This is a genomic window from Enterococcus sp. 3C7_DIV0644, assembly GCF_002141235.1.
Lineage (GTDB): Bacteria > Bacillota > Bacilli > Lactobacillales > Enterococcaceae > Enterococcus_D > Enterococcus_D entomosocium.
In genome coordinates this window covers 1,347,670-1,405,340 of record NZ_NGLK01000001.1, presented here as the reverse complement: position 1 = coordinate 1,405,340, position 57,671 = coordinate 1,347,670, and the positions used below count along the sequence as shown (strand labels likewise).

At 43.3% G+C, this 57,671-nt stretch carries 50 protein-coding genes and 2 other annotated features; of the genes, 33 read left to right on the top strand and 17 right to left on the bottom strand.

Features of this window, described 5'->3' with window-relative positions:
• Nucleotides 1-34: 34 nt before the first annotated feature.
• Complete coding sequence (locus A5877_RS06520; RefSeq protein WP_016621908.1) at nt 35-1,582, top strand: bifunctional UDP-sugar hydrolase/5'-nucleotidase; 1,548 nt, start codon at nt 35-37, stop codon at nt 1,580-1,582.
• 43 nt (nt 1,583-1,625) lie between these two features.
• Here A5877_RS06520 and A5877_RS17180 read toward each other — a convergent pair whose 3' ends face one another.
• Genes A5877_RS17180 through A5877_RS06505 form a run of 3 tightly spaced genes read right to left on the bottom strand, consistent with a single transcriptional unit; the run spans nt 1,626 to nt 3,213 of the window.
• Complete coding sequence (locus A5877_RS17180) at nt 1,626-1,787, bottom strand: hypothetical protein (protein WP_005233739.1); 162 nt, start codon at nt 1,785-1,787, stop codon at nt 1,626-1,628.
• A gap of 33 nt (nt 1,788-1,820) precedes the next feature.
• Nucleotides 1,821-2,171 carry a hypothetical protein gene (locus A5877_RS06510; protein ID WP_086316598.1) on the bottom strand — a complete coding sequence of 117 codons (351 nt, stop codon included), beginning with the start codon at nt 2,169-2,171 and terminating at the stop codon, nt 1,821-1,823.
• A 19-nt stretch (nt 2,172-2,190) separates the two neighbouring features.
• On the bottom strand, nt 2,191-3,213 hold the full coding sequence (locus tag A5877_RS06505; RefSeq protein WP_034878296.1) for a lactonase family protein: 1,023 nt from the start codon (nt 3,211-3,213) through the stop codon (nt 2,191-2,193).
• Between the two features lie 118 nt (nt 3,214-3,331).
• Here A5877_RS06505 and A5877_RS06500 point away from each other — a divergent pair, with 118 nt between their 5' ends.
• From A5877_RS06500 to A5877_RS06460, 8 genes are all read left to right on the top strand, one after another.
• Nucleotides 3,332-3,685 (top strand): PTS glucitol/sorbitol transporter subunit IIA, encoded by a 354-nt coding sequence (locus A5877_RS06500; RefSeq protein ID WP_086316597.1) that lies wholly within the window; start codon nt 3,332-3,334, stop codon nt 3,683-3,685.
• A gap of 15 nt (nt 3,686-3,700) precedes the next feature.
• Nucleotides 3,701-4,882, top strand: a complete 1,182-nt coding sequence (locus tag A5877_RS06495) for an AI-2E family transporter (RefSeq protein ID WP_086316596.1) — start codon at nt 3,701-3,703, stop codon at nt 4,880-4,882.
• Nucleotides 4,883-5,164: 282 nt separating this feature from the next.
• Nucleotides 5,165-5,746: a TetR/AcrR family transcriptional regulator gene (locus A5877_RS06490; RefSeq protein WP_086316595.1), complete on the top strand. Its 582-nt coding sequence runs from the start codon at nt 5,165-5,167 to the stop codon at nt 5,744-5,746.
• 19 nt (nt 5,747-5,765) lie between these two features.
• The gene (locus A5877_RS06485; RefSeq protein WP_008379457.1) at nt 5,766-6,302 is read left to right on the top strand and encodes a flavodoxin domain-containing protein; all 537 of its coding nucleotides are present in this window, start codon (nt 5,766-5,768) and stop codon (nt 6,300-6,302) included.
• Between the two features lie 530 nt (nt 6,303-6,832).
• Nucleotides 6,833-7,759, top strand: coding sequence for an ROK family protein (locus A5877_RS06475; protein ID WP_016612910.1), 927 nt, complete (start codon nt 6,833-6,835; stop codon nt 7,757-7,759).
• 129 nt (nt 7,760-7,888) lie between these two features.
• Entirely contained in the window at nt 7,889-10,156 is a 2,268-nt protein-coding gene (locus A5877_RS06470; protein WP_008379459.1) for a helix-turn-helix domain-containing protein, read from the top strand.
• Nucleotides 10,157-10,175: 19 nt separating this feature from the next.
• Entirely contained in the window at nt 10,176-11,477 is a 1,302-nt protein-coding gene (locus A5877_RS06465; protein WP_086316594.1) for a family 20 glycosylhydrolase, read from the top strand.
• A 150-nt stretch (nt 11,478-11,627) separates the two neighbouring features.
• Nucleotides 11,628-12,128, top strand: a complete 501-nt coding sequence (locus A5877_RS06460; RefSeq protein WP_005233764.1) for a GNAT family N-acetyltransferase — start codon at nt 11,628-11,630, stop codon at nt 12,126-12,128.
• Between the two features lie 238 nt (nt 12,129-12,366).
• Here A5877_RS06460 and A5877_RS06455 read toward each other — a convergent pair whose 3' ends face one another.
• Genes A5877_RS06455 through A5877_RS06440 form a run of 4 tightly spaced genes read right to left on the bottom strand, consistent with a single transcriptional unit; the run spans nt 12,367 to nt 16,729 of the window.
• Entirely contained in the window at nt 12,367-13,671 is a 1,305-nt protein-coding gene (locus A5877_RS06455; protein WP_086316593.1) for an alpha-L-fucosidase, read from the bottom strand.
• Nucleotides 13,672-13,696: 25 nt separating this feature from the next.
• Nucleotides 13,697-14,194, bottom strand: a complete 498-nt coding sequence (locus A5877_RS06450) for a hypothetical protein (RefSeq protein ID WP_016612906.1) — start codon at nt 14,192-14,194, stop codon at nt 13,697-13,699.
• An 18-nt stretch (nt 14,195-14,212) separates the two neighbouring features.
• The gene (locus tag A5877_RS06445) at nt 14,213-16,084 is read right to left on the bottom strand and encodes a beta-N-acetylhexosaminidase (protein WP_086316592.1); all 1,872 of its coding nucleotides are present in this window, start codon (nt 16,082-16,084) and stop codon (nt 14,213-14,215) included.
• A gap of 15 nt (nt 16,085-16,099) precedes the next feature.
• On the bottom strand, nt 16,100-16,729 hold the full coding sequence (locus tag A5877_RS06440; protein WP_086316591.1) for a YesL family protein: 630 nt from the start codon (nt 16,727-16,729) through the stop codon (nt 16,100-16,102).
• 296 nt (nt 16,730-17,025) lie between these two features.
• Here A5877_RS06440 and A5877_RS06435 point away from each other — a divergent pair, with 296 nt between their 5' ends.
• From A5877_RS06435 to A5877_RS06405, 7 genes are all read left to right on the top strand, one after another.
• Nucleotides 17,026-18,384: an alpha-L-fucosidase gene (locus tag A5877_RS06435; protein WP_086316590.1), complete on the top strand. Its 1,359-nt coding sequence runs from the start codon at nt 17,026-17,028 to the stop codon at nt 18,382-18,384.
• A gap of 55 nt (nt 18,385-18,439) precedes the next feature.
• A complete protein-coding gene (locus A5877_RS06430) occupies nt 18,440-19,393 on the top strand; it encodes a sugar ABC transporter permease (RefSeq protein ID WP_008379472.1) in 954 nt (317 codons plus the stop codon).
• 15 nt (nt 19,394-19,408) lie between these two features.
• Nucleotides 19,409-20,323, top strand: coding sequence for a carbohydrate ABC transporter permease (locus A5877_RS06425; protein ID WP_008379474.1), 915 nt, complete (start codon nt 19,409-19,411; stop codon nt 20,321-20,323).
• 21 nt (nt 20,324-20,344) lie between these two features.
• On the top strand, nt 20,345-21,997 hold the full coding sequence (locus A5877_RS06420; protein WP_008379477.1) for an extracellular solute-binding protein: 1,653 nt from the start codon (nt 20,345-20,347) through the stop codon (nt 21,995-21,997).
• 84 nt (nt 21,998-22,081) lie between these two features.
• A complete protein-coding gene (locus A5877_RS06415; protein ID WP_086316589.1) occupies nt 22,082-25,129 on the top strand; it encodes a glycoside hydrolase family 38 C-terminal domain-containing protein in 3,048 nt (1,015 codons plus the stop codon).
• Between the two features lie 6 nt (nt 25,130-25,135).
• Entirely contained in the window at nt 25,136-27,391 is a 2,256-nt protein-coding gene (locus A5877_RS06410) for a glycoside hydrolase family 3 N-terminal domain-containing protein (RefSeq protein ID WP_086316588.1), read from the top strand.
• Entirely contained in the window at nt 27,388-28,773 is a 1,386-nt protein-coding gene (locus A5877_RS06405) for a glycoside hydrolase family 1 protein (protein WP_086316587.1), read from the top strand. Before A5877_RS06410 ends, A5877_RS06405 begins: the two co-directional genes overlap by 4 nt.
• Before the next feature lie 69 nt (nt 28,774-28,842).
• On the opposite strand, the gene A5877_RS06400 is transcribed toward A5877_RS06405, so the two are convergent.
• Complete coding sequence (locus tag A5877_RS06400; RefSeq protein WP_008379484.1) at nt 28,843-29,703, bottom strand: MurR/RpiR family transcriptional regulator; 861 nt, start codon at nt 29,701-29,703, stop codon at nt 28,843-28,845.
• Between the two features lie 216 nt (nt 29,704-29,919).
• On the opposite strand from A5877_RS06400, the gene rpsO reads away from it, so the two are divergent.
• The 4 genes from rpsO to celB all read left to right on the top strand — a co-directional run bounded on the left by rpsO (nt 29,920) and on the right by celB (nt 35,652).
• Nucleotides 29,920-30,189 carry a 30S ribosomal protein S15 gene (gene rpsO / locus A5877_RS06395; protein ID WP_005228072.1) on the top strand — a complete coding sequence of 90 codons (270 nt, stop codon included), beginning with the start codon at nt 29,920-29,922 and terminating at the stop codon, nt 30,187-30,189.
• A 382-nt stretch (nt 30,190-30,571) separates the two neighbouring features.
• Nucleotides 30,572-32,689 carry a polyribonucleotide nucleotidyltransferase gene (pnp, locus tag A5877_RS06390; protein WP_034878301.1) on the top strand — a complete coding sequence of 706 codons (2,118 nt, stop codon included), beginning with the start codon at nt 30,572-30,574 and terminating at the stop codon, nt 32,687-32,689.
• A gap of 219 nt (nt 32,690-32,908) precedes the next feature.
• On the top strand, nt 32,909-34,309 hold the full coding sequence (locus tag A5877_RS06385) for a glycoside hydrolase family 1 protein (RefSeq protein ID WP_008379488.1): 1,401 nt from the start codon (nt 32,909-32,911) through the stop codon (nt 34,307-34,309).
• Between the two features lie 2 nt (nt 34,310-34,311).
• Nucleotides 34,312-35,652, top strand: a complete 1,341-nt coding sequence (gene celB / locus A5877_RS06380) for a PTS cellobiose transporter subunit IIC (protein ID WP_086316586.1) — start codon at nt 34,312-34,314, stop codon at nt 35,650-35,652.
• An 81-nt stretch (nt 35,653-35,733) separates the two neighbouring features.
• Here celB and A5877_RS06375 read toward each other — a convergent pair whose 3' ends face one another.
• From A5877_RS06375 to mvk, 5 genes are all read right to left on the bottom strand, one after another.
• On the bottom strand, nt 35,734-37,656 hold the full coding sequence (locus A5877_RS06375; protein WP_051154593.1) for a heavy metal translocating P-type ATPase: 1,923 nt from the start codon (nt 37,654-37,656) through the stop codon (nt 35,734-35,736).
• Between the two features lie 294 nt (nt 37,657-37,950).
• Nucleotides 37,951-38,991, bottom strand: coding sequence for a type 2 isopentenyl-diphosphate Delta-isomerase (gene fni, locus A5877_RS06370; RefSeq protein WP_086316585.1), 1,041 nt, complete (start codon nt 38,989-38,991; stop codon nt 37,951-37,953).
• Complete coding sequence (locus tag A5877_RS06365) at nt 38,988-40,070, bottom strand: phosphomevalonate kinase (protein WP_086316584.1); 1,083 nt, start codon at nt 40,068-40,070, stop codon at nt 38,988-38,990. The genes fni and A5877_RS06365 overlap by 4 nt, the downstream gene beginning before the upstream one ends.
• 36 nt (nt 40,071-40,106) lie before the next feature.
• Nucleotides 40,107-41,105 carry a diphosphomevalonate decarboxylase gene (gene mvaD / locus A5877_RS06360; RefSeq protein WP_034872145.1) on the bottom strand — a complete coding sequence of 333 codons (999 nt, stop codon included), beginning with the start codon at nt 41,103-41,105 and terminating at the stop codon, nt 40,107-40,109.
• Nucleotides 41,098-42,030 (bottom strand): mevalonate kinase, encoded by a 933-nt coding sequence (gene mvk / locus A5877_RS06355; protein WP_172634709.1) that lies wholly within the window; start codon nt 42,028-42,030, stop codon nt 41,098-41,100. Before mvk ends, mvaD begins: the two co-directional genes overlap by 8 nt.
• Before the next feature lie 305 nt (nt 42,031-42,335).
• Between mvk and A5877_RS06350 the strand changes: the two genes are divergently transcribed.
• Nucleotides 42,336-42,980, top strand: a complete 645-nt coding sequence (locus A5877_RS06350; RefSeq protein ID WP_176273431.1) for a deoxynucleoside kinase — start codon at nt 42,336-42,338, stop codon at nt 42,978-42,980.
• A 132-nt stretch (nt 42,981-43,112) separates the two neighbouring features.
• Entirely contained in the window at nt 43,113-43,976 is an 864-nt protein-coding gene (locus tag A5877_RS06345; protein ID WP_225869353.1) for a magnesium transporter CorA family protein, read from the top strand.
• Here A5877_RS06345 and A5877_RS06340 read toward each other — a convergent pair.
• Nucleotides 43,973-44,608 (bottom strand): pentapeptide repeat-containing protein, encoded by a 636-nt coding sequence (locus A5877_RS06340; protein ID WP_005233801.1) that lies wholly within the window; start codon nt 44,606-44,608, stop codon nt 43,973-43,975. The genes A5877_RS06345 and A5877_RS06340 overlap by 4 nt on opposite strands.
• Nucleotides 44,609-44,940: 332 nt before the next feature.
• Between A5877_RS06340 and nox the strand changes: the two genes are divergently transcribed.
• The 5 genes from nox (at nt 44,941) to A5877_RS06310 (ending at nt 49,568) form a co-directional block, all read left to right on the top strand.
• A complete protein-coding gene (nox, locus tag A5877_RS06330) occupies nt 44,941-46,275 on the top strand; it encodes a H2O-forming NADH oxidase (RefSeq protein ID WP_081117741.1) in 1,335 nt (444 codons plus the stop codon).
• A gap of 102 nt (nt 46,276-46,377) precedes the next feature.
• Nucleotides 46,378-46,501 (top strand) — a sequence feature (ribosomal protein L20 leader region).
• A 47-nt stretch (nt 46,502-46,548) separates the two neighbouring features.
• Nucleotides 46,549-47,070, top strand: coding sequence for a translation initiation factor IF-3 (gene infC / locus A5877_RS06325; protein ID WP_005228103.1), 522 nt, complete (start codon nt 46,549-46,551; stop codon nt 47,068-47,070).
• A 60-nt stretch (nt 47,071-47,130) separates the two neighbouring features.
• Nucleotides 47,131-47,331 (top strand): 50S ribosomal protein L35, encoded by a 201-nt coding sequence (gene rpmI / locus A5877_RS06320; protein WP_003128650.1) that lies wholly within the window; start codon nt 47,131-47,133, stop codon nt 47,329-47,331.
• Nucleotides 47,332-47,394: 63 nt separating this feature from the next.
• Entirely contained in the window at nt 47,395-47,754 is a 360-nt protein-coding gene (gene rplT, locus A5877_RS06315; RefSeq protein WP_003128653.1) for a 50S ribosomal protein L20, read from the top strand.
• Nucleotides 47,755-47,948: 194 nt separating this feature from the next.
• Nucleotides 47,949-49,568, top strand: a complete 1,620-nt coding sequence (locus tag A5877_RS06310) for an ABC transporter ATP-binding protein (protein WP_086316582.1) — start codon at nt 47,949-47,951, stop codon at nt 49,566-49,568.
• Between the two features lie 24 nt (nt 49,569-49,592).
• Here the strand turns inward: A5877_RS06310 and A5877_RS06305 are convergent, their stop codons facing one another.
• The gene (locus A5877_RS06305; RefSeq protein ID WP_086316581.1) at nt 49,593-50,168 is read right to left on the bottom strand and encodes a helix-turn-helix transcriptional regulator; all 576 of its coding nucleotides are present in this window, start codon (nt 50,166-50,168) and stop codon (nt 49,593-49,595) included.
• Between the two features lie 548 nt (nt 50,169-50,716).
• Here A5877_RS06305 and A5877_RS06300 point away from each other — a divergent pair.
• The 6 genes from A5877_RS06300 (at nt 50,717) to A5877_RS06275 (ending at nt 56,390) form a co-directional block, all read left to right on the top strand.
• Nucleotides 50,717-51,316 carry an MptD family putative ECF transporter S component gene (locus tag A5877_RS06300; protein WP_086316580.1) on the top strand — a complete coding sequence of 200 codons (600 nt, stop codon included), beginning with the start codon at nt 50,717-50,719 and terminating at the stop codon, nt 51,314-51,316.
• Complete coding sequence (locus tag A5877_RS06295; protein WP_086316579.1) at nt 51,313-52,014, top strand: energy-coupling factor transporter transmembrane component T; 702 nt, start codon at nt 51,313-51,315, stop codon at nt 52,012-52,014. The genes A5877_RS06300 and A5877_RS06295 overlap by 4 nt, the downstream gene beginning before the upstream one ends.
• Entirely contained in the window at nt 52,011-53,447 is a 1,437-nt protein-coding gene (locus A5877_RS06290) for an ABC transporter ATP-binding protein (protein WP_086316578.1), read from the top strand. The genes A5877_RS06295 and A5877_RS06290 overlap by 4 nt, the downstream gene beginning before the upstream one ends.
• Nucleotides 53,448-53,588: 141 nt before the next feature.
• The gene (locus tag A5877_RS06285; protein ID WP_086316577.1) at nt 53,589-54,296 is read left to right on the top strand and encodes a response regulator transcription factor; all 708 of its coding nucleotides are present in this window, start codon (nt 53,589-53,591) and stop codon (nt 54,294-54,296) included.
• A complete protein-coding gene (locus tag A5877_RS06280; RefSeq protein WP_005233878.1) occupies nt 54,286-55,644 on the top strand; it encodes a cell wall metabolism sensor histidine kinase WalK in 1,359 nt (452 codons plus the stop codon). Before A5877_RS06285 ends, A5877_RS06280 begins: the two co-directional genes overlap by 11 nt.
• Nucleotides 55,645-55,751: 107 nt before the next feature.
• Nucleotides 55,752-56,390: a PepSY domain-containing protein gene (locus tag A5877_RS06275; protein ID WP_086316576.1), complete on the top strand. Its 639-nt coding sequence runs from the start codon at nt 55,752-55,754 to the stop codon at nt 56,388-56,390.
• Nucleotides 56,391-56,458: 68 nt separating this feature from the next.
• Here the strand turns inward: A5877_RS06275 and A5877_RS06270 are convergent, their stop codons facing one another.
• Together A5877_RS06270 and A5877_RS06265 are read right to left on the bottom strand one after the other, a co-directional pair.
• Nucleotides 56,459-56,629 (bottom strand): hypothetical protein, encoded by a 171-nt coding sequence (locus tag A5877_RS06270; RefSeq protein WP_008379536.1) that lies wholly within the window; start codon nt 56,627-56,629, stop codon nt 56,459-56,461.
• 90 nt (nt 56,630-56,719) lie between these two features.
• Entirely contained in the window at nt 56,720-57,154 is a 435-nt protein-coding gene (locus A5877_RS06265) for a thioesterase family protein (protein ID WP_008379539.1), read from the bottom strand.
• A gap of 189 nt (nt 57,155-57,343) precedes the next feature.
• Nucleotides 57,344-57,548: a binding site (T-box leader), on the top strand.
• Nucleotides 57,549-57,671 lie beyond the last annotated feature (123 nt).

Below are 57,671 nucleotides of genomic sequence, written 5' to 3'. Positions count from 1 at the left end.
TTTTGGTGTATTGAGGGGAAAAGGAGTCTTTTGAATGAAAATCACGTTTTTAGAAACGAGCGATATGCATGGCTATGTCTATCCAACCAATTTTGCCGATGACACGGAACAAGGATTCGGCGTGGCAAAAGTTGCCACCAAAATGAAAGAACTGCGCCAAGCAGCCACCGGACCGGTCGTAACGATCGAAAATGGCGACTTTATCCAAGGCTCGCCCTTAAGCTATTACATTGCCAAAAGCCAGCACTCCGTTGCCGCATTGACCGCTGTCGTCAACCACCTAGACGTTGATGTTCATGTCTTAGGCAATCATGAGTTCAACTACGGTCTGCCTTATTTGCAAGAAGCGATCGCCAGCTACCAAACGCCGGTACTTGCAGCCAATATTTTAAATGAAGCGGGGGAACCATTCTTTGGGCAAGCTTACACCATCATTGAAAAAGAAGGGGTAAAGATCGCGATTTTAGGAATGGTGACGCCCTATATTCCTCATTGGGAACAACCTGCGACGATTCGCGGGATGCAATTTGTCAGTATTGTTGAGACGGCGAAAAACTATGTACCTTACTTACGAGAACAAGCCGATATCGTTGTCATCAGCTACCATGGCGGCTTCGAGCGTGATTTAGTCACTGGGGAACCGACCGAATTATTGACTGGCGAAAATGAGGGCTATCAATTACTGCAGGAAGTCTCAGGAATCGATGCGTTCTTCACAGGACACCAACATCGTGAGATCGCCACAAAAATCAATGGTGTCCCTGTTGTGCAGCCCGGTTATCGTGGAAGCTTTATCGGCGCCATCGAATTGACGGTTGAAAAAAATCAGACAGGGGTTCATGTCACAAACAGTACGGCTGCGTTGATCCCTGTTGCGGATGCTGTCCCAGATCAAGAGACGTTGGCCTTGTTAGCACCCATCGAAGAAGAGTTACAAACATGGCTAGATCAGCCGTTAGGCAAAGTCAGTGGGGATATGCGAATCACCGATCCGATGGGGGCACGCTTGAAAGAGCATCCTTATATTGAATTCATCAATCGTGTTCAGATGGCTGCCAGTGGCGCCAAAATTTCTGGCACTGCTCTTTTCAACAATGAAGGCAAAGGCTTTGGCGCAACCATCACGATGCGGGATGTGATTACCAATTATATTTACCCAAATACGTTAGCTGTAGTCAAAATAACAGGTGCCGAATTAAAAGCTGCTTTAGAACAAACGGCGGATTATTTAGCCGTTGTTGACGGTCAGATCGTTTTCAATCCTGCTTTTATTGAACCAAAACCGCAATATTATAACTACGATATGTATGAAGGCATCGAGTATACGATCGATCTTAGTCAACCCGTTGGTCAACGAATCACCCGTTTGGACTTTGAAGAAAAAGCCATTGCGATGGACCAAGAATTAGAGATCGTCATCAACCAATACCGTGCCGTGGGCGGTGGCAACTACGCCATGTTTTCTGCCGAAAAAATCGTTCGTGAGATACAAGTCGATATGACGGAACTGATTGCTGACTATTTGAAACAGCATCCTCAGATCGAAGCCACGACGAATCAAAACTTTCTAGTGACGTTATAATAGCAAAACAGCCTGCGATGAATGAATCATCGCAGGCTGTTTCTTAATTTTCTACATTACGTACATAGTCATCAAAGTATTTTACCAAATCCGCTTTGACTTGTTGATAGTCTTCTTCGGAATAGTCTTTGTCTTCTAGTTTTGCTTCGAAAAATGGCATGGCCAATTCTTCTCGTAAACGATCCAACACTTGTTCTTGGTTCATAACGTCACCTTTTTCACTTTTGATTTGATTTCATCATAACAAATGAAATGAGGCTGTCAATGCTTCGTAAGTGTCTTTCATTTTTTCTAAACGATTTTTTAAAGAAACAAAATCATCGTCATCATGAAAAAGGACTTGTTTTAATTCAAAATAATAGATCTCAAAAGCATCAAAGAAAGCAATGACTTCCGCTGTTTGCAGCTCTCTGGCAGTATCGCAGCGAATATAGGCTTTTTCAGCGATCGCATACGTTTCCGCAGTCGTTAATAGGACCAATGATTCATTGTATTTGCGGCTCGTCACTAGTTCAAAGGTTGATTGACATTTATTGTAGATATTAGAAAAATCTTTGAGCACGAGTTCCTTTGGTGTTTTATCAAACATGGGGGAATCCTCCAAAACTTTATTTTTTGAATAAGACGCAGACACATTCTGGTGCGTAGATGTCTTTTTCTAAGACAGTCAATTTGCCAGTGGCTTCATCGCGTTTGTATAACGTTAGGTTATCAGAATTTTGGTTGGCACAAACCAGATAATCGTTTGTCGGGTCCAAATCGAAATCGCGAGGGAAGTCGCCTTCTGTTGAGATTGATTGAACAAAAGCCAGGCCAGCGCCTTCATCGGTTACTTCAAAAACAGCGATTGAATTATGGCCGCGATTTGAGCTGTAAACAAAACGTCCATCGTTCGAGATCCGTACCGCAGCGCCACTGTTGAAATCCGTAAAGTCCGCAGGGATCGTTGGCACCTTTTGGATTTTCTCAAAACTGCCATCTGCTTGATTGTAGCGTAAAACAGTCAATGAGCTGTCTAATTCGCCCACTAAGTAAGCGTATTGGTTATTTGGATGGAAGACTAAGTGACGAGGACCAGTTCCGTCTTCTGCCACATAGACAGCTACTTCTGTCAGTTTGCCATCTTCTGAAATATCATAAGTATAGACCCGGTCCGTTCCAAGGTCACAAACTGCTAAACGTTGGTCTGGTGTTAAGTCAGTATAATGGACATGAGGTTTGTCTTGGTTTTCATGAGAGCCGACGGGTTCATCATGGTAGATGCTGTCCGTTGCTTCGATGCTGCCATCTTCTAGAATTTTATAAACATTCACTTCACCTTTGTGGTAGTTGGCACCATATAAAAGCTGACGGTTTTCATCAACTGCTACATAGCAAAGGGGTGCGCCTTCTTCCGTTGCGGTATTCAGCAAGGTAAAGTCTGGGGTATAAGCAGCGGCGCCACCGTTGCCAGCTACTTCTGTGACGCTGTAAACTGCTTCTTTTTTACTGCGGGCAAGATAAGTCGGACTTTTTTCTTCCGCGCATAAGGTCAAATCGGTCAGTGTTCCTTTTTCCGTATCTAAAGCGATCGAATAGATCCCTTTACTTTCGCGACGAGTGTACGTACCCAAATAAATCGTTTGCAACATAAAAAAACCTCCTAATAGTTTCATTCCTCTTTAATTCTACCATAGAATGCGGTTTTGGGCGGGTAGAAAAACTCTTTATGTTATAATAAACGAGAAGATAGAAAGGGGAGTTTGTCATATGAAAAAAGGGACGATCAAAGAAATTGGTCCACAAGCGATCGATTCGCAAGAAAGAATGATCATCTTCTTTGGGGAAGAAGCGACCGATACATTGCGAGAATATTCAGTCATCCAAACGATTCCTGATTCGCAAGCGTTAGTCGTAAAGAAAGAGGATCAGATTACTTTTGGTGATCAGACCTATCAAGTCCAATATGTAGGAACGGTGGCTAACCAAATCCTGCAAACGATCCAGCATGTGACCTTTGTCTTTGACGAAGAGCCGGCTGAAGATCCGCTTTCAAGTGCGATTTATTTAACGCCAACTGTTTTGCCGAACCTCGAAGTCGGCATGCAAGTGACGTACAACTAGGAGGCAAAGAATGTCATGAAAGAAACGCAGAAAAAGCCGCATTCCTGGTTTTGGAAATGGTTTTTAAACAATCAAGCAGTGACCAGCTTGCTGGTCATTTTATTGATTCTCTTGATTTTGCTGCTCTTTACGAAAGTGTCGTATTTGTTTGAACCTGTCTGGCAATTTTTAGCTATCGTCGGATTGCCAATCATTTTGGCGGGCATTTTATATTACTTGATGAATCCAACTGTTGACTATTTGGAGCGCAAAGGAATCAAACGAATTTACAGTATTTTTGGTCTTTTTGTTTTGGTGGTTGGTCTGATTGTCTGGGGGGGGGTGGTCATCATTCCTAAGATTCAAGAGCAATCCATGAGTTTTGCGGATAATCTGCCGGGGTATTTGACGATTATTGAGAATAAGGTGAATGAAATCTTGTCTGATCCAATCTTCTCGCAAGTCCAAGATCAGATCGAAGCTTCCAATGAGAAGTTGATTTCTTCTCTGACGGATATCGTCCAAAATCTTTCCCGCAGTACGATTCAAAATCTAGGTAGTTTCTTCGGGGCCGTTGCGACGATCGTTTTAGCGGTCATTACCATGCCGTTTATTTTGTTCTACCTACTGAAAGATGGCCGCAAACTAGCCCCTTATTTTGTCAAATTTTTACCAACCAAAATGCGCCAGCCGTCACTGATCGTTTTAAAAGAAATGAATGACCAGGTATCCTCCTATATTCGGGGACAGCTGACAGTGGCGTTTGCGGTCGCAGTGATGTTTATGATCGGCTTTAGTATTATTGGCTTAGATTATGCCATCACACTGGGGATTGCAGCTGGCTTTTTAAATTTGATCCCTTATTTAGGATCTTTTTTGGCCATGATTCCAGCGGTCTTTTTAGGAATTGTTGGTGGGCCGGTATTGCTGATCCAAGTCCTGATCGTCTTTGTCATTGAGCAGACCATTGAAGGACGCTTGATCTCACCGTTAGTTTTAGGAAACGAATTGTCGATCCATCCTGTCACGATTCTTTTAGTCCTCTTGACTTCAGGAAAACTATTTGGTCTTGTTGGGGTCATTTTAGGGATTCCTGTCTATGCGGCTGCCAAGGTGATCATTACCCATGTGTTTGAATGGTATACGCGGGTTTCCTCCTTGTATGAAGAGGAAGAACCAATCCTCGAAGCACCACCAGAGGACACCCCAGAAGTTTAGCAGCTTCGAGTGCAAAAGAGTCCATACGTATTATCAACGGTACAGCCTTTTTCTGTGGGCTGTACCTTTTTTGTGCGGATAAAAGAGCCAGCAATCACTGGGAAGTAATGCAAGATTTACAACCTATGAACGATGATTTGGGAGAAACCGACAGCTCTTTATTCAATAGAAAGAGTGAGGGAGTAGTGTCTTGGACCCGATTGACTTCGCAGGAACAAAAGAATATAATCGAGTTATATAAATCGTTTATATAATGTGACTTGTGCTTAAGGAGGGTCTTGGATGCCAAAACAACGAATAACAAAGGAAATGGTGGTTGATGCCGCTTTTGAGATTGCTCGAAAAGGCGGTATGGAGCAAGTGATTGTCAAAAATATTGCGGAAAGGTTAGGCTGTTCAGTCCAGCCCATTTATAGTTATTGCACCAATATGGAAGGACTGCGGACAGAAGTAGAGCAGAGAGCACGGCAATTTTTACAAGAGTTTTTAGAAGCCCATAGTGACTCCCAGGATCTGTTTCGCAGTACCGGACACGCATATTTGCAATTGGCGAAAGAAGAACCCCAAATTTTGAGAATTTTTGTCTTACAAAAAAGAGCGAATGTTTCGTCATTAGAAGAGCTGTATCAGTTGGAGACGAATCCTCAAGTAGCGAAAAGGATTGCCGCCGATTTGAACATCAGCATAGAAACCGCCAAACAGCTGCACTTGCATATGCTCATTTACACGATCGGAATCGGCACGATTTTCGCAGTAACGACACCAGGTATTCCACTAGGTGAAATCTATGCACAACAGGAAGAAGCTTACGAGATGTTTTTGAAACAGGCAATAGATGGCACAAAAAGTAGGTTGCAGTCCTAACTGCAGGGAGGAATTCCTCATGAAAAATGGCATTATTGTTTATCAATCGAAATACGGCGCTGTCAAAAAGTATGTCCACTGGCTTCAAGAAGCAACAGGTTTTCCCTGCCTAGAAACCCCAAAAGCCAAAATAGCTGAAGTAATGGATTATGACACAATTATCTTCTGTGGGGGAATCTATGCTTCGGGTATTGCTGGACTGTCCTTTTTAAAAAAGAATAGCAATCAGCTAAAAGGCAAAGAGATACTCATCTTTTGTGCGGGAGCTTCTGTTCCTGAAAAAGTGGTAGTGAAAAAACTCAGAGAACAGAATCTCACGGGTCCGCTAAAGGACATCCCCTTTTTTTACGGAAGAGGACAATGGCAGGAAAGCAAAATGAACTTTTTCGATCGAACCTTAGTGAAAATGTTAAGAAAAGCGGCCGCTAAAAAAGAGCCACACACCTATGACCCACAGACGAAGGTACTCATGGAAGCCAATGGACAAGATTGCGATTGGACGGATAAAAAATACTTGGTTCCGTTGGTGGATTATTTGGAGCAGGAATTGTATTGAACGAGCACAAGCGCTTTATTGAGGTTTTATGAATCAAATGAGCAATAAGTGACCAGAGTGTAAGAACAGAACAAAATTAGTTTACTGCGAATAGATTTTTTGTTGTGACACCAAGAGTCTGCAACTAAGTTCTTAAAATTGTTTGATCTATTCCTAAAATTCAATGAGTAAGTAGAATGCCGATCACGCATGAGAGGATGTCTTATGCGTGACGGTTTTTTTGTTTATAGCTTATCTTAATAGAAAAAACGGGAGTAGCTGATTCCTTTGTTTATAAAATTCTCAGACATTGTATCTAATAGTTCTATTTTTTAGCTTTGCATGATGAACATTTTTGTGAAGCTGAACGTTAAACCAGGTCTTTCAAGTGCTAAAAAAATAAGCAGAGAAGCTATCTCTGTATGTACAATGTATATTCTTTCTAAATGCAAGATATCTTTCGTTGCGGGCTTTTTTATGGCTTGGACGGATTTGACATATTGTTGCAAGAAATACATATGGTCGCTGAAAACATTGGTTGCGTATACTGAATGCAAGACAAAAGAAAACCTTGTGAGGTCAAGAAAATGTGGATTTTAGCAATTGATATTGGCGGTACTGCTATTAAATGTGGGTTAGTGAATAGTCAAGGGGAACGCAGACAATTGACTCAATTTCCTATGAACAAGGAATATTCCACAGTCACGCAACGTATATGTCGACAGATCGATGCATTCTATGCAGCAGCATTTGATGGCATCGCTATTAGCTCAACGGGAGTGGTTGATCCACAAAGCCAAGAAATCGGGATGACATCACCTTTATATGAAGGATTTGGTAAAAGACTGGTTAAGCATTTGCGCAGTACATACCAATGTCCAGTTGCTGCCGAAAATGATGGCAACTGTGCGCTATTGGCAGAAAAATGGTTGGGTCACGCTCAAAATTGTGCGTCCTTTGCGACAATTGTCCTAGGTACATCCGTTGGCGGTGGCTTGATGATCGATCATCAATTGATTCGCGGCAAACACTTACTAGCAGGAGAGTTTGGTTATCTGCTTTTTCCGACCGAAAGGAAGGATTGGGAACTTTGGAGCATCGCAGGGTCAACCAGAACATTAGTAGAGAAAACAGCAAAACGTATCGGAGACCCAACAATCAATGGCCAGCGTATTGATACACTGGTTCAAGAGCAAGATCCGCGATGTCTGCCAGTAGTAGCTGATTTTGTCGATAAACTGGCGGCGGCTTGCTATAGCCTGCAATATATGATTGATCCGGAAATCATCTTGATTGGCGGTGGAATCAGTGCGAGCCGTTTCTTGATCCCACATGTAAACGCACGATTAGCTATGATTGCTGAGCAGATTCCTAGTACTGTTATCGTGCCAAACATTTGTGCCTGTCGTTTCGGCAATGAATCTAATTTATTGGGCGCTTGTTATAACTGGTTAAGAAAATACAAGCCTGATAGCTGACTTGTAAAAAAGCATTGTTTTTTATTAAAATAAAGCGTATTTTATTAGAGTATCATACATTCTTTTCTCCTAAATAAGTATCGATAAATGAAAGCGTTTTTGAGCTTTCGAAATAACAGAGAATAGGTGATGCAAATGGGAAAGTACACGGAACTGAATCGTCAAAAACTATTTAGGGGAATCATTCGTGCCATCAGCTCTTATTTAATCGTGTTTTTAGTGCCTTTTTTAGCCGTGTCATGGATTTGGTATGATACATCTGTCAAAAGTATCAATGAACAAGTGATGCTGACCGCTAGAAATCAATTGATTCAGTTGAAATATTCTTTAGAAAATACGTTTATTCAATTGAATTATCTGACGCAAAAAATGACCAATGATCATGTTGTCTCATTGAAATATTTGCAGCATCCTTACTTGACCAAAGAAGCAAGAGAGGCCATGCAAACGTACAAAATCACCAACGACTTAGTCGAAGAAGTCTATTTATATTATAAAGAGTCCCCAGCAACCTTGTATTCAACCGTAGGATCATTCTCTTTTGACACATTTTTGAAAAAAGTACTGCCGAAAAATGAAATGGGCCAGGAACAGTTAGCCGCACAATTGGATTCCTCAGCGCCTACATTGTTGACATTAGAAGGCGCCGGTGAGGAGCAGCGATATTCCCGTTTCTTTTATATCGTTCCCATTCAAAGTGAAGAGATGACTGTCTATGGCTCAGCGATCTATGAAATCAAAGAGAACAATTTGAAGAGAATTCTTGATCTCAGCAATAACGATGGGATCAGTAACACCTATATTATCAATGATGAGTACCAGTTATTAGCCAGTACCACCAATGATGAGTTAGCGCGCTTTTTAAATCATCCCGAACGCATGAAAAAAGGCATTCAAACAGGACGAATGCGGTTTGAACAATCAACGTATTTTGTTCAAGCGATTGCCAATAATGAATTGAATATTTCAGTGGTAGCCGTTGCTAATCCGAATCAAGCGCTGGCATCGGTCAACCGTGTACAAGAGCAGTTCGTCTTAGTATTTATCGCCATATTATTTACGGGTATCACTGCAGTCGTGATGCTTGGGTTACGTAGTTATCGCCCAATTCGCAAAATCGAAAATCTGGTTCAGGAGTTTCATCGGGACCCCAAAATGACCCTTCATTCGATGGATGATGTCCATAATACCTTGGCGGCATTTTTGGTTGAGCACCAAGAACTACATCAGGAAGTCCGCCTGCAAACACCTCATGCCAGAGAGCAAGTGCTGCGCAAATTAATGAGCGGACGTTTTCGGTCCGAGCAAGAACTGGCTTTGCTTTTAGAAGCGGTTCATGTCTGCTTTCCTAAGTCAAATTACTTTGTGATCGCCATCGATACGAAAACTGTGGATTCCAAAGCCAAGCAAGGAGATAAAAAATTTCTGATCGATTATATCGAGGAAATCAAAGAGGCGGATTATACGGCATATGCGACGGAAATTTTATCCAAAGAAATGTTAGCCTTGACCGTAGGGTTTGTTGATGGCAAAGAACAACAAGAAATTGTGGATGCCATTGCGGAAAAAATTACCCATGCGATCTCCCTAACACCCACAATGGGTGTCGGTATGACGGTCGATCAACTAACCGCCATCAATGAATCCTATATCGAAGGGTTGGCAGCACTGGAAAATCAAGGGAGTCAAGGCAAGCAAATCAGCTACTATGCGGAGCTTTCCAAAGAGACCAATCATTTGCCAATCAATTATCCAGACAATCAAAAATTAAAATTGATCCAAGCCTTGAATCAAGGAAATATTGAGATTGCCAGTGAAACGATCCAGCGGTTGATCGAAGAAGGCGAGAGTAAACAGACTTCGCCTCGTGTCCAAAAAATGTATGGCTACTACTTGTTGAATACGATCGCGCAAGTCGGCGGTGAATTGGTGGGGGCAGAAGTACTGCATACCGCTTCTGAAAGTGCTGATTTCAACAGCTTGAATCAATTGCAGTCTGCCTTGTTAACGATTGCCCAGCAGATTTGCACGAAGGTGCAGAAACAGCCGCTGGATGATGAGTCGGAAATGAATGAGAAAATCTTCAGTTTTATCCAAGAAAATTACCATTCCTCACAGCTCTCCTTGGAATCGGTGGCAGAGGAGGTTGGTGTTTCTGTCTCTTATGTCAGCCGTTTTGTAAAAAAAGAAAGCGGCAAAACCTTCTCCAAATATATTCAAGAACTAAGACTGAAAAAAATCAAAGAGGAACTGATTGAAACAGATTTGCCAATCAAAGAAATTATTCGCAACAATGGGTATTATGATGTTTCCAATTATACGAGAAAGTTCCGAAAAATAGTGGGTGTGACACCAGGGCAATACCGTGAAATGAACCAAAAAATGAGAAATTATTGAAAGTATGGGGGAAAATGAGATGAACAAACAAGTTGATTTGACAAAAGTTCAGCAACGAGCAGCCGTCTTTTTTGAGGAAATAGGTTGGCAGTCGGCGAAAGATCCGTTACCGAAAATAGTGATCGATCCGCAGCTGGATGCTGATTTTCGATTTGAAAACCAAACAATCAGTGTGTCCTCGCCAGAACATGCCTTTTACGCGTTAACCAAATATGGCCGAGATCAGGCGACGGGTCAATTAGCACAGAAAAGCTATCTAGCAGCGCTTAAAGAACGCTGTCTGATGATCGATATCGGGCGCAAATTTTATTCGCTAGCTGATTTGAAAGCAATCGTCCGCAGCATGGCTTGCTTCCAATTCACGCATCTGCAACTTCATTTTTCGGAAAACGAAGGCTTTCGGATTGAATCCCAGCAATTTCCAGAAATTGTTTCGGAAGAATGTTTGACCAAGCAAGAAATTCGTGAATTGATTGCGTATGCTCAAAACCATGAAATTGCCATTATCCCTGATTTTGATTCTCCTGGTCATTTGCGTCAAGTCCTAGCACAAAAACCTCAATGGCAATTGCCGACAGCAGATGGCACTCGTGATGATCGAGCACTGAACATTTTGGATTCAGAAGCGGTAGCCTTTATTCAGGAAGTTTATCGAGAATATGCGCAACTGTTTGAAGACAGCACCTATTTTCACATCGGGGCCGATGAGTTTATTGATTTTGACCAGTTAGAAAACTTTCCACAAATGATCGAAGCTGCCCGCGAGCGCTATGGGGAAAAAGCCAGCGGAATCGAAGTCTTTATTGATTATGTCAATGAGCTGGCGGCCTTTGTTGAAAGTCTCGGCTTTGTTGTGCGGGTCTGGAATGATGGTTTTTACCGCTTGAATCGCCAAGAGCAGACAACGTTGACGGAGAATTGTCAAATCTCCTATTGGACCCGTTGGAACCAGAATATGGCGTCGGCGGATGTCTTTTTTGAAAAGGGCTATACCATGATCAATCACAATGATAATTTTTTCTATTATGTCTTAGGAGAAGCGGCAGGGTATACCTACCCAACTTACGAAAAAATCAGCAATGAATTCCAGTTGACGACGTTTGCCAATGGACAACAAGTTGCACAGGAACAGCTTGCCCAAACACAGGCGATCGCTTTATCCGTCTGGGCGGATGTACCTGAGGCTCAGACTAGTCGTGAAGTGATCCAAGCGATTTTTTGGCTCCAAACGGCCATTAGCCAAAAAGTTTATAATGAGCCAAATCGACCAAAAGAAACATTTCGAAAGCTTTATGATGGGTGGGAAGCGACATTTAGCTGATTGTTAGAGGAATTGGGTGAAAGGGCACATCGCTGACAATCCCTGTTGTTTTCTTTATGATGAATAAGTTTAGCGACAAGTGAAACAAAAGCCAATAGTATTTTGATAAAATGAACGTAACTCCGAGTGAGGGGAGAAATGGAGCAATAAGTGATCATAGACATTCAACCGTTGAAGAAAAAAGATATCCTTGAAATGGATCAAATGTTTTTAAAGCAAGGGTGGCCTTCTCGCCAGCAGCTCTTGATGGAGTATTTAAACGAGCAAGAAGCGGGGGAGAGATACATTTTGCTTGCCAAAATAAACAACAAAACTGCCGGGTATTTGACATTGGTCCCTCTAGCAAAGCACGGACCATTTAAAGGCTTGTACCCAGAAATTGTGGATTTTAATGTTTTTGAATCTTATCAAAAACAAGGGGTAGGCAGTCAGCTTTTAAAAGCAGCCGAAGAAAAGGCACGAGAAATAGCTGCCGTGGTGACATTAGGGGTAGGTTTACACAATGGTTATGGATCGGCCCAGAGACTGTATGTAAAACAAGGCTATATTCCAGATGGATCTGGTGTTTGGTTCAATAATCAGAATTGTGCGATGAATGTGCCTTGTTGTAACAATGACGATCTTGTTCTTTATTTGTCTAAGGAACTTTGACCCTCCCGTGGTAAGTACCTTTAAAAAAGGATTAACCCCGCAGCTTGTTTGCATGTTCTCATCACCTGTTCAACAAGCTAGCTCGCTACTTTCGTATAAGCGAATTTGGGGAGTTTTTGAAAAAATAGCCATAAAAAATGACTAGAAATGATCAGTTTCTAGTCATTTTTTTGTAAAGAAAGTAAGGACAATGTTTTTGTATCAATAAAATATTCATTTAGGACAGTGCAATAGGCGCTTATATTTCTTTTAAAGTGATTTCGACCACTGGTACCAACACATCTGGGGGGCAGACGGGTAAGCTGAGAACAAGGTCCTCTTTGTTGATGATGGCTTCCGTTGACGTGAGAACTTCCTCGGGATCAAATCCTCGATAAAACAACTCGGAGCCATCATGTAAGAAACGGATATGCTTCACGCATCCTGCAAGTCCCGGAAGATGCAAGGATTTGTAGGGGTAGGAGAAGAGGTGCAAGTAAAGTTTATTCCCGTTTTGGGTGTAACGACTGTCAATAGGCGGTTGAAAAATGCTGGCACCACAGCCGATAATCGCTTGCTGATGATAATGCATCCATGAACCGATGGCTTCTAAATGGCCGCGAGTTGGTAAGTTGATTTCTCCACGAGCATTCGGGCCGATATTTAAGAGAAAGTTCCCATCTTTTGCTACTGTGTCAATCAGCATTTTGGTCATCATTTCACTGGATTTCCAGTGCTGAGCATCACGATCATAGCCCCACGTTTCGTACATCGTTTGGCACGCTTCCCATATTAAAGGCAATCCATTCGCTTCTAATGGTTTGTCTGGTTGGAATTGCTCAGGGGTGGTAATCCCGCGGCCCAAATCCAAACGGTCATTCAGTAACATCTCCGGCTGTAGACTTCGGCAAATTTCTTCGATCCGCTTACTATCCCAATCGGCGGCACCCTTGCCTTTTGACCAGCCCCAATCTCGATGGCTATAAGGAAAATCAAACCACATATAATCGATGGTTCCATAATTGGTCAATAGTTCGGTGACTTGACCAGCCAAAAAATCTTGGTAACGGCGCATGTCCCGCTGGTCATTGGTTTGACGGGCTTGAATAGACTCTCGTTGCGGATGCAGGCCGTCGAGCGTGAAATCTGGATGATACCAATCGATCAGCGAATGATACAGTCCGACCTTAATGCCTACCTTGCGAAATGCCGGCAGCAGTTCTGCTAAGAGGTCTCGCTTGAATGGGGTGTTGGTTACTTTGTAGTCGCTGAGCGCGGTGTCCCAAAGGGCAAAGCCTTCATGATGTTTCGTTGTGAAGACCATGTATTGAAAACCGGCCTTCTTTGCGGTTTGAGCCCATTCCTCCGCGTTGAAAAGATCAGGATCAAACTGAGAAAAATAGTTCTCGCGATAGGTGGTGGGTCCAATTTTTTCTGTCGTCATAAACCATTCGTGTCGAGCGCCAATACTGAATAGGCCGAAATGGATGAATAAGCCAAACCGATCATGGAGGAACCAGTTTGGATCAGGGTAGTTGGCAGGCCAATTCTTATACGTTCTCATTAAAAATCACTCCTTTTTCACTCACTTAAAGAAATTCTGTATTCGTCATGACTGTTTCTTGAATTTTCCAGCCATCTGCTTCCTTAACGAAAGTATGGTAAGCCTCTGTGATGTGATCACGGTAGGAAGAATCTTTTGGGCTGATCGTTTTCTGTTGCGCCGCGACCAGCATGGATCCTGTCTCTTGTTTAACGACTTCAAAAGAAAGCAGCGTGTGCTGCAGCTGTTCTTCTGCAAAAAAATCAGCCAATTCTTGGCTCGTCTCTGCTCGCGCCGCTGCTACGAGCGTGGCGGCATAAGCTGTCGCATCTTGGTCAGAGGCTGCTTGTAAATTTTCTTTCAGCACTGCCAAACAAGCCTCCGCCGCTGCTTGATTTGTAATATTACCTGTCATCTCCAGTTTTTCTGAAGGTTGGGCATGAACTGGAGCAGAAGAATCGGTTGTTAGAAAATAGAGAAAGAATAGGCTAACAACAGCCAGCAAACTCACGATGATGGTTCGGCGCAGCAAGGATGTTTTCATAATTTCTCACTCCTTCTTTTAAACATCAGAAATTTTCCCCGCACTATAGATTCCATGAAATAAATTGCGACCCACAGAAGTGTTGCCGCTGAAAGGGGTCACCATTGGTAAGGACGGTTGAGTCAATTCTTCCAAAGTATCGAGCTCCCCGTCCAAGAAGGCAGTAAGCCGCCAGAGTGTCGTGTCGCAGCGCATCAGCAAGGCGCCGTAGCGCAGATCGATACTCTCAAAACCGAAAGGTCGATTCCAGTCAAACCAGACTTTACGATGGGCTTCATAAAGGGATTGCAAGGCGGATTTATAGACACTGAGCTCATCGACTGCTTGGCGCAATTCCGTGAAGTCCTTGCTTTTATAGGCACTGGTGATTTGGTCGGTAATACAAGCTTTTTGTGCCAAAACATCAGCCAGCTGCTGATAAAAGGCAAACATCGTTTGTGTGTCCCGTGTTGATTTCACAGCTGCCAACTCTTGAGCCAATGTTTGATAGTGGGATACTAAAGAAAGATCGGTTAAGTTTTCCTGATACAAACCATACAGCAAGTCTTGGTAGAGCAGTAGCTTGCTGGGGTTTTCTCCGTGAGGATTGTTTTCTGGTACACCTGCAGTTTGATCAAAACGATCAAGCAGCAAGAAATCGCTACTAACTGACTGGTGAAAGAGCTGGAATTTTTCATTTAATTTCTCTAACGAAAGGTCGTTTCCAAACTGCGCTTCACTGAAATATTGCAAACCTAGTAGCGCAGCAATCAATGGTGTTTCGGCTCCGTCGTCGCCCCAAAGTGTGGCATAAACTTCCTGAACATCGTTTTCTTTGGCGGCTTGCAAGGCATGACGCATGGTGGCAAAACTTTTGCCATAGTTCGGCGCCAAACCGTTCCAAGTCCAGATACCTCCAGCAAAGACGATCGGCTGTTTTAATTCCCGATGTTTCGCAAACATTCGCTGATAAGAGGCATGATCATGGTGGTAATAATCCCAGTAAACCATTTTGACAGCAGGAAGGTCAGCAAACAATTCTGTTGGAAAACACACGTCTGGATCGTAATAATCACCAGTAGGTGCACCGATCCTAAAAAACATATCGCTCCACATCATCGGCTTAAAACCCACTTTTTGACAAAGCGCAGCTACCCGCTGCAGATGTTCGGCCATAATCGAGAAACGGTCTTTTAAACCGTGCAATACCAAATATCTTCCTTTCCCCAATTGGTGTGCTTCATCCATGCCAATGTGTAGCTGATCCGTCGTAAAACACGAACGGATCGAACGGATCGCTGCTTCCAAAAAGGTATATGTTTCTTCTTCTCCCACCAGTAAAATATCTTCCGTGTCCCGAATGTTTTTAGTAAATCCCCATTTTAAGGGATTCGTTAAGTGTGCCAATGTTTGAATCGCCGGAATCAAAGTTACACCTATAGATTGCGCGTAGCTATCAAGCTTCTTTAACTCACCTTGTGTATAACGGCCTCGTAAATGACCAAAATAAGGATACTCTGGAATTTCATAAGTGTCTTCCATATAAAGCATGAGGCGATTAAGCCCCATCTTGCTTGTCAATAGAATAAAGCGTTGCAGTTTTTCAACGGTCATTACTGCATTGCGGGACAGATCGATCATTGGTCCAATTGCTTCAAAATGCGGCTGTTCTTCTAAGACATAGACTGGGCGGTCTTCATGCACCCATAAAGTTAATGCCCGAAATAAATGGGCCTTTTCTTGATAGTAAATGATTGTTGCTAGCGGACCATGGCAAATTTTCAGAGAACCGGGCCGTTGAATCAGCTGTAATGGATGCCCTTGCGGTGATTCTCGCAACGCTAGTTCCGGTAGTATGTTACTAAAAAAATCATCAAGATTTTCATTAATTTGGATAAAAATGTCTTTCATTACGAACGTCCCTTCTTAAGTTTCTTTTATCAGCAATGATTCTGAACGTTGGATCGCTTGAAAAGAGTACCAACTATTTGGAAAAAGGAAAAAAGGAACAAAGCCGATGACTAATAAAATCGGTAAAAAAGTCAAAATGATTGTAGTTACTAAGATTCCCAAAATCATCGCAATCGTTTGGGGAATACTGATAACCATCAGTATTACTGCTTGCTTAAAATAGTGAAGAAGGGGCAAGTCATAACGCAAATACACTGGCAGCAGATACAAGCTGATCAAAAGGGCACTGATAAACAACAGCAGCAAAAAAAAGTGAATCAAGCTATTTTGGATAAAGGTACTAGAGATGCGCAATTCTAGCCATAAGAAAAGCAGCAAACCCGCTTGCATGGCTCCTAATTGATTGGCGCGACGGAAATTTTTTTTCACGACAGTTCTGAACCAAGGCTTCAAAGCCGCTGGGCGTTCCTTTTTTTGGAAACTGTTGAAAAAAGCTTGGATAATCGTAGCGGTGGCAGGGAAAATGCCTAAAAATATCCCATATCGAAATACCCAATAAAACCAAAGAAACTGCAATTTTAGGCAATGGAGGAGCCATTCACCGACTTGATAGGAAACATGATAAAGACCATTGGATTGTTTCATAAAATCCTCACTTTCTTACGGATAACCATTTTGTATCCGCTTTAATTGTTGTCCTTATCGTACCATTGATCCATGGATAATGGGCATGGATGAAAAAATCACACATCCCATACAGGAAAAACACAGCAAATATATTTGATCCGCTTTATTTCTCCTAACGCTTTTATGGAAGGAAGCTTTTTTCGTTACAAATTTTACAAACGCTCTTGCTTGGTTTAACACAGTAAAAAAAGTTACATATTGTTAGATGGACTTTTTTTCGTTTACATTTAGAACAAAGAAAGGAGTGCAAATGTATGACAAAAATTCGCGGCGATATTGAAGAAGCCAAGGAGAGAGAGCAAGCAGCGTGGGTCCCGGAAACAGAAATGCTCAAGCAGCGTCTGGAATGGTTTCAAGACTTGAAATTCGGAGTAATCTTCCATTATGGGCTGTATGCTGAAGCGGGGATCGTTGAATCATGGCAATTATCTGAAAAAGATGAATGGGCTAGAGAAAACCAGCCCTATCGAGAAACTATCGAAGCACTGCGTTTGGATTATTGGCAGTTGATTAATCAATTTGAGCCGAAAAAGCTGGATACCCGTAAATGGGCCAAGATCTGTAAGAAGGCGGGATTTAAGTACTGTTTATTCACAACAAAGCATCATGATGGGTTTTCGATGTTTAACACAATGGAGTCAGAGTTTAAAATCGGCGGGAAATTGAGTCCCTTTAAACGCGACATTTTACAAGAAGTGTTTACGGCGTTTCAAGAAGCAGGGATTGCAACAGGAGCCTACTATTCTAAAGCTGACTGGTATTCTCCTTTTTACTGGTTGGATGATGACACCGTCAAAGGTCGTCATGCCAGCTATGACACCCACCTTCATCCAGATATCTGGGCGCGCTATGTGTCATTTGTGCATCGTCAGATTGTAGAGATTACTTCCAATTACGGAAAAGTCGATTTTCTTTGGTTAGATGCTGGTTGGTGCGGGCAAGGAAAAGAAGACCTACAAATGGATCGTTTAGCTGAGATTGCACGTGAGAAACAGCCGGAATTGATCATCGTTGATCGAATGATGGGTGGCCGTCATGAAAACTATGTGACACCAGAACGCAAAATTCCTGCATTAGCAGAAATTCCTAAAAAAGTTTGGGAAAGCAATATCCCGATTGGGAATGATTGGGGCTATGTGCCGAATGATACCTTCAAGAGCAGCCAAGAACTGCTGGAAACCTTGATTGAGGTAGTCAGCAAAGGGGGAAATTTGATTTTAGGTGTCGGCCCAACACCTGATGGCGAATTTACATTCGAAGAGACCCAACGCTTAGAAGAAATCGGCAATTGGTTGGCGCTATATGGTGAAGGCATCTATGAAACGCGGGCGAAACCAATAGCTTGGCCAAATGAATGGCATTTGACCTATCAAAAAGAGGGCAAGGCTCATTTTGCATTTCGCAGTAACGCTGCAGGCGCTTGCGAACAGATTCCTTTAACAGAGATTGGCGCAACTGAAGAAGACGAGCTAATTGATCTAGCCACTAAAAAAGCGTTACCAGTCTATAAAAACGCTACCGAACCGTACCTCTTATGGTCGGATATCAGTCAGCCGAACGTTGGGGCAGTTGGGATTCGCGTTTCGACACATAGGGAAAAAAATACACATTGATTTGAAAGCGAATACAATTCATGATAAGGCTAACACCAAGCAAGGAGGAGGAAGAATGGAAACAGCGCCAATCAGACAAACCGTTTCAGTACCTAAAACAAAGAAACAAGATATAAAAATGAAGATCAAGAAAAATCGGCAATTGTACTTGTTTGTGTTGCCAGCATTTTTGATTATTTTGATTTTCTCTTATGGACCGATGTATGGAATCATTATTGCATTCAAGGATTATATGCCTTCATTAGGGATTTTGGGAAGTCCTTGGGTTGGATTTAAACATTTTCAACGTTTCTTCGATTCCTATTATTTTTGGGAACTCATCAAAAATACTTTAGGAATCAGTATCTATTCATTGGTTGTCGGTTTTCCGCTGCCGATCATCCTGGCATTGGCTTTGAATGAGATCAAAGACGGCCCGTTTAAAAAGATTACCCAAACAGTCACCTATGCCCCAAACTTTATTGCTGTGGTGGTCATGGTTGGTATGGTCATTGCTTTCTTATCTCCCTCAACAGGGATCATCAATCACCTATTAGAATTTTTGGGTTTCGAGCGGATCAGCTTTATGACCAATCCTCGTTGGTTTAAAACGATTTATGTCCTGTCCGGAGTTTGGCAAGGAACGGGATGGGGGTCTGTGATTTATCTGGCAGCTCTATCTGGAGTCGATACGCAACTGCACGAAGCGGCAACGATCGATGGCGCTTCTCGTCTGCAACGCGTTTGGTATATCAATATTCCAACGATCATGCCCACGATGGTGATCTTATTGATCATGAGCTTCGGCAGCTTGATGTCAGTTGGGTTTGAAAAAATCATCTTGATGCAGAATCCTTTGAATATGCAATCCTCGAATGTGATTGCGACCTTTGTTTACCAGCAAGGGCTGTTAGATGCGCAGTACAGTTTTGCTGCGGCAGTCGGCCTATTTAACTCATTGATCAATTCCGTATTGTTGATCGTAGTCAATCATATTGCCAAACGTTTAAGCAATTCTAGTCTATTGTAGGAGGGAGGACCAAAAGTGAAAACAACTTCTTTAATAAAAGATACCCGTGCTGATAAAATCTTTTTGATTTTTGTTTATGTGTTTTTAGCAATTTCATTGCTGATCGTTTTATATCCGCTGATCTATATCGTCAGCGCTTCGATCTCAAATCCGCATCTGGTAAACTCAGGTGAAATGTGGCTTTTACCAAAAGGAATCACCTTCGAAGGCTATCGAACATTATTGGGCAACAGCAGTATCTGGCGTGGCTATTTGAACACGATCTACTATACAGTGTTAGGAACATCGATCAATCTCTTGGTAACCTTGCCTTGTGCCTATGCGTTATCGCGAGAAGATTTTTATGGGCGACGGGCCTTCACCAATTTTATGCTGGTTACCATGTTCCTGTCTGGTGGCTTGATTCCCAGCTATTTGCTGATTCGCAGCTTAGGTATGCTGAATACCGTTTGGGCACTGGTGATTCCAGGGGCCGTCTCGGTTTACAATGTGGTTGTCACACGAACGTTTTTTCAATCCACAATTCCGCGAGAGATGGAAGAAGCAGCGATTGTGGATGGTTGTTCCGATTTTCGTCTATTCATGCAGATCGTTTTACCATTATCAACGCCGATCATTGCGGTAATGGCTTTGTTCTATGGCGTCGGACATTGGAACAGCTTCTTTAACGCATTGATCTATCTTTCTGATCGATCGATGTACCCGCTGCAGATGATTTTAAGAGAAATTTTGATTCTTCAAGATATGTCTTCAAATACCGTCAGCAATGTGACTTCAGAAATGGCGAATATGCTATACAGCAAACAGCAACTCGCTCAAGTCATCAAGTACGGTGTCATGATCGTTTCTTCGTTACCGGTAATCATCGTCTATCCGTTCTTACAAAAGTATTTTGTCAAGGGCATGATGGTCGGTTCAATTAAAGGATAAAAAAATCAAAGGAGGAAGAAAATGGGATTAAAAAAGAAACTTTTAGGAATGGCGGGTGTCGCTTTATGCAGTACCCTCGTCTTGGGTGCCTGCGGCAATTCTTCAGATGAGGGAACTGGAGAAAAGAAAGAGGTTGCTATCAATCATGACAGCCAATTTCCAATCATCAAAGAAGGCGAAGAGCTGACCTTGAATATCATGGCACCAGGTGTGGGAATGGCCGAGTGGGAAGACATGCCGACGCTACAGGATTACCAAGAAAAAACCGGTATCAAACTGACTTATACGACACCGCCATCGGCTGACTTTAGTACGAAACTGAACTTAGCCTTTGCTTCCGGCGACTTGCCGGATATCGTTTACGGTGCTGGTTCGCAAGCACTGACTGCTTCGATGGAGATCGATTACGGTTCACAAGGGATTTTACTTCCCTTAGAGGAGTATATCACGCCAGAAATCATGCCAAATCTTTATGCACTGACGCAAGAAGATCCTTCTATTTTAAAATCGATCACCACGCCAGATGGGCACATTTACTCCTTACCAATGATCTCTCGGAATGCGACTTCAATCTGGTGGCAAGGCCCGATGTGGTACAACGGCACGTGGCTAGATAATTTAGGTGTATCAGAACTGCCGAAAACCACAGAGGAACTGCAAGAATTGTTGACGCGTTTCAAAGACGAAGATCCTAACGGAAATGGTCAAGCAGACGAGATTCCATTGACGGATGTCGATATGAACTCGACACGTGTTTGGTTGATGGCCGCCTTTGGCTTACGGACTCGCGGGATTCAAGTGGACGATGATGTGGTCTCCTACACACCGACATCAGAAAACTACAAAGCATTCTTGGAATACATGAATACACTTTACGATGAAGGCTTGCTGGATAAAGAAGTTTATGGACAGTCAGATGAGCAGAAAAAAGCGAAGGGTGAAAACAATCAACTAGGGCTTTTTGCCGACTATTTCAGCTTCTTTACTACTGGTCGCAGTGAGGCAGAGGCGATGAACGATCCGATGTTCCAACCGTTGACCTCTGAATGGGCACCAGAAGCCAAGATTCCTGGCAGTCCACGAATCTCTCGGGGAACTTTTGCATTGACCAATGTCAATCCTTCCCCAGAAGCTTCCATGCGTTGGGTGGATTACTTCTATTCGGAAGAAGGCACAAAATATATTGAACAAGGGCCAGAAGGTGTTCTTTGGGAGTACCAAGAAAATGCGGATGGCGAAAAAGTCCGGGTTTATGTGGATGGCATTGATACAGACAACACGGAAGACGAACGCGGCAAAATCACGCCGGCATATGGATTGACTACACCAAACATTGTCATTGATACAACAGGTGAATACCATATCCGCAAAACGGCTGATGAAGAACCAGATACTCGTTTTAGTGATTGGGTTGCACAAGAAACGGCAGAAAAGATGGAAGACATCGCTGAAGTACCATTCCCGCTACTGTATTTAACGATTGAAGAAAATGACAAAGTAGCAGCCACTGCCACTGATTTGACAACTTATGTAGAACAAATGGAAGCGAAGTTTATCACAGGTGTCGAGCCATTAGACAAGTGGGACGATTATGTGAAAACGATCGAAGCAATGGGCATTGACGAATATGTCGAAGTCTATCAAACGGCCTATGACCGCTGGAAAGCAAACTAATATCATACGATAAGAGAAACGGGTCGAGACAATCAATCTCCACCCGTTTTTTTTCAAAAAATAGATAGAGGAGTCAAAAGAAAAATGAGAGTTATGCAGCCTTACGAGTTTGAACGCATCCGAAAAATTTTCTACAAATTAAAACAGTACCGTGTACGCTATCAACAGCCAATAGACCTGCTTTTTTTAAAACAAGAGGATTGGGTACCGTATGAGCAAGGGAGTTATTTCGGAGAAAAAAACACCTATTATCAGCTGAAAGGCAGCTTTCAAGTTCCCAATGATTGGGTAGGGAATCCTTGTGTCTTACAAGTCTATTCAAGCCTCTCAGAGTGGGACAACACCACCAATCCCCAAATCAAAATTTATTTGGACGATACCTATGTCCAAGCTATCGATGTCAATCATCGAGAGGTCACTTTGGCTGAAGGATATCAACAAAAAGCAGTCAAACTGAAGATTGATCTGTTCTCGGGCCGTTCCGATAAACCATTCCCACTGCATATCAACTTATTGGCATTGGATCCTGTCGTCAATGAACTCTGGTTTGATTTTTATACGCTGTTTGATAGTTGGCGTGCCATTCGTGCGTTTGGCGGTGACGAAGCATTTTATCAACAAGTTCTTGGTCAAGTCGCCAATGTCTTGGATTTTCGTACGCCCTACTCAGCGGCATTCTATGAAAGTCTCGCAAAAGCCAAGCAACTGCTTGCGTCATGTTACTTACCAGCGCATACACCAAAACAAAAAGTGACGGCTGTCGGCCATACCCACATCGATCTGGCGTGGCTTTGGACGGCACAGCAAGCAATTGAAAAAGGTGAGCGCAGTTTCCAGACGGTCTTGAAATTGATGGAGGAGTATCCAGATTACACGTTTTTTCAAAGCCAACCACAACTGTATCTCTCCATGAAAACACATTATCCTGAACTTTACGCTGCAATCAAAGAAAAAGTTCGAGAAGGAAGATGGGAAGTTGACGGGGCGATGTGGGTGGAAGCCGATTGCAATTTGACTTCAGGGGAATCACTGGTTCGTCAGATCCTTTATGGCAAACGGTTTATGAAAGAGGAATTTCAAGTCGATAGCCGAGTCTTATGGCTTCCAGACGTCTTCGGTTATTCAGCCGCCTTACCGCAAATTTTACGCAAAACAAATACGCCCTACTTTATGACGACGAAGCTGTCATGGAACCAGTTCAATCAAATTCCTTTTGATTCTTTCTACTGGCAAGGAATTGATGGCAGCCGAGTTTTGACGCATTTTATTACCACCATCAGTGAAGGGTACAGTCCCAGAGATTATTACACGACATATAATGGATTGCTAGATCCTTACACGATCAAAGGCAGTTTTGAACGTTATCAGCAAAAAGATCAGCACGACGAAATTTTGATTGCCTATGGGTATGGTGACGGTGGCGGAGGCCCGACGAAAGAGATGCTAGAAGTCCAGAAACGGCTGCAAAAAACATTGCCGGATATGCCGACGATTACTGGCAATCATGTGGGGGGCTTTTTTGATCGACTGGCAGATTCTTTTAAGGAAAAATCTGGCCCAGTCTGGTACGGCGAATTGTACTTTGAATACCATCGTGGAACACTGACTTCGATTGGCAAAAACAAGAAGGCCAATCGCCAAGGAGAATTTTTCTTACAGACGATTGAAAAACTTTATAGTATTTGTGCAATCAATCGTTATCCGCAAGCTGAATTAGAACAACTTTGGAAACAGCTGCTATTTAATCAATTCCATGACATTCTGCCGGGAAGCTCGATCAAAGAAGTTTATGATCAGACGGATCAAGAGTATCAACAGCTCTTTGATAAAGGCTGCAAGCTGATCGAAACTTTGTTTCCAGCGGTGCAAGCAGCCGAAGCTACGTCATGGCATGTCTTTAATCCGCTGGGACAAGAGCGGACGGGTCTGGTCTATTTAGACGATCAGACAGGGATCAAAGAAGCTTACCTGACTCAGCGGACCTATGATGACCGGCTCTTAGTCAAAATTCCCGCCATGGCTGGATTGAGCTGCAAAACACTGACCTCTGTCTCAGCTGTGCCTCAATCAAAGCAAGTGGCAATGCGGCTGGAGGAATCGTTTGAAACGGTTGATTTTAAAGTGATTTTTGACGAACACTTTGACATCATCTCTTTATTTGACAAACGGCAGCAGCGAGAAATCGTGCCAAAAGGCGAGCGGTTGAATCAGTTAGTGGCTTACGAAGATCTGCCAATGGATTATGATGCGTGGGACATTGATATTTATTACCAGAAGAAGCCTTATCCTGTGAAGCAAGTTCTCTCAGCTGAGGTTGTTGAGCAAGGGGAGATTCGCGATACCTTGAAGATCAAACGTCAGTTTGAAGATTCTTTTATTACGCAATGGCTGCATTTTTACCATGGCACGGGAAGAATCGATTTTGAAACAGCGGTTGATTGGCACCAGCATCAACTGCTGTTAAAGGCATTGATGCCGATTGATGTTAACACATTGGAAGCAACGTTTGATATTCAATTCGGGCAGGTAAAACGACCTGTGCATCAAAACACGACATGGGACCAAGCACGTTTTGAGAGCTGTGGTCAAAAATGGGTTGATCTCTCAGAAGGAAATTATGGGGTTAGTATTTTGACAGATTCGAAATATGGGTTCAATACGGATTATCAAAAGATCGGGCTTTCTTTGATCAAATCGCCGATCGATCCGTATCCAGAAGCGGATCAAGGCTTTCATGAGTTTACCTACTCCTTGTACGCCCACGAAGGGACTTGGCAAGACGCGCAAACGATGGAAGAAGCTTTGGCATTGAATGTTCCCGTTCTAACCGTTCCAAGTGTGCCACAACTATCAGCAGAAGCTTTTCTAGCAGTCGATCAAAAGAATGTCTTGCTGGATACGGTGAAAAAAGCCGAAGATGAAGAGGCACTGATCGTGCGGTTGTATGAATATCACAATCAAACCACCGCCTGTCAATTGCGTTGCCAAAAAAGAATCAAAAAAGCGGTTTTAACGAATCTTTTGGAAGAAACCGTCGCTGAACTGCCGGTCGAGCCGCTGGATGCCCAAAGCATCACAATCCATTTCCAGCCTTTTGAGATCCAGACCATCATGCTTTATTTAGAAGACTAAATAGAAATGGAGAAGCATATGATTGAGACACTTTTACGGCAAATGACGTTGAAAGAAAAAATCGGCCAGCTGAATCAGCGTCTGTATGGTTGGGAAGTTTATGAAAAAACTAACGGAAAAATTATGTTGACTGAAACCTTTAAAAAAGAAGCAGCTCGTTTTGGCAGTCTTGGCTGGATTTACGGCGTGTTTCGAGCTGATCCTTGGTCAGGTAGAAATCAGCAAACAGGCCTGACGACCACGGAGTCCTATGAGCTGTCCCTTATGATTCAAACTTATTTGCAGGAGCACACTCGGCTGGGGATTCCGGCCCTTCTCAGTGAAGAGTGTCCTCACGGGCACCAAGGTTTAGAAGCGACGACGTTTCCGGTCAATTTTAGTGTTGGTTCTAGTTGGAATCCAGAGCTGTATCAAGCGGCCCAAACTATCACTGCTCAAGAGATTCGGGCAAAAGGAGCCCATGTTGGCTTGGTTTCCGCATTGGACATTGCTAGAGATCCGCGTTGGGGGCGAACTGAAGAATGTTTCAGTGAAGATCCGTTTTTAACCAGCAGCTTTACCAAAGCGGCCGTCAGAGGATTACAAGGATCAAAAACAACGATAGAAAAGCAGAACGTTTTAGCGGTATTGAAGCACTTTGCTGCCCAAGGTGCAGGAATGGGGGGACACAATGCAGGGCCAGTGGCAATCGGTGATCGGGAATTCCGCGAGATCCATCTGCCACCAATGAAAGCAGGGATTGCTGCTGGGGCCTTGGGGTGTATGGCTGCATACAATGATCTAGACGGTATCCCGTGCCATGCCAATGCTTATTTGCTGCAAGATGTTTTACGAGAAGAAAGTGGCTTTACGGGAATTGTGATGGCCGATGGGTGTGGGCTGGATCGGATTGCTGACTGGCTGGGGAGCCGCCCGCAAGCGGCCGCCAAATCCTTGACCAGCGGTGTGGATGTTAGTTTATGGGATGAAGTTTTCCCAGTGTTAGAAGAAGCTGTCCTTGAGGGGCTACTTGCGGAAACGGCGATCGATGATGCAGTCCGTCGTGTGCTTCTTTTGAAAGAAAAACTTGGCTTGTTTAAAGAAGCAACGCCCCGTGTTTCATTGCCCCGTAAAGAAAAGGCGCAACAAGTTGCCTTGAAATTGGCGGAGGAATCGATTGTTTTACTAGAGAACAATGGTATTTTGCCTTTGAAGAAAACGCGACAAAAGATTGCCGTCATCGGTCCTCACGTTAAACAGCTCTATCATCAGCTGGGGGATTATACGCCATTCAAGGAAGAAACAACATGTACGACCCTTTGGGAAGGTTTGACCAGTTTAAGTACGCATCAAGCTGACTTCTTCTACGAGAAAGGCTGCGAAATCTCTAGTGGCACACTGGCTCAACGAAGGCAAGCCTGTCAGATTGCAGAAAAAGCGGATGTCGTCTTAGTGACGATCGGCGGCTCCAGTGCCCGTGATTTCACAACGGATTTTGACAAAAACGGTGCCGCCTTAAGGGGATCTCAGGAAATGACCAGTGGAGAAAACATCGACTTGGCTACCCTCGATTTGCCGCAATGCCAGTTGGATTTACTGTTTGCGTTGAAGAAGAGTAAAAAGCCGCTGATTGGGATCGTGATTTCCGGTCGACCGCATTGCTTAGCTCCTTTGAAAGACTTGTTCGATGGGGTGCTTTACGCTGGCTATCCCGGCCAATATGGAGGGGAAGCGATTGCTCGGATCCTTTTTGGCGAAACGGTACCTAGTGGGAAATTAGCAGTTTCTATTCCTGATACAGTTGGACAACTGCCTGTCTGTTATAATTATCGCAACACAGCGTTTCAAAAAGACTACCTCGATCAAAAAGGCGCACCAGTATATTTTTTTGGTTATGGGCTTAGTTATGCCTCTTTTATTTGCAGCTCGGTTTCGGCTGAATATGCAGGGGAAGGCATTATCGTCAGTGGCACACTTGAAAATCATTCTACTGTGTCTGGTAAAGAAGTGGTCCAATGCTATCTAAAAGAGTATACAAAAGCATATGTGCCGAGGAAAAAAGTCTTATGCGGCTTTCAAAAAGTATGGGTGCCTAGTCAAGGACAAGCAACTTTTCAACTCGTGATCGGTGAAGCATCATTGCAGCAGCTGGCAATTTCCTTGGAAGAAACAACATCGTTTTGTCTGGAAGTCGAAACAGCAGGTCAGCGGTATCGATTTGTATTTCAACGGTCCAACCCTGACCGCACGTGGCAGGTAATTCAGAAAGGAGCAAAAGAATGATTCAATTTCCAAAAAACTTTTTATGGGGAGCGGCCGCGTCAGCACCACAAACCGAGGGGGCCGCAGTGGTTGACGGCAAAAGTCCCTCTACATGGGACAAATGGTTTGAGTTGGAGCCGTCACGCTTTTACGATGGTGTCGGACCAAGCGACACCTCAAATACCTACTATCAATACCGGGAAGACGTAGCAAACATGAAGGCCATGAACTTGAATTCCTATCGGACATCGATTGCATGGACCCGCTTATTACCAGATGGAAAAACATTGAATCAGACGGCAGTCCGGTTTTATCGGGCATATTTTCAGGAAATGCTGGATCAAGGCATCGAACCGATCATTAATTTGTTTCATTTTGACATGCCTTGGTGGCTGATGGAAAAAGGAGGCTGGGAGGCGCGGGAATCCGTGGACCATTTTGCATTTTATGCAAAAACTGCTTTTGAACAATTTGGCGATTTAGTGAAAAAATGGGCGACCTTTAATGAACCATTGGTGCATATTGAATGTGGGTATTACGGAGATGCTCATTGGCCGCAAGTGCGTGATTTCAAGCGGGCAATTCAAGTTGGTTATCATACCTTGTTAGCCCATGCGAAGGCAGTTGCTGAGTTTCGTAAAATCGCACTTCCTGATGGAGAAATCTGTATCATCTTGAATTTGTCACCTGTTTATCCAAAAAGTCAAGAAGCGGCTGATCGAGAAGCCGCTGAATGGGCAGATCTCTTGTATATTCGCAGTTTTTTGGACTGTGTCGTTTATGGACAATTTCCAGAAAAGCTAACGAGCTTATTCAAGGAGCATCACTTGTCCCCTGAATGTGAAGCAACAGATGCGGAAATTTTTCGTGAAAATACCGTAGATTTTATTGGTTGCAATTATTATCAACCGTTGCGGATCCAAGCACCACTTCCGCAGAAGGCAGCATCCGGTCCCTTTGAGCCACGTCAGTTATTTCGTGGGTACGATTGGCCAGAGAAAAAAATCAATCCTCATCGCGGCTGGGAAATCTATCCAGAAGGGATTTACGATATCGCGATGCGTCTAAAGAATGACTATCAAAACATGCCATGGTTTGTTTCCGAAAATGGCATGGGGGTATCTGAGGAAGAACGGTTCATGGACGCCACGGGGCAGGTCAATGATACGTATCGGATCGCCTTTGTTGAAGACCATTTGCGTCAGCTGCATCATGCAATCGAAGACGGGTCTCCTTGTTTCGGTTACCATATGTGGACCTTTATGGATTGCTGGAGCTGGTTGAATGCATATAAAAACCGTTATGGGTTTTATCGAGTGGATTTGAAAAATGACTTCAAGCGTTATCCCAAAGCGTCCAGTTTTTGGTTGGCAGAAGTAGCTGCCAAGAATGCCCTTGATTGATCAAAGTGTCCTTAGAAGAAAAAATACCGCAGGAAAACTTTCCTGCGGACTTCTTTGGCTATGAATATTTTATAAATACTTCTCACGAAAATCGGCAATGGCTTGGCGTGAGGCATAGATATTGCGTGCCAGCTTTTCATTCTTGCTTAAAAAGACATAGAAAAGGACATCGACCGCCAATAGGTGGGCGATAATCGAATTCGTAGCAGCACTACGTTGGTTGGCTTCTTTGGAACGGGACACTTGCAGGGGAACATCCGCCAACTTTGTTAATGGATTACTGCCAAATCGGGTGAGTGACAGAATCGGGACGCCAAGATTTTTAACGATTTCTGCTAAGTGAACCATCTCAGGCGTGTGTCCACTGTTGGAAATGACCCAGAGGAGACTTTTTTTCTCGTTTTTGACGAGTTGCGGCAACAAGAGATTGTAGTCATTTTCAAACACGACGATTTTGCCTAAACGGGTCCATTTTTGTTGGATATCTTGTGCGATCAATGAAGAAGCACCGATCCCGCAGACAAAGATTCGCTCACGAGTCGCGATCAGTTCAGCGGCAGCCAACATCAGCTGTTCTTCTAACAATTGGGCCGTCTCATTCATAGTCACCTGTGCATTGTGGCTTAATTTAGATGTGATGGCATGAAAGGGCTCATTTAATTCAACATCGGCATAGCCCAAGTTTTCATTGGCATTTTGGCGCAAGCCGGATTCCGCAGATAATTGTATTTTTAAATCTGTCAAACTAGCAAAGCCGGTTTTTTTCGCAAAGCGTACGACAGTCGGCGCACTGATCCCAGTGGCTTCTGCTAATTGACTCGCAGTCATCGACGGCACTTTTTCAGGATTGGCCTCCATGAATGCGAAGAGTTTCTTCTCAGAAAGCGATAATTCATTTTTCATGCTCTCGATTCGGGAAAGAACGCTCATCCTTACACTTCCTTTAGATAGAGTAGTATCCTAAGTATAACATAAGTTTTGGAGGAGCTTTCAAAAGAAACGAAAAGAATAGGTAGATAAACTTGCTTTTTTCCTTAGAATCAAGTAAAGTAATTACGTGTGAAAAGCACAGTACCTGTTACTTGGTTTAACGAATCACCAACGTTTTACTCAGTCGCAGGGGAAAAAGAAAAAGAGGTGAAAAACATGGCAATTTCAAAAGAACGCAAAAACGAAATCATCAACAAATTTGCACGTCATGAAGGAGATACTGGTTCTCCAGAAGTTCAAATCGCTGTTTTAACAGAAGAAATCAACCATTTGAACGAACATGCACGTATGCACAAAAAAGACCACCATTCATACCGTGGGTTGATGAAAAAAGTTGGACATCGTCGTAACTTATTAGCTTACCTACGTCAAAAAGACGTACAACGTTACCGCGAATTAATCCAAGCTTTAGGATTACGTCGTTAATCAAACAAAGAAAAGTGAGGTTCAACCCGAATCTCACTTTTTTGCTATGAATCACTGCGACTGGGCGGCGCAAGCCGCACAGAGCAGATGATGAATAGTACTAGGCGAGGGAAACGAGCGTAGTGACCAAGCAGCGGAATCACTGCGACTGCAGTGTCGGCTAAAACAGCTGATGCAGTCTGACAGGTGATCTCGAGCCATCTAAAAAGTGAAACACCGAAAGAGCGGCCTTTTGACTGGTGAATCAAAAAGCGCAGCTAAAAAGAATTTTGGGTCCTTGTAAGCAGCATCCTACTAACCAAATGAAAGCAGCGGAACGACATTCCGATTTTTTCATTTGTTTAGTAGTGACTTGCTGGGATCCGATGAAAAGGAGCAGAACATGACAGAAAAACAAGTATTCAAAACAACTTGGGGCGGCCGCCCATTAGAAGTAGAAGTTGGCCAATTAGCCAAACAAGCAAACGGAGCTGTATTGGTTCGTTATGGCGATACGGTTGTCCTAAGTGCAGCGGTTGCATCTAAGGAAGCAAAAGATACCGACTTTTTCCCATTAACAATCAATTACGAAGAAAAAATGTATGCTGTAGGGAAAGTACCTGGTGGCTTTATCAAACGGGAAGGACGTCCAAGTACGGAAGCAACCTTGACTGCCCGCTTGATCGATCGTCCGATCCGTCCAATGTTTGCGGAAGGTTTCCGTAACGAAGTGCAAGTAACAAACATCGTAATGAGTGTTGAGCAAGATTGTACGCCAGCAATGGCGGCAATGTTAGGTTCTTCTTTAGCATTGTCTATTTCAGATATCCCGTTTGACGGACCGATCGCTGGTGTTGATGTTGGTCGGGTCAATGGCGAGTACGTCTTGAATCCAACAGTAGAACAAGCAGAACAAACCGATATCGAATTGACAGTAGCTGGAACGAAAAAAGCCATCAACATGGTTGAATCAGGCGCGAAAGAAGTTTCTGAAGAAGACATGTTAGGTGCGTTATTATTCGGTTTTGATGCTATCCAAGAATTGGTTGCCTTCCAAGAAGAAGTTGTCGCAGCTGTGGGCAAACCAAAAATGGAAGTCAAATTGTTACAAGTAGATGCTGACTTGAAAAAAGAAATTTTCGACGGCTACTACCAAACAATGAAAACTGCTGTTATGACTGAAGAAAAATTGGCTCGTGAAGACGAGATCGATAAAGTCAAAGACACAGTGAAAGAAGTGTATGCAGAAAAATTTGCTGGACATGAAGAGGAAGCACAATTCTTGAAAGAAGTGAAACAAATCGCGGAAGATCTTGAAAAAGATGTGGTTCGCGAATTGATTACTATCGACAAGATTCGTCCGGATGGTCGTCAATTAGACGAAATCCGTCCACTGGCATCAGAAGTTGGCTTATTGCCACGTGTTCATGGTTCTGGTCTATTTACTCGGGGACAAACCCAAGCATTGTCCGCTTGTACGTTAGCACCTTTAGGAGAACACCAAATCATTGATGGATTAGGGGTTGAAGAATCAAAACGATTCATCCACCATTACAACTTCCCTCAATTTTCTGTTGGTTCGACTGGTCGTGCCGGCTCACCAGGACGTCGTGAAATCGGTCATGGTGCATTAGGCGAACGTGCCTTAGCACAAGTGATTCCTGATGAAACAGACTTCCCTTACACAATCCGTCTCGTTGCAGAAGTATTAGAATCAAATGGTTCTTCTTCTCAAGCAAGTATCTGTGCAGGAACCTTAGCATTGATGGATGCAGGGGTGCCAATCAAAGCACCAGTTGCAGGTATCGCAATGGGACTTGTATCTGATGGTGAAAACTACACGATCTTAACTGATATTCAAGGCTTAGAAGATCACCTTGGCGATATGGACTTTAAAGTTGCTGGAACCAAAGATGGGATCACTGCGTTACAAATGGATATCAAGATCCAAGGAATCACTGAACAAATCTTGACAGAAGCATTAAGTCAAGCGAAAAAAGCACGGATGGAAATCTTAAATGAATTGACATCAACATTGGCTGCTCCTCGTGAAGAGTTAAGCCAATACGCACCGAAGATCGAAATGATCCAAATCGATCCTGCGAAGATCAAAGATGTAATCGGTAAAGGCGGCGACACCATCAATGGCATCATTGATGAAACTGGCGTGAAAATCGATATTGATCAAGACGGAAAAGTTTCGATTGCTTCTGCTGATGCAGAAATGATCCAAAAAGCTATCAAGATCATTGAAGAATTGACGAAAGAAGTAAAAGTTGGCGAAGTGTACCTTGGGAAAGTTGTCCGTGTTGAAAAATTCGGTGCGTTTGTCAACTTAATCAAAGGCAAAGACGGCTTAGTTCACATTTCACAACTTGCGAACGAACGGGTCAACAAAGTAGAAGACGTTGTCAAAGAAGGCGACGAAATCTTAGTGAAGGTCACAGAAATCGACAAACAAGGCCGTGTGAACCTTTCAAGAAAAGCACTATTGAACGAAGATAAAGCAGAGCAAAAATAAGCTGCTACTTCTAAATTATCGCATTGAAAAGCAAAGTCTAGGAAACTAGACTTTGCTTTTTTTTTGTCTAAGTAGCACATCTTCAAAAGGGTCTTACTTGACAGGAGTTATTTTTTGCTTTAGTGCGAAAAATAAGAGATAATTCAGAATATTGTCTTTGCCATGCAAGCAATAATTCTAAGATGTTAAACGCATCTTATTTAGGATAAGGAGTACGATATGAAACAAACATTTCCAACTGATTTTTTATGGGGAGCATCGATTTCCGCTCACCAAACCGAAGGAGCGTATCAAACCGATGGCAAGGGACTGAGTGTCCAAGATACTCGTCCAAGAGACAACCACAAGATCGCGGATTTTACTGTGGCTGTCGACCATTACCACCAGTACAAAGAGGATATCGCCTTGTTAGCAGAAATGGGGATCAAAATTTTCCGTTTTTCGATCGCTTGGTCGCGAATTTTTCCAGAAGGGCGCGGTACTATTAATCAAAAAGGATTGGATCATTACAGCGATGTCATTGATGAATTGCTGAAACACGGCATTCAGCCCTTTGTAACGTTGAACCATTTTGACTTGCCGCAAGCATTGGAAGACGAAGGCGGCTGGACAAAACGCAGCACCGTTGAGGCATTTGCCGCATACGCCAAAACGCTGTTTACAGCCTATGGGGATCGAGTGACGCACTGGCTGACGATCAATGAACCAAATATCATGCTGTTGGTGGATCAAAAAATATTAGGGAAAAAGATTCCATTATCAGAAAAATACCAGCAATTTCATCACCTGATGATCGCTGAAAAATATGCTTTCGAAGCGTGTCATGAAATCGTACCGAATGGCAAAATCGGACCGGTGCCGAATATTTCGTTGGTCTATGCGGCGACTAGTCGACCAGAAGACAACCAAGCGGCGCTGTATTTCAACAGTGTCCGGAACTGGGCGTACCTTGATTTCGCCTGCTTCGGTCGTTACAATACGGTCTTTCAAGATTATTTGAACCAAAACGGCCTCACGATTGACTTTGGTCCGGAAGATGAGGTGTTGATGAAACGGGCTCTGCCTGACTTTGTCGCAATGAACTTCTACACCACGGTGACAGTGGAGCAGCCGACGGAAGCTGGGGACATGAAAAACGGCATCAGTGATCAGCAAAGTGAAGACATTATGGAGCGTGGTTTTTACAAAGGGTTCACCAATACGTTCTTGAAGAAAAATGCCTTCAATTGGACCATCGATCCCTTGGGACTGAAAACGACGTTGCAAACACTTTATGATCGTTACCACTTGCCGATCATCATTACTGAAAACGGCTTAGGGGCCGAAGACCATCTAGAAGCAGATGGCGCGGTTCATGATCCGTACCGTATCGATTATTTGTCGCAGCATATCAATCAATGCTTAGCCGCGATCAATGCTGGGGTGGATCTGATCGGATATAGCCCGTGGTCTGCCATTGATTTGATTAGTGTGCATGAAGGGATTCGAAAACGGTATGGTTTTATTTACGTAGATCGCAATGATGCAGAGGAAAAAGAACAAAAACGAGTGAGAAAAGACAGCTTTTATTGGTATCAAAAGCTGATTGAAGAAGGGGCGATCCCTTCGTTGGAGGAGTAATGATGACAAGTGTTTTTACCTTTTTAGAAACGCGTTTGATGCCGCCATTGAATAAGTTGGCGAATTTACGCTTTATTCGCGCAATCATGCAAGCTGGGATCATTACGGTCCCTTTTACGATCGTCGGATCGATTTTTTTAATCATCAATAATTTACCACAAATCATTCCACCACTGGCTGGCTTTTTCGAACAAACGATTTTACGATTTTCACCGCTTTATAGTGTCGTAACTACCATGTCTGTTGGCTCGATTGCTGTTTTTTATTGTTTAGCAACAGGGTATTATTTAACTGAGATCTATCATAAAGAAGAGCATTTGACTATGAGCAGTTTTGTAGGGGCGTTATTAAGTTTGTTTGCCTTTTTAATGACGATCGTCCAAGTCGATATCACAGATGGTGCGGCACAATTGCTGCAGTCAGAGAGCGAAACCGCCATTGTTTATAATGGGGTCGCTTTAGGCGGTTGGATCACTCGCTTCAGTGGAGTAGGGATCTTCATCGGGATTATCACTGCAGTACTTGCTACGTCAGTCTATCGTTTTTGTGTAAAAAGAAATATCACCATCCAGATGCCTGAAGGGGTTCCTGATGGAGTCAGCAAAGCATTTGCGTCATTGATCCCAGCGATTTTGATTGCCTTTTTGATGGTGGCGATCAATGGAGTACTGGCGGTTTTCCACACGGATCTTCACGGATTGCTATCCAAACCATTTGAATTCGTGAAGGAGTTGACGGGTTCGTGGTTAGGAATCATCGTGATTATGCTCCTTATCCATCTCTTATGGGCAGTGGGGGTTCATGGGACGGCAGTTATAAAAAATAGTTTCATCAATCCCATCCTATTGGTGGCTCTAACTGAAAATATCGATGGTGCCAATAATATTTTTGCTGGGGATTTTGTGAACATGTATATTTTTATGGGTGGCGCAGGAAGTACACTTGGATTGGTTTTATTGATGCTGTTTGTGGCAAAATCACAACAGCTCAAAGTCTTAGGAAAAGCAGCGATCTTACCGGGGCTTTTTAACATCAATGAACCAGTGATCTTCGGGGCACCGATCGTCTACAATCCGTATTTGATCATCCCCTTTATCGTAACACCTTTGATCAACGTGACGATTGCTTACTTTGCTAGCTCGTTTGGCTTTGTCGATAAAGTCATTACGGGAATTCCCTGGATTTCACCGGTGGGCATAGGGGCGTTTTTAGGAACCGGCGGTGATTTCCGAGCCATCCTGATCGCTTTGATCAACTTAGGGGTTTCCATTCTCTGCTATTATCCATTCTTTAAGATGTACGATGGCAAACTCTACACGGAACAACTTGCCAATCAAGCATAAGTAGAAAAAACAGCAAAACGCCCGTTGATGGACTTCTAGTGAAGTGCCAACAATGGGCGTTTTTGCTAGTGCAAATAGTGGTCACGTATGCAAAGACTGTTGATACAAGACACAATCATCGCAATCTTTGCGGGTTGGTTTGGCTTGCTGGGGTGTTTCTTTGTGTAATGGCAAAAGCATACGCAACCCGTTTAAGATAACTAAGATCGTGCTTCCTTCATGACCCACGACCCCTAGAGGTAGCGTGAGAAATTCAAGGAAGTTTGAAGCGATCAGCAACAAGATGACACTGATAGAAAAGACGATGTTTTGTTTGATGATCCGCTGTAATTTCTTAGCCAAACGGTGACTGTCGACCAAACGCAGCAAATCATTTTTCATCAAGACGATCTCCGCCACATCCATTGCGACATCTGTTCCTTCGCCCATCGCGATCCCTACACTTGCGGTCGCTAAGGCGGGGGCATCATTGATCCCATCACCGACCATCGCATTGATTTGGTAGGTTTCTTTCATTTCTTTGATCCGAGTGGTTTTCTCATCAGGCAGGCAATCACTTTCGTAGTCAGACAAGCCGATTTCTGCGGCGATCACTTTGGCAGTACCTAAATGATCACCCGTCAGCATCGTCGTGTGAATTCCTTGCTTATTGAAGTAGGCAAGACTCTCACGAGCTTCAGGACGGGGCTGATCCAATAGTGCTAAATACCCTGCTAATACACGGTCACGATTGATATAAATCAAGGTTTTTCCGGCTGCTTTCAATTCTTGGATGCGGGTTTGTTCACTGACAGCAACAGAGGTTAGATCGACTTCTTTTCCAATCGTCCAATGGGCAGCTTGGTAAGTGGTGGCTAGACCGACCCCCGCTTGTTCTTCCACTGCTAATTCCAATGGTCTTTCATCGTGGAAATACGCCAAGATCGCTTCAGCCAATGGGTGATTTGATTGTTTTTCCATCCCAACAATCAGTTGGGGGATAAACGGTTCATCCAGCAATAGATGAACATCAGTGACAGCAGGTTTGCCTCGAGTCAGCGTTCCGGTTTTGTCAAAAGCGATCGCTTTGACATTGGCAAAGGCATCCAAGGCTTGTCCGCCTTTGCATAAAACGCCCAAACGAGCAGCGTGAGAAATGGCTGCTAACGTCGCAGGAGTAGCAGAGGCGACTAAGGCACAAGGGGATGCCACTACTAGTAAGACCATGCCACGATAAAAACTTTCTTGGAACCCCCAATTCGTGAAAAACGTACACAAAACGATCATTAGTGGGACGGCGATCAGGACGATCGGCACATAGATCCGTTCGATTTTTTCGATCAGGGTCGCCGTTTGACTTGGCATTTGCTGCGCTTCTTCCACCAATTGAATGATTTTTGCAAAGCGGGTGTTTTCACTCGTTTGAGTAACTTCAATGTACAATGGCTGCCCAAGGTTGATGGTTCCCCCAAAGACTTCACTGCCTAAACGTTTCTCGACAGGAATGGATTCGCCACTGATGGCCGCCTCATCAACACTGCTGGTTCCTTGGATCACGATACCGTCGATCGGGATCGCACTGCCTTTTGCCACCATAATCGTATCTTTTAACTGAAGGGCTTCGACTGGTACTTCGACGAGCTCCCCAGATTCAATCATTTTTAAGGCAGTCGTTGGTTGCAGTGCCATTAATGAACTAATTTCTCGCGTACTTTTGTTGGTCGTATATTCCTCAAGGGCACCGCTCAAACAAAAGATAAAGGTCAGCATCGCCCCTTCAAACCAATGCCCAATGATACAGGCACCAATGGCGGCTAACGCCATCAGTAGATCGACGTTCAACCGTTTGTCGTGCACCAATTCTTGCGTGCCTTCCCAGGTTTGTTTCCAACCCCCGGCAAGAATCGCTAACAGATAAGGGACAAAGCTATAAGGAATGGAAAAAGATGCCATAAGAAAGCCAGTTGCCATCAATAGCAAACAAGCAATCGTTGAAAAAACAGCCGACGATTCGGATTTACTCATAAGAAACGCCTCCTTTTGAATGTAGTCTATGAATGAAAAAACCGATCCTTTTCTCAAGAAACAATCGATTGTTCCTCCCTCAACTTGAGCATAGCACATTCGAAAACAAGATGGTAAAAAAACAACGTACCTGATAATGAAAGTGATTATCAAGTAGCGATTAAATAACGCTACTATCCAAATGATAAATGGAAACTCACTATTATAGAAAAAAGAACACAAAAAAAGCAGTACAATAAAAAACGAATTGTACTGCTTTTGCTTGTTCGATGTGGTAGTCAGCGACTGGATCGGTTAACGCAAACTATACTTTGCTAAGGGAATCTGACGTGCTTCACACCACTCTTTGACAGCACCAGAAAAAATCAGCTGGATCTTGGTGAGGTCTTTGGTACTTGTCTGTCCTGCCATAGTGTAGAGCAGCTGTAGCTGTTCCTTCCATGATTGCAAGGTGGCGATCGTTTCTTCTTTGCCTTTTGACAAAAGCAGCACGAGGATCGTGGCGGATAGTCCTACACTATCCGCACCAAGGCAAAGTGCTTTGAAGATATCGTAAGCATCCCGAACTCCGCCTGAAGCGATGCGGGTAAAGGGCTGTTGGATCTCATTTGCTTCCAGCAAGGAAATCACGGTGGATTGACCAAAGGTGTCTAAATACGCCAATTCACGTTTTTTTCGACGAGCATTTTCGATTTGAGTAAAACTTGTGCCGCCGCTGCCAGCAACATCAATCGTTTGTACGCCGATCGCCAGTAACTGCTGAATCGTTTCACGAGACATCCCAAAGCCGACTTCTTTGACGACAACCGGAACGGCAACGGAAGCAACCGTTTTTTCCAATAAGGACAGCCATTGGCTAAATTGACGATCGCCTTCGGGCATCACTAATTCTTGTGGTGCATTAAGATGGATCTGCAAGGCGTCGGCGCCAAACAGTTCTACTGCCCGTTGTGCATTTTCAACGGGACTGCCCGCACCAATATTGGCTAATAAGAAGCCGTCAGGATTGGCTTTACGGACGATACGGAAAGAATCGGCGACACTTGGGTCTTTTAAGGCAGCCGAAACGGAGCCGGTTGCCATCATCAAGTCACAGGCTTGCGCGATCTCTGCTAACTCTTGATTGATTTTTAAGGTTTTTTCACTGCCGCCTGTCATGGCATTGATGAAAAAAGGGCTGGAAAATGAGCGGTCAAAGACAGTCGTCGTAATTGACACATCAGCCACGTCAATTTGCGGAAAGGACTGGTGGACCAAGCAAACTGCATCAAAATCGTTGCTGTGTTCTTTATGGAACGCTTTTGCTAAGGAAACATGTTCATCTTTTCGATTCATGATAGGTCCTCCCGGTAATGGTAAACATGCAGCGGCAATGGGGTGATCTCGGCTTTTTCCCACGCACTCATCAATGGTAAAATACCGGTTTTCTGGTCAACGATCACGATGCCACAATCGCCACCGCCGGCACCAGAAGATTTGGCTGCGCCACAATAATTTTCTGCTAGATCACAAAGCTTTTTAAGTGCGGGGGTTTCAATCGGTACACCAGTTAGTGCAGACAACTCCCGCAGGAGCTTTCGATTTTCCGTGATCATTTTTTTGATCGTGCGACTGTCTTCATTTAAGAAGCCGTCGATCAATCGATTGACGCAGTCTTTGCTGGCTGCTAAAAAGGCGGCATAGGCGTTTTCTTTTTCTTCTTTGGATTGATAGACTTGATCCACTAAATCAGAAGTAGAGGCAGGAGAGCCTGTCCAACCAATCAATAGTCGAAGCGATTTCGGAACCGTCAAGGGACGGATCGATAATCCTGGCCAATCGAAAGCAATCAATTCTGTTAAGGTATGGTCCTTTTGTTTGGCTAAGACCCAGTCGTGATCGAAGGTTGAAAAAGCGATCCAGCCGCCATAACAAGAGGCCGCAATATCACCGCACGACCCATTGCCTTGAACAGCGAGATGGGCAAGAGCCGCAATTTTGAATTGGGTCAACCGATCCATTTCCATTTGATAGTACAGATTCAATGCTTTGACCGTGGCAACAGTCACGGCACCGCTGGAACCGAGGCCATATTTGCGACCATTCGAGTTATCCAGTTCACTGGTCACTTTTAAATCGTAAAAGGAAAGGGGGATGCCTTTTTCTTGGGCATATTTTTCCGTCAGACGAATGGCTGCCAAAATATAGTGGAAAGGATTATCCCGATGGTCTAAGACTAATTCGCCTTTGCGACGCGTCCAGCGAATCGGCAGGTCGCTGTATTGGGCAGACTGGATGCTGCCGTTTTTACGGGCCTCTTCCACATTGACTGTAATAAATTGGTCAACGGCAACGATGATTGCAGGATGACCATGTTCGACAACGGCGTATTCACCAGCAATAAATAGTTTTCCGGGAACGGATAGTTCAATCATTTCGACACTCCTAATCGATGGCTTCTTAATGGCTTCTTAGTTGATGGCAGAAGATTCTTCCACCGGTAAAAAGGCTAATCCTTTACCCGCGTGAGCAGTTACTAATTGTTCTGAGGCAAAGTGAGCACTTAATTCACGTAAAATCGTTTGTTCTTCTTGTTTTTGGCATAAAACTTTGACATTGGGACCAGCATCCATCGTGAAATAGCAAGCCAATCCTTTTTTTCGCAGCATTCGGACACATTCCATGGCTCGTAAAGATTCAGAAGACCAATAAGTAAAAGGTGGTTCGGCGGCTAAGGTCGTTCCATGCATTTTCAAGGCGTTGGCCTCGGTCGTTTCACCTAAAGCAGTAAAGTCTTTCTCGGCAATCGCTTGTTTCATTTTCACGAGATCAGTTGCGGTGGCAGTAAGCCAACCCGGATAAAAACTCGAGGTTTCAACGGTTCGACGCATCCCCTCACGACTGGAAACTTCTTTGGCTTGTGCGTTGATCAAAATAAAGATCATACTCAATTCTTCTTCCCAGCCATTCGACGGCACTTGCGTGGCAAAAGAAGTCTCATCGGTGCCTTGATGCCATTCAGCAAAGCCGCCGTAGATACTCCGACACGCCGAACCAGAACCGCGACGGGCCAAACGGGATAACTCTTGCTCCGACAAGTTTAATTCCAGTGCTTCACTACAGGCACCCGCCAATGCCGCTAATCCACTGGCAGAAGAGGCAAGTCCGGCAGCGGTTGGAACAAAATTTTGACTTTCCACCGTGGCATACCACGGGCAGTCCGCTTTTTTTCGTACCAGATCCAAAAAGTCCGCAACTTTTTTTGTGGCAGCGTCTGTTTGAACCACGCCATCCAATGTAAAGCGATCTTGCGTAAAATCGGGTGAAAAAGCCACCGTTGTTTCTGTGTAAAAAGCATCGAGGGTCAGGGACAAACTATTGTTCATCGGTAAAATGAAAGTTTCATCTTGTTTTCCCCAATACTTGATCAATGCGATATTCGTGTAGGCGCGAGCCTTTCCCTTATACATGTTCATAAACTCCTAATCCTTGTATCCATGCCGCACGAGCGCCATCGGACAATAAAATACGGCTGATATTCTCAGCCTGTTCCTTCGTTTTGGTTAGTGCGATCATACAGCCGCCCCGGCCCCCGCCGGTCAGCTTTGCCCCGTAAGCACCGTGTGCCAACGCTAAGGAAACCAACTGATCCAGTTGCTGATTGCTGACCCCTAGCTGCTGCAGGGCCTGATGGGCGTTGTTCATGCTTTCACCTAATACTTCTAATTGATTGGCTATGATGGCCTCTTTAGCTTTTTTGGTTTCGATCCCTAAACGCTGGATTGCTTGACTAGCCAGCTGCTTGCTGGTTTCAAAAAGATGGGCGACACTTTTGACTGCTTCTCTCGTTTGCCCTTTGATTCCAGTATCAGCGACGAGCAAATAACCGTCGATCGTGAGGGGAAACGAAGTGATGGGATGCCCTTTGATAAAGTAAATGGCATCTGTCCCACTGGCTGCCGCAGCATCGATCCCGCTAGGATTGCCATGAGCGATTTTTTCAGAAAAGTTGACATAGGTCATCAATTCTTCTTTTGTAAAGTCTTTTTTGATCCAATCAAAAAAAGCGCGAGTCAGTGCAACAGCGACCGCCGCGCTAGAACCCATTCCCCGTTCAGAAGGGATAGTGCTGACGATGGAGGTTGCAAAAGGACCCGTGTGGAAGTCTTGTTGCAGACGATGCAGCAAGTCTTTGACATTTTTTAAGTGGCTGGGGACTTCTTCAAGCAGACCGTGATAGTAACTTGAAATCAAGGTGCTTGTTTCATTTGCTGTGATCTCGACTTGTACTTTTGCTCCCGCAAAAGGGAAAGCAATTGCTGGTTCACCGTAAACAACCGAATGTTCACCCATTAAGATGATTTTTCCTGTAGCTATGCCAGTACCAATTGACATTATTTTCCTCATTTCTCTAGGGAGCTTACCCCACATGATTCATTTATCGTTTGTCAGTCAATTGTAACTATCTCCTGACAAAAACACAATTTAATTAAAGATCCTTTCCTATTTTACTAGAAGAAGGCTCTTTCGTTAAGCATTCCGTATGAGATTTCAAAAAAAAGCAAAAATCTTTAAACTTTTATTGAAAAAATTCTTGATCTGTGCTTCAAAAGTTTCAGTTGACGGCACAAGATATAGTGTTGTATAGTTGATATCGCAAAGGCAACATACAATATTTAGTGATGAGTGAGTTGGGGGATATGAGCGTGATCGTATTAGCAGGAACGATTGGTGCCGGTAAATCAAGTTTGACCGCATTGATCGCCAATCATTTTGACAGTCAAGCCTTTTATGAATCGATCGATGACAATGAAGTGTTACCATTATTTTATGCAGATCCAAATAAATATGCGTTTTTACTGCAAATCTATTTCTTAAATAAACGATTTGAAAGTATCAAGCAAGCCATGAAAGACGACAATAACGTCCTGGACCGTTCCATTTATGAGGATTCACTGTTGTTCCATTTAAATGCGGACCTTGGGCGAGCGACCGATACCGAGGTCAAAGTCTATGATGAATTGTTAGCCAATATGTTAGAAGAGCTGCCGTATGCAGCCCACAAAAAGCATCCAGATCTTTTGGTGCATATTCGCGTTTCTTTTGAAACGATGCTCGAGCGTATTGAAAAACGTGGGCGGGAATATGAGCAGTTGACCTTTGATCCTTCGTTATACGACTATTACAAAGAGTTGAACAAACGCTACGATCAATGGTACGAAGAGTACAATGAGAGTCCAAAGATCCAGATCGATGGCGATCAATTCAATTTTGTCGAAGACCCGCAAGCGGCACAGGCCGTTTTAACGATGGTGGAAGAGGCCTTGAAAGACGCCCGTAAATAAGTAATAGCCAATACAGCCAGGAAAGTCCTTTGATTGGGCTTCTGGCTGTTTTCTTTTATAATAGAAGAAAGCAAGAGTGGAGGATGGGTTGTGGAAAACAAACATGTCTTTTATGACGGAAACTATGAATGGATTCAAGTCGACCAACAAGACGCAAAAAGCGTGATGGCATTGCAAAAACAATATCATTTGTCTGACGAGATGCTTACGTACTCTTTAGATAAAAACGAACGCGCGCGGGTCGAATATGATGCCGAAGAGGAAGCATTGCTGCTGGTTTTCAATGTACCTCAGCAAGAAAAGCGTGAAAATCATTTTGAGACCAGCCCGATGACGTTTATTTTAAAAAGGAAGCAACTCTTTACTTTTGCATCCCACAATACCCGTTATGTGATTCCAATGATGGAGCGCTTGATCCTGCAAAACCCGCTGCAAACGCCCATTCATTTTTTGTTTCAAAGCTTGTTCTTGATTTCTGGCACGTTTTTTCCGTTAGTCGAAGAAGTCAATAGTGAGCGGATTCGCTTGAATCAGCGACTACGGGAAAAAACAACCAATAAAAACTTACTGCAAATGTCTGATTTGGAAGTTGGACTGGTTTTTTTAGTGTCTGCCACGAAACAAAATGCGGTCCTCTTGGAGCAAATCAAAGCATTATCCATTTATCGTTTGATGGATGATGATGAGCGGGAACAACTGGATGATGCCTTGATCGAAGCCAAACAGGCAGTGGAAATGACCCAACTGGCATTCCAAATTTTGGAACAATTGTCTGGTACCTACAATAATCTATTAAACAATAACTTGAATGATACCATGAAGTTTTTGACCGTTTGGTCCCTCTTATTGACTGTGCCTTCCATCGTCACCAGTTTCTTTGGCATGAATGTTCCGCTGCCTTTTACCAATAGTATTTTCGGTTGGGGTATTGCCTTGTTAATCAGTTTAGTGTTATCCGTCTGGATGTTGATTGCTTTATGGCGCAGAATTCGTTAGTCGATCACCAAACCTAGACCGGCGGCGATGACCAAGGCTTGTTCTTGATCGACTGTTAGTCCTCGCAAGTGTTCAAAGGACAACGCGATCTTTTGAAATTGATTGGTCCGAAAATCTAAAGTTGCTAATTTTGTGTGAAACCAGTTGCTATTGTTCAACTGGTTTTCTTGTAGCGTCAAGTGTTTCCAATCCATCTCATAAAACTCACTGTCGTTTAGTTGGCACTGACGAAACAGCATCGTCCGTAAATTGGTATTGCTAAAAGAAGCAAAGTTTGCCACGCAATCTTCAAAGGTACAGTCACGGAAATAGCTTTCCGCAAAATTCGTACCAGTCAATTTACACTGTTTAAAGTGAACACGATGAAAGCTGGCACCAAAACATTCCAGATTAGAAAAATCGCAGTTCTCAAAGAGGACATTTTGACATTCCCATTGACTCAAGCGTGTTTTTTGCATCGTCACTTTCTTGAAATGACATTGCTTCAAGATAAGGTTTTTGCAAGTATCATAGCTATAATCACCGCCTTCGAACACCCCCCCTTCGAAAAGCAGTTCTTCTTCTAAATAAAAATCCTGTGGCTCTAATGCCGACAATAAGGGCGGTAGTGGCAATACGATTTTTTTCTTCATCAAGATCCCATCCTGTATGTTTTTCTCTCAGTATAACACGGCGAATCGATGCCGCGATAGTTACGAAAAAGCGGCAGGGTATTGTGAAATTTATTCAATCGGTTTGCAGAATGCTTTTATAACAAGGGAAATCTTTGATTTTTAATACATATTTTTTCACAATCTTTTTACTTGCAAGACGAAAATAATTTTGATATAGAAACTTAACCCGCTGAAAGTGACGTATATCAACGAAAAACTGTCACAAATTTTTAAAATCGCGAAAAAGTTGATAGTTTTCAAATTCACAAGCGAGCTATAATGACAATGTAAACAAAAGGAGGAAATTTTCCATGACAAAAACAGTTATTATCGGTGCAAACCACGCGGGGATTGCTGCTGCCAATACACTATTAGATAACTACAAAGACCAAGAGGTCGTAATGATCGACCGTAATACAAACTTAAGCTACCTAGGTTGTGGGACTGCTTTATGGGTTGGACGTCAAATCGATTCATACGAAGGCTTGTTCTATACAAAACGTGAAGATTTTGAAGCAAAAGGTGCAAAAATCCATATGGAAACAGTGGTTGACCATATCGATTTTGAGAAAAAAGAAGTACACGCTGTGACCAGTGAAGGTGAAACGATCGTTGAATCTTATGACAAAGTTGTCATCGCAACTGGATCTGTTCCGATCTCACCCAAAGTACCTGGACGTGACTTGAAAAACATCCATTTCTTGAAAAAATTCCAAGATGGACAAACGGTTGATAAAGAGTTAGCCTCAGAAGACGTGAAAAACGTTGCCGTTATCGGTGCTGGTTACATCGGTGTTGAAATTGCTGAAGCAGCAAAACGCCGTGGTAAAAATGTGTTGCTTTTTGATGCAGCGACACGGGCATTGCCAAACTACTACGACAAATGGTTCACAGAAGATATGGACAAAAACTTAGCTGACAATGGCATTGAATTGCATTTCGGTGAATTAGCACGTGAATACAAAGGAACAGAGAAAGTAGAAGCAGTTGTAACAGACAACGGCGAATACCCAGTTGATCTAGTGATCAACGCGATCGGTTTCTTACCAAACAACGAGCTAGGCAAAGATCATTTGGAATTGTTTGCTAACGGCGCGTACTTAGTGGACCGCCATCAACGGACAAGCGATGCAGATGTTTACGCAGTCGGTGACTGTGCAACTGTGTACTCAAATGCTTTGCAACAAACAACGTATATCGCATTAGCAACGAATGCCGTACGTTCAGGGATCGTCGCTGCCCATAATATCGGCGGAACGTCTCTAGAATCAACAGGTGTTCAAGGATCAAACGGGATTTCGATCTTCGGCTACAACATGGTTTCAACTGGCTTGTCAGTCGAAGCTGCCGAACGTAATGGCATGAAAGTGAAATACTCTGATTACGAAGATACCCAAAAACCAGGCTTCATGAAAGAAAATGCGACAGTTAAGATCCGTATCGTCTATGAAGAAGAAACACGACGCATCGTTGGTGCACAAATGGCGTCACGTACATCTGAAATCGCAATGGGCATCCACATGTTCTCACTAGCGATCGAAGAAGGCGTAACGATCGACAAGATGAAGCTATTAGATATCTTCTTCTTGCCTCACTTCAACCAACCATATAACTACATCACGATGGCTGCATTGAAAGCAGAATAAGAAACACGAAAGTCGGAGCGTATGCTCCGGCTTTTTTTTTTTGAAACAATCATGAAAACTGTTGACAATAAGAGGAAAAAGCAGTATACTATAAAAGTTGAGAAATAAAAGCAGAAGCACCCGCTTCTCGCCTGAGTGAAGATATCGCTGGGCAGAATAGGATTCCTACTATTTATTTGTGTGGAGTACGTGCGGGTTCGTGAAGAACTCGTTTTTTTATTGTCTGATTTCGAATCGACAAGCTTTTCTTTCTCTCAAAAAACTCGGAGGTGAATGACCATAGCAAAGGATATGATGGTAAACGACGGCATTCGTGCACGTGAATTGCGTTTGATTGATCAAAACGGCGAACAACTTGGTGTAAAGAGTAAAGCTGAAGCATTGCAAATTGCAGAACGAGCAAACCTTGATGTGGTATTGGTGGCACCAAATGCTAAGCCGCCAGTAGCAAGAATTATGGATTACGGGAAATTCCGCTTTGAGCAACAGAAAAAAGACCGTGAAGCTCGTAAGAAACAAAAAGTAATCAACATTAAAGAGGTTCGTTTAAGTCCAACGATCGACGTCAATGATTTCAACACAAAATTGCGTAATGCACGTAAATTCCTTGAAAAAGGGGACAAAGTGAAAGCTTCGATCCGTTTCAAAGGCCGTGCCATTACCCATAAAGAAATTGGTCAGAAAGTGTTAGATCGTTTGGCGGAAGAAACTGCTGATTTGGCAACTGTTGAGCAAAAGCCAAAAATGGATGGCCGCAGTATGTTCTTAGTATTAGCACCAAAAAACGATAAATAATGACTCACTGAGTTTCAGTTTAAAGTCAGATAACGAAAGATTTTGAGGAGGAAATTAGTTATGCCAAAACAAAAAACACACCGCGGATTAGCAAAACGCGTAAAACGCACTGGCGGCGGCGGATTGAAACGCTTCCGTGCCTTTACCAGTCACCGTTTCCACGGCAAAACAAAAAAACAACGTCGTCAATTGCGTAAAGCTTCAATGGTTTCAGCTGGCGATTACAAACGTATCCGTCAACAACTAGCACGCATGAAATAATTGCGTAACCCAAGCTTCACGTATACAAACAATTATCGATTTTCATATTAGGAGGAATTATACATGGCACGTGTTAAAGGTGGAACAGTAACTCGTAAACGTCGTAAAAAAGTGCTTAAATTAGCAAAAGGTTACTACGGTTCTAAACACACTCTATTTAAAACAGCAAAAGAACAAGTAATGAATTCATACAACTACGCATACCGCGATCGTCGTCAAAAGAAACGCGACTTCCGCAAATTGTGGATCGCTCGTATCAACGCAGCGGCTCGTATGAATGGTTTAAGCTACTCAAAATTGATGCACGGCTTGAAATTAGCTGAAATCGACATCAACCGCAAAATGTTAGCTGACTTGGCTGTAAACGATGCAACAGCATTTACTGCATTAGCTGACCAAGCAAAAGACGCTTTAAACAAATAATCAATCGTTGGCAACAACGTTAGCCCCGCTCTTTGAGCGGGGTTTTTTTGTTTTTCTCGATGACCGAGGAATGGTTTCTCACTATCTTTCATACGTTTCTTTCCATTAAGCGAAAAATAGATTATACTTTTGAAAGCGGTTATTTTATTTATCTCACGACTTTTCCACGAACACTGCAGCAAAAGGAGCTTACGATGGCGATTGATTTATGGCGGCATTTTAAAAAAGGATTGACGGTATATATTGGGATTGGAATTGCGGTCTCATTTTTGAGTGCCGCGAATGTCTTTTATTTTCAAAAATTACTCGATTCATTTGGCAAGACATTTGATTGGTCAGTTATTTTTATCTATGGGTTAACGCTTGTACTGGTACCGCTTTTGTCCTATCTCGAGCAGAAACCCAAAACGAAATTGCACAACAGCATGTATTTCTATCTCAAAGAACAAGCTTTAGTGAAAATCAGCAAGATTGCCTATTCTGAATACTTGCAGATTGGCTCTGGAGCACTCTTACAGAAAACTGAAGCGGGAGCAGCGGCGGGTAGAAATATCCATTTGAATTTTTATGGACGCTTGTTTAAAGAATTGCTTCCCGAAACACTGTTTAACTTAGCTTTTATTGCTATGATCGATAAAAGGTTGATTCCAGCGATCCTTGTGGGCTATCTAATGGTGTTTATCGTGACCAATTTGCTTTTGAAAGTTTTACGCTCTCTCAAAGAACATGCGCTAGTTTCAGAAGAAGCCATGAACAGCACCTTTATCCGCGGATTAGCGGAAATGGTCACGTTTCGGATCAATAAACGGTTTGAAAAAGAGATCGCACAATATAAAAATATGTCTGCTGATACAACAGAACGTTTGACGAAAATGACGATGATCCATGAGTTTTTCTTTGGTTTTTTTGCAGTTTTAGTCGCATTGATCAAAGTCGCAATTGTGGTATTGGCATTTACAAATCAGATTACGGTCAGCTTGGGTGGTTTAGCAGCATTGATTATTTATGTGGATCGAATCTACACGCCTGTTGCAATATTTAACGTGATTTTTGTTCAATACAGCTTAGATAAAGTTGCCTTTGCACGGTTAAATGAATTTTTCTATCTGCCAGAGGACAAAGCATTAACACAAGGAGATGCATTGTCTGAAACCATCAACTACATCACAGTTAAGGATCTATCCGTCATACTTCAAGAAAAGAAAATCTTAACCGATAGCACACTGGAGCTGAAGCGGGGAGCGATTTATGGGTTAGTAGGAGAAAGCGGCGCAGGAAAATCAACGCTGGTCAAAACGATTTTAGGCTTGTATCAGCCGACGACCGGTGCGGTCCTGATTAATCACAAAAATTTAGTTGCTTACAACTTAAATGATTACTATCAGCATGTCTTTTATCTATCGCAAGATGCGCCAATATTCCAAGGAACGCTGAAAGAAAATATCATTTTTGATAAGGAAATCGCAGACGAGGAAATCATAGCGGTATTAGAAAAATGTCAATTAGGCGCATTCTATCAGGCACTCAAGGGAGGACTGTCTGCTGAAATTGGAGAAAAAGGAGCCAACCTTTCTGGTGGGGAAAAACAGCGGATCGCTTTTGCCCGATTGTTTTTCACAAACGCAGAAGTCATTGTCCTTGATGAAGCCACATCGGCTTTAGATGAAGCAACAGAAGAAAAGCTTTTTGCAGCGATCAAAGACCAATTAAAAAATAAACTAGTCATCATGATTACCCATCGTCCGAAAAACTTGGTTTATGCGGATGAGATCATTGAATTGAAAAAAACACAGGTTGAAGCGGCTTCATCATAAAAGCAGCTTCAACCTGTGTTTTGATCAGCGCATCAGTAAATGCGGCAGTGTACTAAGCCATGCAAGCATGCCGACAATCAAGGCAAAGACCAAGACGATGACTGTTTTTGAGAGGAAATCTTTTTTGATGTCCCGCTTTTTCCTAATGGCATCGAGGTCTTGATTTTCCATGAAGGCAACGATCTCTTTATACGTTTTGATATTTTGGGTTTTCTTGATTTTTTCGATCTTCAATGCGGCATACATGGAGACGAGCCAAAAACATAGAGGAGGGGCAATCCACCAGTGTCCTGGTAAAAAGAGAGCAGGCCCAACAGATAATGCGGCCAACAATGTAAAGACCAACATTATTTTCGTGTAGTGATCCATTGCTGTTTTCTCAATCGTTTCTTTCATTTGTTCAACATCCCCTTTGACTAATTCATCTAAAGAAACATCAAATAGAACACTGAGCAATAATAAGTTGTGAACATCAGGATAACTTTTTTCATTCTCCCAATTTGAGATCGTTTGTCGGGAGACATAGAGTTTTTCTGCCATCCCTTCCTGAGAGAGACTTAATCGTTCCCGATGTTTTTTTATTTGTTTGCTTAAGTTCATTTTATCCGCTCCTTCTACCATTAGTTTAGGCCAATGTCTGCGTTCTAACGATCAAATGTCTTTGACAATGCCTTGAAATCAAGTGTCAAAATGTTTTTACAGTTGGGTTTATGCTGTTTACACAGCAGTACAGCGTTGATTTTCTTCAACGAATAAGCGACAGTCAGCTTTCTTATTGTTTTTTTAGAAGCACCTGCTGGTTTCTTAATAAAGAAAATGATGAAGAGTCTGTGCTGATTTTTAATGTTTGTCTTTATCTATTATTCATTAATTTCGCAAAGATGGGAAGAGGAAAAAACAACTAAGCGTGTGAAAGCATCATTTTTCCATTAGTGGATCTTTAAAGGTCCCTGTGTGTTGAAATGGAGCCATTCAGAAGTCACGTCTGTTTGTTGGTTCTGTTCTAGAAGAAAATCGACTGTTGATAAGCATATCTCCCCATAAAAACGTCTGCTTTGTGCTATACTGAGGCTTTGTAAAAATAAGTTTGTACAAGCAAGCAGCAACGGTTTTTTCATTGATTGCTTGCAAGAAGGAGCGTATACGCAGTGAAAAAACTAAAGGTTCAAGATTTAATTGCAGTAGGGATCTATACAGCGATCTATTTTCTTTTAATGAGCGTCTGTCTATTGATTTTGCGTTTTGTGATCCCAGGTTTTCATAATTTATTTATTCCAGCAGTCACCGCTTTGTTTTCTGGCATTATCTATCTGATTTTATTGAATAAAGTACCGAAATTTGGCGCAATCACCATTATGGGTACCGTGGTAGGGCTCTTTTTTTTGATTTCAGGACATTTTCCATTGGCCTTTTTACCCAATATGCTTTGTGCCTTAGTAGCTGATTTGATTCAATACAAAACAAAGCTCAAAGAGAACGTTCGCGTAATGGCGAGTTATATCGTCTTTAGTTTTGGCTTGATGGGCCCGATCTTGCCCCTGTGGTTTATGAAAAATGCCTACATCGATTCATTAGTGGCTCGCGGAAAAGATGAAACCTACATTGCCGGTGTGTTTGCTCATACCTCCAATGTGATGTTGGGGCTTTGTGCATTGGCCGTTTTGATTGGTGCGGTGGCTGGTTTAGGCATTGGTAGCCGCTTGATGGAAAAACATTTTCAACCAACGATCCAATCGCATAAAGGGTGAGGAATGTGTCGAAAACAAGGTTTGATCCCCGCAGCAAATTGGCGGTGATTCTCTTTGCTAGTTTTACTATGATGGTGTCCATTAGCTGGATCGATGAGTTTGTCTTTGTCACGTTCTTGCTGCTGCTATTTTTAGTCAGCGGCTTTTGGAAAAAAGGCCTGATGTTCTATGGCGTGTTTATCTTGCTGACACTGGCAGATAGTTTTTTGTTTCGCCAAGGAAACCACCTATTGATCGTGTTGCTGGATTTCTTTTCCGTCGGTTATCGCCGCTTATTGCCAACGATCATGGCGGCGGCTTTTGCCATTAGTGGGACGAAGAACAGTGAGTGGATGGCGGCGTTGCAAAAATTGCACGTGCCCAATGTATTATTAGTCCCGCTGGCAGTCTTATTTCGTTTTTTTCCCACATTGGTACAAGATTTCAAAAGTATTCGCCAAGCGATGCGCTTTCGCGGCATCTCGCTGTCGGCAGGATCGATCTTGCTTCATCCACTGCAAAGTGCGGAGTATTTTTTGATCCCATTACTGATGTCGGCTGAAAAGACCGCAACCGAACTGTCGGCTACGGCGCTGGTTCGCGGGTTAGCATCAGAAACTCCCCATACCACCGTCCACGAACTGAAGCTGCGCTGGTGGGATGGCTTGGTCTTTTTAGCATTAGGCGGCTTTATCGTGAAAAGGATGTGGCTTGGATGATCACACTAGAACAAGTGTCAGTGAAACGAGAAAATCGAACCGTATTATCTGAGCTTTCTTTGACAGTCGCAGCTGGGGAAGTTATCGTTTTGTGCGGCGCTAGCGGCAGCGGAAAATCGACCTTGCTCAATGTTTTGAATGGCTTGATCCCTGAGCTGTATCCCGCCGAAGTGCAAGGAAAGATCCGTGTCGGAGAAACAGACTTGCCAGTTGCCGATTTCTCCCATTATGCCCAGACGATTGGCGTCGTCTTTCAAAACCCCAAGACTCAATTTTTCACCACGGATGTCTATTCGGAGTTAGCTTTTTCGATGGAAAATGCGGGCGTCGCACCAGAAAACATTCGGCAGCGAATCACCGAAGTAGCACAGCAGTTTTCCCTGACCCCGTTGCTTGATGCTAGTGTCTTTGACCTATCTGGTGGGGAGAAGCAGCTGATTGCTCTCGCTGCAGCCACGATGCTGCCCCATGATGTGTTCTTATTGGATGAGCCTTCCAGTAATTTGGATCAAGAAGCGATCCAAAAGTTGACTCAAGGATTGGCTTCTTTAAAACAACAAGGGAAAACCATTGTGATCGCCGAACACCGCTTGGCGTATTTGGCGCCACTGGCAGACCGCTTTTGCTTATTAGAAGCAGGGCGGTTGCGGGCGTCCTATCCAGCAGCTCAGCTGTTGTCACTGCCCGAGGAGGCAATTCACGAGTTGGGATTGCGAAAAGTAGGCGAGGCGGCATTGGAAAATCAGCACTGCCGAGAATCTTTGCCAGAAAAGTCTGGATTAAGGGCAACGCATCTGCAGATCAAGCAATCGAAACGCTCAGCAAACAGCAGAAATTGGGCGCTTAACTTGCCTGAACTACAATTGCCGACGAAGCAAGCTGTGGGGATCGTTGGACCAAATGGTGCTGGCAAAAGTACGTTGGTGCAAGTCCTGTCAGGATTGAAAAAATGCCCAGAAGCAGTATTTGCCATCAATGGACAAAAGCGGACCCAAAAGCAGCTGCTGCAGGAAAGCTTTCTTGTGATGCAGGATGTTAACTTGCAGCTGTTTTTTGAAACGGTGGAAAAAGAGCTGCTGATCAAAGCCCAAAACCCAGCTCGTTTTGAAGAAATTGTCTCATTGTTGCACTTAACACCACTCCTTGCCCGACATCCGCAAAGCTTGTCGGGTGGGGAAAAACAACGAGTTGCGATTGGCAGTGCCTTGCTTTCTGGCAAACGTTTGTTGTTTTTCGATGAACCAACGAGTGGATTAGATTTGCAGCAAATGGAGGAAGTCGCAAAACTACTGCGAATAGTTGCCAAAGAAGTTGATTTATTAGCCGTGATCAGTCATGATCGTGAGTTTTTAGCTGAAACATGTCCTTACATGATTCAACTCGAAAAAGGAGAACTTGTTGGCACGTATCAGTTGGCAAAAAATATGGAATAACTGAAAGACGGAGTGAACCTTGGTTCATGCCGTCTTTTTTTGGTCGAACATGAAAAAATCTTCATGTTTTTTTCTTTCAATCAGTTAGGAAGTTTTGAAAAAATCCGTTATGATAGAAGCAAAACCAGAGGAGGAGCGCATATGACTTTGAAGATCTTGCTAGTAGAAGACGAAGAAAGTTTAGCCAGTTTTATCCAGTCCGAATTGACTTTTGAGGGATATGGTACGGTCTGGGCCAAAGATGGGCAAGAGGCATTGACCTTGTTCAATCAGCAAGCAAATGCTTTTGATCTGATTTTATTGGATTGGATGCTGCCAATCTATGATGGCATCACAGTGGCGCGGCGGATACGCAAAGAAAGCGACATCCCGATTTTGATGATGACCGCCAGAAATCAAACCGCCGATGTGGTGACGGGGCTTGATGTTGGGTTAGATGATTATTTAACGAAACCTTTTGAAATCGAAGAACTGTTTGCCAGAATTCGCGTGATCGAGCGGCGGCTGCAAAGAGAAGCCCAACAACAAAAGAACCAGCAAAACCAATTAGTGGCGGGGGAGCTGATGATGGACATCGCCAAGCACTTGGTTCAGGTTGCCGGTGAAACCATTGAGTTGACGCCCAAAGAGTTTGGGATTTTATATGAATTGATGAAAGAGCCGGAAGTCGTCAAAACCAGAGATGACCTATTGAATGAGATTTGGGGTTATGAATACGACGGTCAAACGAATGTTGTAGATGTCTATATCCGTACACTGCGGAACAAGCTGGATGTTTGCGGCAAAGGCAAAATGATCGCAACCGTTCGAGGATTAGGCTATGTCTTGAGGACCGACCATGAAGAATAAGTCAGTCAACCAACGTAGAAAAACAGCCCAGTTTCAATTGACGAGCCGCTTTTCCTTGATACTCTTTGGTCTGCTGATTCTCTTCAATCTGCTGTTTATTTTATTATCCGTAGGTTATTTGTTTGAACATATCGAAAATCGTGCTAGCAACATTCTTGAAGCCATCGAAAAAGGTGAGGCATCAGGGGATACCTGGGACACTCTCGTCAATGCCTATGTTTCGGCAGATGAAGAAGACGCCCTGCAAGTGATCTTAGCCGATGGCAGTGTCGTTTCATCAGAAGATGCGGAAGAGATTTTTGCCGATATCAATCAAGGACGAGTGATGCCATTTCTCGAAGACATCGTTTTTACAGAGGATGGCATCTATTACACGAAAACCCAAGAAGTCGATGGGGATCAGGTGACGATCGCTATCAATGGGGAGGATAGTGTGGAATTAGCCTATGGTCTCTTTATGATCAGCAGTTTCTTGAATCTGATCGCTGTTGTGATTGGCAGCCTGCTGATTTATTGGAGTGTCGGGAAATGGAGTCAGAAACTTACCGGCATGGCGCAAGAAATTGCTGCCATTGAACAAAGCCGACAAGGAGAATTGTCAGTGTCTGAAGAACCCATCGAGATTCGTTCGGTGGCCTTGGCTTTCAATAAATTGTTGAAAGAACAGCGTGAGACGATCGAACGGGAAAAACGATTCGTTGCCGATGCTTCCCATGAGCTGCGCACACCTTTGGCTGCGATTCGCGGACATGTCCAATTGATCCAGCGGCGTGGAACCAAACATCCCGAAGTCATTCCTTCCTCGATGGCATTTATTGACAAAGAGTCGAAGCGTTTGGAAACATTGAGCAATCAATTGCTAGACCTAGAAAAAAATCAATCCCAAGAAGAAATGACCCTTGTTAATGTTTCCCAGATCGTCCGAGAAGAGTGTGAAAAACAAGCGACGATCGTTCCGCAATCGATTGAATATTTTGTGGAGAACCAATGTATGAAGCGAGGACATAAACGTGACTTCCAGCAAATCATCCAAAACCTGTTAGAAAATGCCGCGAAGTATTCGCCTGTTGATCAGCCGATTCATGTGACCTTGACACAAGAGCAAAGGCAGTTGTCTTTAACCGTCGCCGATTTTGGCATTGGGATTCCCGATGACAAGAAAGCCTTGATTTTTGAACGGTTCTATCGGGTAGAAGATTCTCGTTCTAGCCAGATTGCCGGTTCAGGCATTGGGCTTTCACTGGTAAAACAGCTGGCAGACAAATATCATGCCAAAATCACCGTGATAGACAATCAACCGCAAGGCAGTATCTTTAAACTTGCCTTTCCAAATGAAAGAGAAAGATGAAGATTTTTTTAGATTTTCTTCAAGCAATTTTGATTCTTTTTCTTTGGGAACTTGTTATTCTAAATATATAGAAAAAAGGAATACACAAACAATTGGAGGAATGAAACATGAAAAAAACAACTATTTTATTCGGAATTGCCGCATTAGGATTATTGGCAGGATGTACACAAAACAACACGGGAAATTCAGAACCTGCGCAAAACAGCAGCTCAAGCACAGCAGTTGCCTCATCGAGTGAAACAACGTCGTCACAAGCAACAGACAGCTCTTCAAGCAGTGCAGCGATCGCCAATGGCGGCTTACCTACGGTGACCGTAGAAGAAGCGATCCAAATATTCCAAGACAAATACCCAGATGCAGCGATCACTTCGATTGATTTGGATACTTCTTTTGGCAATTACTTCTACCAAGTAGAAGGCGTGGATGACACGAATGAGTTTGAATTAAAGATCGATGCAGAAACCAAAGAAACTTCTGAAGAAAGAACGGAAAAATTGGATACCGATGAACAAAACGGTGTCAAAAAAGATGCCGATCAATTGGACCTAACCAACTTGCTTTCATTGGAAGAAATTTCTGATATCGCCGTGAAAGAAGCTGGCGGTGGTCAAGCAACAGATTGGTCCTTAGACAAAGAAATGAATGTAACCTATTGGGAAGTCAAAGTAGAAGATGGCAACAAACAAACAGATGTGAAAATCAATGCCCAAACAGGTGAAGTACTTGAAACAGAATTGGATGACTAATCCTTTTACGCAGTAAAAAAGATAAGCCGCTATCGTCTATGCGCAAAAGACGATAACGGCTTATTTCTTTACGTATGCTGTTTGACTTCAGTTAACGGTTTGACGCGACCACCAATTTTATCTGCAAATGCTTCGGACTGCTTCCGATCTTCAAAGACCCATAACTTGTCTGGAATTTTTTCACGAGTGCGACGACCATCTTTGCCAATGTAACCATGCAAAACTTTAATCACGTACATCGCCATCATCCTTCCCTGAAATTACTTTTGATTATACGAAAGCCGTTTCAAAAAGCAAGGATTTTGACTTAAATGAGTGATCAGAATTGATTATTCTCCTGACAGGGCAGCATAATCAGCAAATCGTTGATGGATTTCAGGAAAACTACGCTTCAGCTGCACGATGCGATTGGTCTCTTTTGCTAAAAAACAATGCTTTGAAGTCCCTGTCGTAGCCAACTGACCATCGCTAGTTTTGTAGATCTCATAGCGAAAATCCAAACGCGTGCCCGTATATTTGTCGACCAAAACATCGATTCGCACCTCATCTTCGTAACGAATCATCGTTTTGTATTGCGCACTGACTTCCAGCACAGGAACGATCAAGCCAGCTTCTTCGATGGTATGATATGGTAAATCCAAAAACGCCAGTAATTCCACGCGGGCCTCTTCAAACCAGCGGATATAATTGGCGTGATGGATGATCGCCATTTGATCGGTCTCATAGTAGTGTGGTTGACGGATATAGCCTGAATATAAAGACATAAAAACAGCTCCTTTCATAGAAACAAAACCTTCGTTATTCAGCATAACGCAAAAAGAAAGAAAAGCAAACAGAAGGGTAACTTCTTTGCGTTGACTACTAGAGAAAACGCTACTAGAGAGCAGCGGAGTGAAAAAGACAGTGAAACACCTTGACTTTTTCATAGCTTTCTTGTAGTTTATAGATAATATCAAAAATCAGTGAAGGATCGAGTACTTTATTCTATTCCTTAAAAGAGAAAACTGCCCCGGCTGAAAGCAGTTTAGGACGTGTAAAGGAAAGACAATCTGGAGATGAACAGAAGAAAAGCTGTTCCGTGACCGAGCGTTAATCGAGAGGAGAAGAACATTTCTCGAATTTAGGTGGTACCGCGTGTAATCAAAACTCGCCCTTGTATAAAAAAACAAGGGCGAGTTTTTTGCTGTGAATCACTGCGACTGGTCCGCAAAGCGGAACAGAGCAGATGATGAACAGTACTAGGCGACCACAGGGAGCGTAGTAACCATACTAGGAATCACT

Excerpts from the sequence above, each read along its gene's own strand:
- pnp (WP_034878301.1), top strand. The coding sequence starts at position 30,572 with ATGACAGAAAAACAAGTATTCAAAACAACTTGGGGCGGCCGCCCATTA.
- A5877_RS06310 (WP_086316582.1), top strand. The coding sequence starts at position 47,949 with ATGGCGATTGATTTATGGCGGCATTTTAAAAAAGGATTGACGGTATAT.
- A5877_RS06285 (WP_086316577.1), top strand. The coding sequence starts at position 53,589 with ATGACTTTGAAGATCTTGCTAGTAGAAGACGAAGAAAGTTTAGCCAGT.
- A5877_RS06465 (WP_086316594.1), top strand. The coding sequence starts at position 10,176 with ATGAACAAACAAGTTGATTTGACAAAAGTTCAGCAACGAGCAGCCGTC.
- A5877_RS06510 (WP_086316598.1), bottom strand. The coding sequence starts at position 2,171 with ATGTTTGATAAAACACCAAAGGAACTCGTGCTCAAAGATTTTTCTAAT.
- A5877_RS06415 (WP_086316589.1), top strand. The coding sequence starts at position 22,082 with ATGAGAGTTATGCAGCCTTACGAGTTTGAACGCATCCGAAAAATTTTC.
- A5877_RS06410 (WP_086316588.1), top strand. The coding sequence starts at position 25,136 with ATGGAGAAGCATATGATTGAGACACTTTTACGGCAAATGACGTTGAAA.
- A5877_RS06470 (WP_008379459.1), top strand. The coding sequence starts at position 7,889 with ATGCAAATGGGAAAGTACACGGAACTGAATCGTCAAAAACTATTTAGG.
- A5877_RS06385 (WP_008379488.1), top strand. The coding sequence starts at position 32,909 with ATGAAACAAACATTTCCAACTGATTTTTTATGGGGAGCATCGATTTCC.
- nox (WP_081117741.1), top strand. The coding sequence starts at position 44,941 with ATGACAAAAACAGTTATTATCGGTGCAAACCACGCGGGGATTGCTGCT.
- fni (WP_086316585.1), bottom strand. The coding sequence starts at position 38,991 with ATGAATCGAAAAGATGAACATGTTTCCTTAGCAAAAGCGTTCCATAAA.
- A5877_RS06440 (WP_086316591.1), bottom strand. The coding sequence starts at position 16,729 with ATGAAACAATCCAATGGTCTTTATCATGTTTCCTATCAAGTCGGTGAA.
- A5877_RS17180 (WP_005233739.1), bottom strand. The coding sequence starts at position 1,787 with ATGAACCAAGAACAAGTGTTGGATCGTTTACGAGAAGAATTGGCCATG.
- A5877_RS06455 (WP_086316593.1), bottom strand. The coding sequence starts at position 13,671 with ATGAGAACGTATAAGAATTGGCCTGCCAACTACCCTGATCCAAACTGG.
- A5877_RS06435 (WP_086316590.1), top strand. The coding sequence starts at position 17,026 with ATGACAAAAATTCGCGGCGATATTGAAGAAGCCAAGGAGAGAGAGCAA.
- A5877_RS06445 (WP_086316592.1), bottom strand. The coding sequence starts at position 16,084 with ATGAAAGACATTTTTATCCAAATTAATGAAAATCTTGATGATTTTTTT.
- A5877_RS06420 (WP_008379477.1), top strand. The coding sequence starts at position 20,345 with ATGGGATTAAAAAAGAAACTTTTAGGAATGGCGGGTGTCGCTTTATGC.
- A5877_RS06280 (WP_005233878.1), top strand. The coding sequence starts at position 54,286 with ATGAAGAATAAGTCAGTCAACCAACGTAGAAAAACAGCCCAGTTTCAA.
- A5877_RS06290 (WP_086316578.1), top strand. The coding sequence starts at position 52,011 with ATGATCACACTAGAACAAGTGTCAGTGAAACGAGAAAATCGAACCGTA.
- A5877_RS06500 (WP_086316597.1), top strand. The coding sequence starts at position 3,332 with ATGAAAAAAGGGACGATCAAAGAAATTGGTCCACAAGCGATCGATTCG.
- mvaD (WP_034872145.1), bottom strand. The coding sequence starts at position 41,105 with ATGTATAAGGGAAAGGCTCGCGCCTACACGAATATCGCATTGATCAAG.
- A5877_RS06430 (WP_008379472.1), top strand. The coding sequence starts at position 18,440 with ATGGAAACAGCGCCAATCAGACAAACCGTTTCAGTACCTAAAACAAAG.
- A5877_RS06270 (WP_008379536.1), bottom strand. The coding sequence starts at position 56,629 with ATGTACGTGATTAAAGTTTTGCATGGTTACATTGGCAAAGATGGTCGT.
- celB (WP_086316586.1), top strand. The coding sequence starts at position 34,312 with ATGACAAGTGTTTTTACCTTTTTAGAAACGCGTTTGATGCCGCCATTG.
- A5877_RS06375 (WP_051154593.1), bottom strand. The coding sequence starts at position 37,656 with ATGAGTAAATCCGAATCGTCGGCTGTTTTTTCAACGATTGCTTGTTTG.
- A5877_RS06275 (WP_086316576.1), top strand. The coding sequence starts at position 55,752 with ATGAAAAAAACAACTATTTTATTCGGAATTGCCGCATTAGGATTATTG.
- A5877_RS06340 (WP_005233801.1), bottom strand. The coding sequence starts at position 44,608 with ATGAAGAAAAAAATCGTATTGCCACTACCGCCCTTATTGTCGGCATTA.
- A5877_RS06485 (WP_008379457.1), top strand. The coding sequence starts at position 5,766 with ATGAAAAATGGCATTATTGTTTATCAATCGAAATACGGCGCTGTCAAA.
- A5877_RS06405 (WP_086316587.1), top strand. The coding sequence starts at position 27,388 with ATGATTCAATTTCCAAAAAACTTTTTATGGGGAGCGGCCGCGTCAGCA.
- rpmI (WP_003128650.1), top strand. The coding sequence starts at position 47,131 with ATGCCAAAACAAAAAACACACCGCGGATTAGCAAAACGCGTAAAACGC.
- A5877_RS06400 (WP_008379484.1), bottom strand. The coding sequence starts at position 29,703 with ATGAGCGTTCTTTCCCGAATCGAGAGCATGAAAAATGAATTATCGCTT.
- A5877_RS06490 (WP_086316595.1), top strand. The coding sequence starts at position 5,165 with ATGCCAAAACAACGAATAACAAAGGAAATGGTGGTTGATGCCGCTTTT.
- infC (WP_005228103.1), top strand. The coding sequence starts at position 46,549 with ATGACCATAGCAAAGGATATGATGGTAAACGACGGCATTCGTGCACGT.
- mvk (WP_172634709.1), bottom strand. The coding sequence starts at position 42,030 with ATGTCAATTGGTACTGGCATAGCTACAGGAAAAATCATCTTAATGGGT.
- A5877_RS06450 (WP_016612906.1), bottom strand. The coding sequence starts at position 14,194 with ATGAAAACATCCTTGCTGCGCCGAACCATCATCGTGAGTTTGCTGGCT.
- rpsO (WP_005228072.1), top strand. The coding sequence starts at position 29,920 with ATGGCAATTTCAAAAGAACGCAAAAACGAAATCATCAACAAATTTGCA.
- A5877_RS06520 (WP_016621908.1), top strand. The coding sequence starts at position 35 with ATGAAAATCACGTTTTTAGAAACGAGCGATATGCATGGCTATGTCTAT.
- A5877_RS06305 (WP_086316581.1), bottom strand. The coding sequence starts at position 50,168 with ATGAACTTAAGCAAACAAATAAAAAAACATCGGGAACGATTAAGTCTC.
- A5877_RS06475 (WP_016612910.1), top strand. The coding sequence starts at position 6,833 with ATGCAAGACAAAAGAAAACCTTGTGAGGTCAAGAAAATGTGGATTTTA.
- A5877_RS06365 (WP_086316584.1), bottom strand. The coding sequence starts at position 40,070 with ATGATTGAACTATCCGTTCCCGGAAAACTATTTATTGCTGGTGAATAC.
- rplT (WP_003128653.1), top strand. The coding sequence starts at position 47,395 with ATGGCACGTGTTAAAGGTGGAACAGTAACTCGTAAACGTCGTAAAAAA.
- A5877_RS06495 (WP_086316596.1), top strand. The coding sequence starts at position 3,701 with ATGAAAGAAACGCAGAAAAAGCCGCATTCCTGGTTTTGGAAATGGTTT.
- A5877_RS06265 (WP_008379539.1), bottom strand. The coding sequence starts at position 57,154 with ATGTCTTTATATTCAGGCTATATCCGTCAACCACACTACTATGAGACC.
- A5877_RS06350 (WP_176273431.1), top strand. The coding sequence starts at position 42,336 with ATGAGCGTGATCGTATTAGCAGGAACGATTGGTGCCGGTAAATCAAGT.
- A5877_RS06505 (WP_034878296.1), bottom strand. The coding sequence starts at position 3,213 with ATGTTGCAAACGATTTATTTGGGTACGTACACTCGTCGCGAAAGTAAA.